52 protein-coding genes and 1 riboswitch (2 of these 53 running past the window's edge) are annotated in these 53,963 nt (G+C 42.3%); of the genes, 42 read left to right on the top strand and 10 right to left on the bottom strand.

The window, feature by feature from the left end:
• Nucleotides 1–412, top strand: partial view of an HIT family protein gene (locus tag A5878_RS11660; protein ID WP_015510095.1) — the 3' portion only. Its footprint begins 41 nt before the window's first position; the window shows 412 of its 453 coding nt (coding positions 42–453); the start codon falls outside the window, past its left edge; its stop codon occupies nt 410–412.
• 84 nt (nt 413–496) lie between these two features.
• Here the strand turns inward: A5878_RS11660 and A5878_RS11655 are convergent, their stop codons facing one another.
• Nucleotides 497–2,494 carry a beta-galactosidase gene (locus A5878_RS11655; RefSeq protein ID WP_060792358.1) on the bottom strand — a complete coding sequence of 666 codons (1,998 nt, stop codon included), beginning with the start codon at nt 2,492–2,494 and terminating at the stop codon, nt 497–499.
• 433 nt (nt 2,495–2,927) lie between these two features.
• Here A5878_RS11655 and arcA point away from each other — a divergent pair, with 433 nt between their 5' ends.
• The 10 genes from arcA to A5878_RS11605 all read left to right on the top strand — a co-directional run bounded on the left by arcA (nt 2,928) and on the right by A5878_RS11605 (nt 13,060).
• Nucleotides 2,928–4,145 carry an arginine deiminase gene (gene arcA / locus A5878_RS11650; protein ID WP_060792357.1) on the top strand — a complete coding sequence of 406 codons (1,218 nt, stop codon included), beginning with the start codon at nt 2,928–2,930 and terminating at the stop codon, nt 4,143–4,145.
• 385 nt (nt 4,146–4,530) lie between these two features.
• Nucleotides 4,531–4,842 carry a hypothetical protein gene (locus A5878_RS11645; RefSeq protein WP_010749206.1) on the top strand — a complete coding sequence of 104 codons (312 nt, stop codon included), beginning with the start codon at nt 4,531–4,533 and terminating at the stop codon, nt 4,840–4,842.
• The gene (locus tag A5878_RS11640) at nt 4,843–6,834 is read left to right on the top strand and encodes a V-type ATP synthase subunit I (RefSeq protein ID WP_015510091.1); all 1,992 of its coding nucleotides are present in this window, start codon (nt 4,843–4,845) and stop codon (nt 6,832–6,834) included. It abuts the gene before it with no gap.
• A complete protein-coding gene (locus A5878_RS11635) occupies nt 6,818–7,291 on the top strand; it encodes a V-type ATP synthase subunit K (RefSeq protein ID WP_005229236.1) in 474 nt (157 codons plus the stop codon). The genes A5878_RS11640 and A5878_RS11635 overlap by 17 nt, the downstream gene beginning before the upstream one ends.
• Before the next feature lie 16 nt (nt 7,292–7,307).
• On the top strand, nt 7,308–7,898 hold the full coding sequence (locus tag A5878_RS11630; protein WP_005229237.1) for a V-type ATP synthase subunit E: 591 nt from the start codon (nt 7,308–7,310) through the stop codon (nt 7,896–7,898).
• 14 nt (nt 7,899–7,912) lie between these two features.
• Nucleotides 7,913–8,914, top strand: coding sequence for a V-type ATP synthase subunit C (locus tag A5878_RS11625; RefSeq protein WP_060792356.1), 1,002 nt, complete (start codon nt 7,913–7,915; stop codon nt 8,912–8,914).
• The gene (locus A5878_RS11620) at nt 8,907–9,221 is read left to right on the top strand and encodes a V-type ATP synthase subunit F (RefSeq protein WP_005229240.1); all 315 of its coding nucleotides are present in this window, start codon (nt 8,907–8,909) and stop codon (nt 9,219–9,221) included. Before A5878_RS11625 ends, A5878_RS11620 begins: the two co-directional genes overlap by 8 nt.
• Nucleotides 9,222–9,252: 31 nt before the next feature.
• The gene (locus A5878_RS11615; RefSeq protein ID WP_010749209.1) at nt 9,253–11,028 is read left to right on the top strand and encodes a V-type ATP synthase subunit A; all 1,776 of its coding nucleotides are present in this window, start codon (nt 9,253–9,255) and stop codon (nt 11,026–11,028) included.
• Entirely contained in the window at nt 11,028–12,416 is a 1,389-nt protein-coding gene (locus tag A5878_RS11610) for a V-type ATP synthase subunit B (RefSeq protein WP_005237151.1), read from the top strand. The genes A5878_RS11615 and A5878_RS11610 overlap by 1 nt, the downstream gene beginning before the upstream one ends.
• Nucleotides 12,416–13,060, top strand: coding sequence for a V-type ATP synthase subunit D (locus A5878_RS11605; RefSeq protein WP_005229243.1), 645 nt, complete (start codon nt 12,416–12,418; stop codon nt 13,058–13,060). Before A5878_RS11610 ends, A5878_RS11605 begins: the two co-directional genes overlap by 1 nt.
• 74 nt (nt 13,061–13,134) lie before the next feature.
• On the opposite strand, the gene A5878_RS11600 is transcribed toward A5878_RS11605, so the two are convergent.
• From A5878_RS11600 to A5878_RS11585, 4 genes are all read right to left on the bottom strand, one after another.
• On the bottom strand, nt 13,135–13,941 hold the full coding sequence (locus A5878_RS11600) for an ABC transporter ATP-binding protein (RefSeq protein WP_086295598.1): 807 nt from the start codon (nt 13,939–13,941) through the stop codon (nt 13,135–13,137).
• Nucleotides 13,941–14,861, bottom strand: coding sequence for an ABC transporter permease (locus A5878_RS11595; protein WP_005229245.1), 921 nt, complete (start codon nt 14,859–14,861; stop codon nt 13,941–13,943). Before A5878_RS11595 ends, A5878_RS11600 begins: the two co-directional genes overlap by 1 nt.
• Nucleotides 14,862–14,890: 29 nt before the next feature.
• Nucleotides 14,891–15,868 carry an ABC transporter substrate-binding protein gene (locus A5878_RS11590; RefSeq protein ID WP_060792353.1) on the bottom strand — a complete coding sequence of 326 codons (978 nt, stop codon included), beginning with the start codon at nt 15,866–15,868 and terminating at the stop codon, nt 14,891–14,893.
• A gap of 498 nt (nt 15,869–16,366) precedes the next feature.
• On the bottom strand, nt 16,367–17,527 hold the full coding sequence (locus A5878_RS11585; protein WP_060792352.1) for a hydroxymethylglutaryl-CoA synthase: 1,161 nt from the start codon (nt 17,525–17,527) through the stop codon (nt 16,367–16,369).
• A 192-nt stretch (nt 17,528–17,719) separates the two neighbouring features.
• Here A5878_RS11585 and A5878_RS11580 point away from each other — a divergent pair, with 192 nt between their 5' ends.
• The 8 genes from A5878_RS11580 to A5878_RS11545 all read left to right on the top strand — a co-directional run bounded on the left by A5878_RS11580 (nt 17,720) and on the right by A5878_RS11545 (nt 27,007).
• The gene (locus tag A5878_RS11580; protein WP_086295597.1) at nt 17,720–20,194 is read left to right on the top strand and encodes a hydroxymethylglutaryl-CoA reductase, degradative; all 2,475 of its coding nucleotides are present in this window, start codon (nt 17,720–17,722) and stop codon (nt 20,192–20,194) included.
• Nucleotides 20,195–20,492: 298 nt separating this feature from the next.
• Nucleotides 20,493–22,541, top strand: coding sequence for a BglG family transcription antiterminator (locus A5878_RS11575; protein WP_060792351.1), 2,049 nt, complete (start codon nt 20,493–20,495; stop codon nt 22,539–22,541).
• Between the two features lie 10 nt (nt 22,542–22,551).
• The gene (locus A5878_RS11570; protein WP_060792350.1) at nt 22,552–23,169 is read left to right on the top strand and encodes a bifunctional 4-hydroxy-2-oxoglutarate aldolase/2-dehydro-3-deoxy-phosphogluconate aldolase; all 618 of its coding nucleotides are present in this window, start codon (nt 22,552–22,554) and stop codon (nt 23,167–23,169) included.
• A gap of 12 nt (nt 23,170–23,181) precedes the next feature.
• Nucleotides 23,182–23,640 (top strand): PTS sugar transporter subunit IIA, encoded by a 459-nt coding sequence (locus tag A5878_RS11565; RefSeq protein ID WP_005229265.1) that lies wholly within the window; start codon nt 23,182–23,184, stop codon nt 23,638–23,640.
• Nucleotides 23,641–23,659: 19 nt separating this feature from the next.
• Entirely contained in the window at nt 23,660–23,938 is a 279-nt protein-coding gene (locus A5878_RS11560) for a PTS sugar transporter subunit IIB (RefSeq protein WP_005229267.1), read from the top strand.
• Nucleotides 23,939–23,959: 21 nt separating this feature from the next.
• Nucleotides 23,960–25,315, top strand: coding sequence for a PTS galactitol transporter subunit IIC (locus A5878_RS11555; RefSeq protein WP_060792349.1), 1,356 nt, complete (start codon nt 23,960–23,962; stop codon nt 25,313–25,315).
• A gap of 30 nt (nt 25,316–25,345) precedes the next feature.
• Nucleotides 25,346–26,494, top strand: a complete 1,149-nt coding sequence (gene dgoD / locus A5878_RS11550; protein ID WP_060792348.1) for a galactonate dehydratase — start codon at nt 25,346–25,348, stop codon at nt 26,492–26,494.
• A gap of 33 nt (nt 26,495–26,527) precedes the next feature.
• On the top strand, nt 26,528–27,007 hold the full coding sequence (locus A5878_RS11545; RefSeq protein WP_240457298.1) for a hypothetical protein: 480 nt from the start codon (nt 26,528–26,530) through the stop codon (nt 27,005–27,007).
• Nucleotides 27,008–27,151: 144 nt separating this feature from the next.
• Here the strand turns inward: A5878_RS11545 and A5878_RS11540 are convergent, their stop codons facing one another.
• The 3 genes from A5878_RS11540 to A5878_RS11530 all read right to left on the bottom strand — a co-directional run bounded on the left by A5878_RS11540 (nt 27,152) and on the right by A5878_RS11530 (nt 29,140).
• Entirely contained in the window at nt 27,152–27,871 is a 720-nt protein-coding gene (locus A5878_RS11540) for a hypothetical protein (RefSeq protein WP_060792346.1), read from the bottom strand.
• Between the two features lie 115 nt (nt 27,872–27,986).
• Nucleotides 27,987–28,268 carry a hypothetical protein gene (locus tag A5878_RS11535; protein WP_060792345.1) on the bottom strand — a complete coding sequence of 94 codons (282 nt, stop codon included), beginning with the start codon at nt 28,266–28,268 and terminating at the stop codon, nt 27,987–27,989.
• 26 nt (nt 28,269–28,294) lie between these two features.
• Nucleotides 28,295–29,140: an aldo/keto reductase gene (locus tag A5878_RS11530; RefSeq protein WP_005229282.1), complete on the bottom strand. Its 846-nt coding sequence runs from the start codon at nt 29,138–29,140 to the stop codon at nt 28,295–28,297.
• Between the two features lie 163 nt (nt 29,141–29,303).
• Between A5878_RS11530 and A5878_RS11525 the strand changes: the two genes are divergently transcribed.
• Nucleotides 29,304–30,308, top strand: coding sequence for a nucleoid-associated protein (locus tag A5878_RS11525; protein WP_005229284.1), 1,005 nt, complete (start codon nt 29,304–29,306; stop codon nt 30,306–30,308).
• Between the two features lie 195 nt (nt 30,309–30,503).
• On the opposite strand, the gene A5878_RS11520 is transcribed toward A5878_RS11525, so the two are convergent.
• Nucleotides 30,504–30,863: a YxeA family protein gene (locus tag A5878_RS11520; protein ID WP_060792344.1), complete on the bottom strand. Its 360-nt coding sequence runs from the start codon at nt 30,861–30,863 to the stop codon at nt 30,504–30,506.
• Nucleotides 30,864–31,109: 246 nt separating this feature from the next.
• Between A5878_RS11520 and tuf the strand changes: the two genes are divergently transcribed.
• The 14 genes from tuf to A5878_RS11445 all read left to right on the top strand — a co-directional run bounded on the left by tuf (nt 31,110) and on the right by A5878_RS11445 (nt 45,193).
• Nucleotides 31,110–32,297, top strand: a complete 1,188-nt coding sequence (tuf, locus tag A5878_RS11515) for an elongation factor Tu (RefSeq protein WP_005229289.1) — start codon at nt 31,110–31,112, stop codon at nt 32,295–32,297.
• 212 nt (nt 32,298–32,509) lie between these two features.
• A complete protein-coding gene (locus A5878_RS11510) occupies nt 32,510–33,139 on the top strand; it encodes a lysozyme family protein (RefSeq protein ID WP_005229291.1) in 630 nt (209 codons plus the stop codon).
• Nucleotides 33,140–33,297: 158 nt separating this feature from the next.
• On the top strand, nt 33,298–35,133 hold the full coding sequence (dnaG, locus tag A5878_RS11505; RefSeq protein WP_060792343.1) for a DNA primase: 1,836 nt from the start codon (nt 33,298–33,300) through the stop codon (nt 35,131–35,133).
• Between the two features lie 23 nt (nt 35,134–35,156).
• Complete coding sequence (rpoD, locus tag A5878_RS11500; RefSeq protein WP_005229298.1) at nt 35,157–36,263, top strand: RNA polymerase sigma factor RpoD; 1,107 nt, start codon at nt 35,157–35,159, stop codon at nt 36,261–36,263.
• A gap of 308 nt (nt 36,264–36,571) precedes the next feature.
• A complete protein-coding gene (locus A5878_RS11495) occupies nt 36,572–38,467 on the top strand; it encodes a cell division site-positioning protein MapZ family protein (RefSeq protein WP_060792342.1) in 1,896 nt (631 codons plus the stop codon).
• A gap of 118 nt (nt 38,468–38,585) precedes the next feature.
• A complete protein-coding gene (locus A5878_RS11490; protein WP_060792341.1) occupies nt 38,586–39,293 on the top strand; it encodes an AzlC family ABC transporter permease in 708 nt (235 codons plus the stop codon).
• Entirely contained in the window at nt 39,286–39,603 is a 318-nt protein-coding gene (locus A5878_RS11485; protein ID WP_015510078.1) for an AzlD domain-containing protein, read from the top strand. Before A5878_RS11490 ends, A5878_RS11485 begins: the two co-directional genes overlap by 8 nt.
• 34 nt (nt 39,604–39,637) lie before the next feature.
• The gene (locus A5878_RS11480) at nt 39,638–40,501 is read left to right on the top strand and encodes a S1 RNA-binding domain-containing protein (RefSeq protein ID WP_060792340.1); all 864 of its coding nucleotides are present in this window, start codon (nt 39,638–39,640) and stop codon (nt 40,499–40,501) included.
• A gap of 109 nt (nt 40,502–40,610) precedes the next feature.
• Nucleotides 40,611–41,060, top strand: coding sequence for a Fur family transcriptional regulator (locus A5878_RS11475; RefSeq protein WP_010749227.1), 450 nt, complete (start codon nt 40,611–40,613; stop codon nt 41,058–41,060).
• Nucleotides 41,061–41,294: 234 nt separating this feature from the next.
• Nucleotides 41,295–42,185 (top strand): site-specific tyrosine recombinase XerD, encoded by an 891-nt coding sequence (xerD, locus tag A5878_RS11465; protein ID WP_015510075.1) that lies wholly within the window; start codon nt 41,295–41,297, stop codon nt 42,183–42,185.
• 14 nt (nt 42,186–42,199) lie between these two features.
• On the top strand, nt 42,200–42,949 hold the full coding sequence (locus A5878_RS11460; protein WP_010749229.1) for a segregation/condensation protein A: 750 nt from the start codon (nt 42,200–42,202) through the stop codon (nt 42,947–42,949).
• Nucleotides 42,942–43,526, top strand: coding sequence for an SMC-Scp complex subunit ScpB (gene scpB, locus A5878_RS11455; RefSeq protein ID WP_005229316.1), 585 nt, complete (start codon nt 42,942–42,944; stop codon nt 43,524–43,526). The genes A5878_RS11460 and scpB overlap by 8 nt, the downstream gene beginning before the upstream one ends.
• A gap of 2 nt (nt 43,527–43,528) precedes the next feature.
• Complete coding sequence (locus A5878_RS11450; protein WP_060792339.1) at nt 43,529–44,245, top strand: pseudouridine synthase; 717 nt, start codon at nt 43,529–43,531, stop codon at nt 44,243–44,245.
• A gap of 79 nt (nt 44,246–44,324) precedes the next feature.
• A riboswitch (FMN riboswitch) is annotated at nt 44,325–44,449 on the top strand.
• Nucleotides 44,450–44,599: 150 nt separating this feature from the next.
• On the top strand, nt 44,600–45,193 hold the full coding sequence (locus A5878_RS11445; protein ID WP_010749232.1) for an ECF transporter S component: 594 nt from the start codon (nt 44,600–44,602) through the stop codon (nt 45,191–45,193).
• 59 nt (nt 45,194–45,252) lie between these two features.
• Here A5878_RS11445 and A5878_RS11440 read toward each other — a convergent pair whose 3' ends face one another.
• Nucleotides 45,253–45,468, bottom strand: coding sequence for a ferredoxin (locus tag A5878_RS11440; protein WP_005229322.1), 216 nt, complete (start codon nt 45,466–45,468; stop codon nt 45,253–45,255).
• A gap of 26 nt (nt 45,469–45,494) precedes the next feature.
• On the opposite strand from A5878_RS11440, the gene A5878_RS11435 reads away from it, so the two are divergent.
• From A5878_RS11435 to ilvD, 8 genes are all read left to right on the top strand, one after another.
• Nucleotides 45,495–46,490: a helix-turn-helix domain-containing protein gene (locus A5878_RS11435; protein WP_060792337.1), complete on the top strand. Its 996-nt coding sequence runs from the start codon at nt 45,495–45,497 to the stop codon at nt 46,488–46,490.
• Nucleotides 46,484–47,866: an ATP-dependent DNA helicase RecQ gene (locus A5878_RS11430; RefSeq protein WP_010749234.1), complete on the top strand. Its 1,383-nt coding sequence runs from the start codon at nt 46,484–46,486 to the stop codon at nt 47,864–47,866. Before A5878_RS11435 ends, A5878_RS11430 begins: the two co-directional genes overlap by 7 nt.
• Nucleotides 47,867–47,938: 72 nt before the next feature.
• A complete protein-coding gene (locus A5878_RS11425; RefSeq protein WP_010749235.1) occupies nt 47,939–48,556 on the top strand; it encodes a LysM peptidoglycan-binding domain-containing protein in 618 nt (205 codons plus the stop codon).
• A 105-nt stretch (nt 48,557–48,661) separates the two neighbouring features.
• Nucleotides 48,662–49,333 (top strand): (d)CMP kinase, encoded by a 672-nt coding sequence (cmk, locus tag A5878_RS11420; RefSeq protein WP_010749236.1) that lies wholly within the window; start codon nt 48,662–48,664, stop codon nt 49,331–49,333.
• Between the two features lie 212 nt (nt 49,334–49,545).
• Nucleotides 49,546–50,760 carry a 30S ribosomal protein S1 gene (rpsA, locus tag A5878_RS11415; protein ID WP_005229333.1) on the top strand — a complete coding sequence of 405 codons (1,215 nt, stop codon included), beginning with the start codon at nt 49,546–49,548 and terminating at the stop codon, nt 50,758–50,760.
• A 163-nt stretch (nt 50,761–50,923) separates the two neighbouring features.
• The gene (gene der / locus A5878_RS11410) at nt 50,924–52,234 is read left to right on the top strand and encodes a ribosome biogenesis GTPase Der (protein ID WP_005231911.1); all 1,311 of its coding nucleotides are present in this window, start codon (nt 50,924–50,926) and stop codon (nt 52,232–52,234) included.
• A gap of 235 nt (nt 52,235–52,469) precedes the next feature.
• The gene (locus A5878_RS11405; protein WP_003126821.1) at nt 52,470–52,745 is read left to right on the top strand and encodes an HU family DNA-binding protein; all 276 of its coding nucleotides are present in this window, start codon (nt 52,470–52,472) and stop codon (nt 52,743–52,745) included.
• 568 nt (nt 52,746–53,313) lie between these two features.
• Nucleotides 53,314–53,963, top strand: the start of a protein-coding gene (ilvD, locus tag A5878_RS11400) for a dihydroxy-acid dehydratase (protein ID WP_010749291.1). Its footprint extends 1,039 nt past the window's final position; 650 of the gene's 1,689 nt are visible here — the first part of the coding sequence; it begins with the start codon at nt 53,314–53,316; its stop codon lies off the right edge, out of view.

Below are 53,963 nucleotides of genomic sequence, written 5' to 3'. Positions count from 1 at the left end.
GACAAATCCAATGGTGATCAAAGAATTGTCTGGCAGTTTTGCTGTTTATGGCGATGTCCAATTTCTTCCCGGATACTGTGTATTATTACCTAAAAGAGAGGTGGCTTCTTTAAATGATCTAGATTTAAGCGAGCGACAGATTTTCTTAACTGATATGACTCTTTTAGGAGATGCTATAATACAAGCTTGTTCTCCATTGAGAATCAATTATGAACTATTGGGAAATACTGATAACTTTCTTCATGCACATTTGTTTCCCCGTTATGAATGGGAAACCGACGAAGCGAAAAAAATGCCTGTTTGGTTGTACGACAAATCCCATTGGACTAATCCAGAGTATCACTATTCAGAAAAAAGAGATGGAGAGCGAAGACAAAAGATAGCCTCTTATTTAGAAAATGCCTATCGCTAGTCTAATGACTCTCCCTGAATCTAGTAACGTCTATTAAAGAACCTCCATGAAGCGATCGCTTCATGGAGGTTCTTTTTCCTTAGATCAATCAACATACTTAAGAACTGCGACTTCTTTTGGTTTCAGAACTACCAACTGTCTGGTTTCTTTGGTTAGAAGGTCTGCTCCAGGGGCTTTCAGCTTCACTTTGGTTGTCTGCTCCGTATGGTTTAAGAGAAAGACGAGTGTATAGCCAGCACCTTTGCGACAGGTAACGGAGACCTCAGTAGGAGCAGCCAAGAAGTGCTGGGCATGAGTCGCTAATTTATGATTTTCCAGAATGGTCGCTAAAAATGTAGTTAGCCCTTCAAGAGACAATTCTGTTCCCACGTAATACGCATACCCATCGTCGATCTGATTCATAGTAATGGCTGGCTTATCGGACAAATAACCGGATTGGAAGGTTGCCAAAGCTTTCGCACCATTTAGATGAATGACTTCCTCCCATAGAGAATTGTCGTACCGACGACCTTGGAAGTCAATTTGGTGATGGGTAGCTGCTTTCATTGGGTAAAACTCTTCTACAATGATCCCTAAGGTGTCCCTAAACAGTCCTGGATAGCCCCCAAGATAGACTTGGTCATATTCATTGACGATCCCACTAAAGAAATTCGTCAAGAAGATGCCGCCTTGTCGCACGTAATCATTGATTTTCTTACCGAAGGCTTCTGGTGCTGAATAGAGATTTGGGGCAATCACTAAAGGATAGCCGTCTAGGGATTCGGAAGGATGGACAAAGTCTACGCTCAGATTTAACGCCCTTAGCGCGGCATACAGGCTGCGTAACTGATGAATGTACTTTAAGGTGCTTGGTTTGGCATCCAATTCCAGCGCCCACCAATTTTCCCAGTCAAAGACAACCACGACATCAGCCAAGAAGCGCGTCCCAACGATATCCGACAGTTGCGAAAATTCGTTGCCTAATTGCGCACATTCACGAAAGATACGGCTTGAATGAGGATCTCCATGAGGCACCATCGCACTATGAAATTTTTCCGCACCGCCACGAGACTGCCGCCATTGGAAGAACATGATGCCATCAGCGCCATGAGCGAGCGCTTCATAACTCCAAAGACGCAGCTGGTTGGGTGTCTTGGCACCATTGATTTGCCGCCAATTAACGGCGCTGGTGGCTTGTTCCATGATCAAAAAAGGTTTTTTCTTTAAACTACGAGTTAGATCGTTAGCAAGAAATTGCGGGTAAGGGATCTTTTCAAAGGGATTCGGGTACGAATTCCAGCTGACTACATCCATTTCGGGTGCCCATTTAAACCCATCCACGTATTTGTGCAAGCCCATAAGATTGGTCATGTAAGGGATGCCTTGTGAATATTTTGCGATCGCCGCCTTTTCGAGTTGATAGAGCTCCAGATTCATGTCGGAAAGAAAACGGCGATAGTCTAACTGCTGCGCAGGATTTTTGAAGGTCGGCATCGCTTCAGGTAGAAAAATTTCGTCCCAGCTACCATAGGATTGACTCCAAAACTTGGTTGACCAAGCATCATTCAATCCAGCGATGGTCTGATATTTCTCTGCTAACCATGTCTGAAATCTTTTCCGACAATGATCGCAATAACACTCGTGGATGTGACAGGTATATTCGTTATTGATATGCCACATGACTAGCCCTGGATGATTGGCATAACGGTTTGCGACTGCTTCTGACAAATCGGTGGCATATTGACGATAGATAGGGGAAGTCGGACAGTAGTGCTGGCGCGACCCATGAACCAGTCGATTGCCATGAATGGTCACAGGCAGCATCTCAGGGTGTTTTTGAACAAGCCAAGCGGGAGGCGAAGCCGTTCCATTGGCTAGGTCGATCATGATATTGTTTTCATATAAAAGATCCATCAACCAGTCCAGAAAGTCAAAATCATAGGTGGATTCATCTGGCTGCAGATTGACCCAGCCAAAAATATTGATGCTTACATAGTTCACACCTGCTTCTTTCATTAAGCGCATATCTTCAAGAATGACTTCTTTAGACCATTGTTCAGGATTGTAGTCGGCACCATAGTAAAGTTGACGTTGCGTTTTCATGAAATCGCTCCTTTATAGACGTTTCTTTATCATCAAGATACTTGAATCATAGCAAATATTTATCTATTTGATAGCGGTATCATTTGAAAATCATGAAATGATCCAAAAAAACAAAGATAGTTCAATCTGGTTTCGCAGCTAGGTCTATCGTCCATCAGTTCTTTTGCCTTGCTGTTTTTTTAACAAAAATATACAATTGAAAAAGGCGGTAAATTAAAGTATCTAGAATTTATATTCTTAGATAGTTGTTTTTTTAACGGAGGTTTCTTTTTGCTGAAATGCATATTTATAACTATATGATCCAAAAAAACTTTGAGTCACGAGTAGAAAAAACACGATGAGTTAGAGAAATGAATAATTATGTGATGAGGAATCATAAAAAATGAATGACATAAGTTATTCAACAAAATTGCCAAGAAGGAGAGACAAGTTCATGAACCAGCCAATTCAGATTTTTTCTGAGATTGCCCCTTTAAAACGGGTGCTGCTGCATCGTCCAGGCGCAGAATTAGAAAACTTGATGCCGGATTATCTTGATCGATTGTTGTTTGATGATATTCCTTTTTTAACCCAAGCGCAAAAAGAACATGATTTTTTTGCGGATACGTTAAGAAGCAAAGGGGTGGAAGTCCTTTATTTGGAGGATCTAGCTGCTGAAACATTGACAACAACTGGTGCCAAAGAGGCCTTTTTAGAAGACTATTTAAATGAAACAACGATCCTTGATGAAGAGATTCGCAACGAAGTGCGCAACTTTTTCCTGTCGATTAAAGACAATCGCGCCTTTATCGATCATACGATGGCGGGCTTGAAAAAAAGTGAGGTAGAAATTTCAAAAGCCAGTAACTTAACTTCAATCGTTGAAACAGAATATCCTTTCTTGATCGATCCAATGCCAAACTTGTATTTCACGCGAGATCCGTTTGCGACGATTGGTCACAGTGTTTCCTTGAATCGAATGTATTCTGCAACGAGAAGACGGGAAACCCTCTACGGAAAACAAATTTTTACGCACCATCCGATGTTTGCCCGCAATGAGACGAACTTTTTGTATCATCGGGACGAAACGACGCGGATGGAAGGCGGGGATCAGCTGATTTTATCAGATAAAATCGTGGCGATCGGGATCTCTCAACGAACAGAAGTTGCCTCAATTGAAAAAATTGCCGAAACGATTTTTGCCACAGAACCGAGTTTCGAACATATCTTGGCATTTAATATCGGCGAGGAACGAAAATTTATGCATTTAGATACGGTCTTCACGATGGTGGATCATGATAAGTTCACGATCCATCCAGAAATCGAGGGAGAACTTTCGCTGTATTCAATCACTAAACACAAGGACGGTGTGCGAGTATATGAGGAAAAAGATACGTTGGAAAACATTCTTTGCCGTTATTTAGATTTGCCTGAAGTACACTTGATCCGCTGTGGTGGTGACGATTTAGCAGCGGCAGCTAGAGAGCAATGGAATGATGGGTCTAATACCTTGGCGATTGCACCTGGAGAAGTTGTGGTCTATGACCGCAACACCATTACCAATGGGCTGTTAAAAGAGGCAGGAGTCATTTTGAATGAAATCTCGGGCAGCGAATTGGTTCGCGGACGCGGGGGCCCCCGCTGTATGAGTATGCCGTTTATACGTGAGTAGGTCGATGCTTTGTTATTTTAAATACTTGTCTTTTCTTTAGAAGCATTTAAGTTAAGAAAAAGACGAGAAAAAACTAAAAGAAAGATTTGAAACATCATTTTGTTTCTAATCTTTCTTTTTTGTCATCATTTAACCCCCTAATAAAATGAAAAGGATTTCTTTTTGTGAAAATGTGTAATTTTTGTGACTTTTATATGTAAAGACTATAAAAAAACGCTAGGAACCTTGTTCTATCGCAAAATTTATGTTACGGTTATATTAGAAAACGGAAATAGGTGAAGGTATTTGCCACTTATTGATTTTTGACACCCTACGATCAGCGAATGCCATATGCTTGATTTGTAGTGGTTTTTTTTGCGGAAAAAAAGTGAAAGCAGGTGAGAAAATGACAGTAGATGCCATTCGATTATTACAAGAAGCAGAGCAATTTGCGGAAAATAAAAATAAAGAAGCAGAAGCAGAAAAAAAACAATTGGCACAAGCAAGAGAAGAACGGTTGAAGGCGTTTAAAAAAGAGTTGGCAGAAAAAGAAGCCCAACAAAAAGAAGCAATCAACCAAAAAATCGCAGCTGAGTTGGTACAGTCTAAGGAACCACTCTTGGCTAAGACCAAAGCAGAAGTGGAAACACTGCGAACGATCCCTAATGAATTGAAAGAAGAAGCATTAGCAATAATAATAAATAAGGTTGTGACATAAATGGCAATTGCAAAAATGCAAAAGTTCAGTCTGTTGACCTTTTACGATCAGAAAGAAGCTGTTTTAGAGCAGCTGCAAGACTTTCAAGGCGTAGAACTGCTTTCTTCGGAAAAATATTATGATTCTGAAGAAACGACGGGTGTTTTGACACCGGTTCGCGAGGAACAGTCTGAAGAAGAAATGGAGAACCAGTTTGGTCAAGTCAACTGGAGCTTAAATTTTTTAGAAGAATATGTACCCAAAAAAGGAATGCTGGCACAACTGCGGCAACCAATCAAAAAATATACCCTTCAAGAATTGGCTGAAACAGCCCACACCTATCCTTGGCAAGAATTATGCCAAACCCTTCGTAAACAAGACAAACGTCTTCGCTTGATTGATCAAGAAAAACGCGATGTATTAGCACAAGAAGCAGAACTGTCGATCTGGAAGTATTTCAAAGAACGACCAGCTGTTTTAAAAGAATTAAAAAAATCAGGTGGCTTGTTAGGATCGATTCCTACTTCTGAAATGGCTGACTTTACGACCAACAGTGAAAAGCTGCCGCTTGTCTATGTCGAAACCATTTATCAATCACAAACGACAACTTACTTATTAGTACTTTTCCATAAAGATGTAAAAGAAAAAGTAACTACTCTTCTAAAGAAAGCAGCCTTCGAGCAATACATCTACCCTTATGAGGGCATTCCAGAAGAAGATCTGCAAACGATGAAAGAAAAATCCCAGCGTCTAATTGATGAAGAAAAAGAAATCAAAGCTTCTCTTGGTGCGATGACAAAAGAGCAAGAAACCTTGCGGATCGTTGCCGAGTATTTAGATGGAGCGATCACCCGCTTAAAAAGCAGTAAAATGCTTTTGCGTTCGACTCATGCGGTCTCGATTTCTGGCTGGGTTCCTGTTGATGGGGCGGCCGAATTAGAAAAACGTATCAAAAAAGGGACCACGGATAACTATTACCTCGAATACCAAGAAGTGACGGAAAAAGAGCTGGCTGATGTGCCGATTTTATTAGAAAACGCACGTTGGATCAAGCCTTTTGAAGGACTTGTTCGGATGTACAGCTTGCCGCAATATGACGAGTTAGATCCGACACCATTTATGGCGCCTTTTTACATGGTGGCATTCGGGATGATGGTTGCCGATTTTGGCTATGGATTGCTCTTGTTTCTGGCGACATTTCTGGGGAAAAAGCTGTTCCACCTCAGCAAAGGGCTGGAACAAAATTTGACCCTCTTTCAGTTGTGCTCGATCCCTACGATTATTTGGGGCTTGATCTATGGCAACTTCTTCGGATTTGAATTCTCCTTCCAGCTGTTGTCTGCCCAGGATGATGTCAATCAGATCTTAGTCTTATCCGTGATCTTTGGGTACATTCAGATCATGTTTGGCTTGGCGCTGAAATTCTATATTTTATGGAAGAAAAAAGATCAGAAACTGGCTGCGATGTTCCAAGCCGGTTCGTGGATCGTCTTTTTGATCAGTGTCGTTTTTGTCGCTGCAGGAATGCTGCTTTTCCCTGACACCCCGTTACAAACGATTGGGATCGTAATGATCGCTGCCAGTCTTTTAGCAGTGGCAATCGGAGGCAGTTTAGAAGGAAAAACGTTGGCAGGAAAAATCGGTTCTGGATTGTACGGATTGATGGATGTGACCAATTATGTTGGTGACTTGATCAGTTACACCCGTCTGATGGCGTTAGGGGTTGCCGGCGGAAGTATCGCCTCAGCCTTCAACTTGATCATTAGCTACTTGCCGCCAGCAGCCCGGTTCACCGTCGGTATCTTATTATTTGTGGCGCTACATGGCCTGAATATTTTCTTAAGTTACCTTAGTGCGTATGTTCATGGTATCCGCTTGCAGTATTTAGAGTATTTCGGAAAATTCTTTACGGGGGGCGGACGTGCCTTTGACCCGTTCAAATCAAATGAAAATTATGTAGAGATCATCTCAGAAGAAAAGTTACAGGAGGATAATAATGGAAAATTGGATTAGTTTCTTTTACGAAAATGGTGGAATTGTTTTTGCAGCTTTAGGTGTAGCGACCGCAACGATTTGTGGTGGTATCGGATCAACGATCGGTGTGGGGATGACCAGTGAAGCAGCATCAGGCTTGATCTCAGAGCAACCAGAGAAATTCGGGCAAGCGTTGATTTTGGAATTGCTTTCTAGTACCCAGGGGCTATACGGCTTTGTAATCTCCTTTATGATTTTTGGTCAGATCAGTGGTTCGATCTCATTCGATCGCGGGTTGTATTTGTTTATCGCTTCATTGCCGATCGCGTTAACAGCAATTATCGCCGGTAAGTGGCAAGGACGTGCCGCAAGTGCTGCGATGCAGATTTTAGCAAAAAAACCAGAACATGTGACCAAAGGAATTATCTTGGTAGCGATGATGGAAACGTATTGTATTTTAGGGTTCGTGATTTCCTTCTTGCTTGTCTTGAATTAAGAGGAGGGAAAAGTGAATGTCTGATATTACACGTTTAACTGACAAGATAACCGCTGATGCGGAAAAGAAATACCAGCTTCAAATCAAAGAAGCACAAAAAGAAAGTGAAAACCAAGAAAATTTAAAACGAGCACAGTTAGAAAAAGAGCTTAATGAACGGTTAGCTTTTTATGAAAAAGAAAAACGTGCGGCGATGTATTTGGAAATCTCAGATGTGCATATCCAATCAAGAAACAAGGTCTTGGCAGCAAAGCAGTCCGTCTTAGATGAGCTGTTTTCTGAGGCTCTGACCCGTTTGAACACGATGGATCAGGCAGCATTTTATACGTTTATCGCGAAAGGCTTGGCGAATGCACGGTTAACTGGTGAGGTCGAGTTGCTTTTAGGCGAGAAGTCCCGTCATTTCGTTGATGAGGAATTCCTTACTAAGTTGCAAGCATCGGTCCCAGAGGTTCAGCTGAAACTGGTAAATAAAACGATCCCTCGCAAGGGTGGCTTTTTGTTGCGACAAGAAGCAATTGAGTTGAATTTTACCTTTGATGCGCTACTAGAAGCCAACAAAGAAGAGTTAAGCAATACGTTACTGCAATTGATTTTTGAACAGTAAGCAGGTGCAAACAGATGAATGACATCAAATATAATACGTTGAATACGAGAATTCGGACGTATGAATCGCAATTATTCGATCGTAGTCGCTATGAGCGAATGCTCTCAGCTGCCAGCGCAGAGGAAATCTATGGGATGCTGCAAGAAACGGTTTATGGTGACTTCATCAATGAAGATGATCGTGTACACGATTTTGAACAAGTCCTGATGGCTGAGTTGAAACGGGTATACGAAACGATGTATCAGTTGACACCAGAAAAAGCGATCGTTGATTTCTTTGCTTTGAAATATGACTATCAAAATCTGAAAGTTTTAGTAAAAGCGGCATATATGCAAGAAGATTTTTCGGCGTATCTCGTCCCAATCGGCACCCAGCCACTTTCCGTCCTTAAAGATCTGGTCAAGACCAGAAAAAGTACTCAGGTCGCGCAAGAGATGGTTGCCTGTGTGGAAGAAGTCTTTTCTTATATTGAGAACTATCATGAAGTCCAGTCCATCGATATCATCTTTGACAACCATTATTGGGAGCAATTATGGACGATCGGTAAAGAATACCAAGACGAGTTGCTGCAAAGCTTGATTCGCCGTCAAATCGATATCTTCAATATTTCAACAACGTTGCGCAGTTACGCGATGAAACGCAAGCGCGGCTTTATCAGCGCAGTTTTAGCCGACCATGGGAATTTACCTGCAAGTGAGTTGTTAGCAGAGATCACGACTTCTCTTGAGGCGTTTGTGGCATACTTGCAAGGAACCCCTTATAAAGAGCTGATCAATCATAGTTATGAAGAGTTGGTAGAAAAGAAGACCTTGAATACCTTTGATATACGCAAAGACAATTTTCTAATGGCGAAGCTCAAAGAACAAAAAATCGTGCCTTTTGGGCCGTCAGCATTGGCAGGGTATCTGTATGCCAAGGAAATTGAAAGCAAGAACTTGCGTATTCTCTTGATTGGTAAAATCAATAAGGTGCCAGAAGAGATTTTAAGAAGTCGGGTGCGTGATAGTTATGCATAAAAAAATAGCAATGATGGGTGGTAAGAACTCGATCTTGCCTTTCAAAGGGCTGGGGATCGATATCTTTCCAGTCAGCGATTTGGATGAAGCCGCCCAACAATTAGAAGAGATGGCTGAAGCGTATGGTGTGATCTTTTTGACCGAGCGGTTGATCGAACAATTAGAACCGATCGTTCGTCGTTACGAAGAAGTACCGACACCAGCGATCATTCCGATTCCAAGTAGTACGGGTAGTTTAGGGATCGGTATGGCACGCATTCAGCAAAATGTGGAAAAAGCGGTAGGAATGAATATATTAGATTCATAACAGACAAGTCAGCCAGCTAGGAGGAATAAATGTGGCATTTGGCACAATTGAAAAAGTATCGGGACCACTGGTCACCGCCTCAGGATTAAGTGGCGCAAAAATCCACGAAATCTGCAAAGTCAGTGACAAGGGCCTTATCGGTGAGATCATTGAGATCAAAAAAGGGCTGGTTTCGATCCAAGTATACGAAGAAACAGCGGGAATCGGACCAGGCGAGCCCGTGGAAACGACAGGCGCACCATTGTCTGTCGAACTAGCACCAGGTTTGTTGACTCAGATGTTTGATGGGATCCAACGACCATTAGATACATTTATGTCGCAAACAGAGAGTGATTTTTTGGAGCGGGGGGTCACCATCGATCCACTGAATCGCCAAAAGAAATGGACCTTCGTCCCACAAGTACAAGTCGGCGATACTGTACAAGCCGGTGATATTTTAGGTTCAGTACAAGAAACGTCGGTGATCGAGCATAAGATCATGGTGCCACCAAACTATGAAGGAACCGTCAAAGAAATCATGGTGGGAAATTTTGCGATTACTGAAGTCATCTGTGTTCTAGAAACCATCGATGGGGAAAAATCCTTGACGATGGTACAGAAATGGCCGGTTCGTCAACCACGTCCCGTTACTGCTAAATTAAATCCAGGCGAACCGCTAGTCACTGGACAGCGAGTTATCGACACCTATTTTCCAGTGGCAAAAGGCGGCTCAGCTGCTGTTCCTGGACCTTTTGGTGCTGGAAAAACAGTCGTTCAGCATCAGATCGCTAAATGGTCAGATGTGGATATCGTGGTCTATGTCGGTTGCGGTGAGCGGGGCAACGAAATGCGGGATGTCATGAACGAATTTCCTGAGTTGATCGATCCGAATACCGGCAAGTCGATCATGGAACGTACGGTATTGATCGCCAATACGTCGAATATGCCAGTTGCTGCTCGGGAAGCCTCGATCTATACAGGAATCACGATCGCGGAATATTACCGTGACATGGGCTATAGTGTTGCCATCATGGCAGATTCAACTTCTCGTTGGGCAGAAGCGCTGCGGGAAATGAGTGGACGCTTGCAAGAGATCCCAGGAGATGAAGGCTATCCGGCTTACCTTGGAAGTCGAATTGCGGAATACTATGAGCGAGCAGGGCGTTTCCATTCATTAGGCACGCAGCCTCGGGAAGGAAGCATTACCGCAATTGGTGCGGTTTCACCTGCTGGTGGAGACATCTCAGAACCAGTCACACAAAATACCTTACGAATCGTGAAAGTCTTCTGGGCATTGGATAGCATGCTGGCGCAAAAACGTCATTTTCCCTCCATCAACTGGATGAATTCCTATTCCCTTTACGAAGATCAAATCAATTCTTATTTGGATCAATTATTAGGCGATCGCTGGTCGGAGCTAGTCAATGAATCAATGGCGATTCTCCAAGAGGAAAGCCGTTTAGAAGAAATCGTTCAGCTGGTAGGGATGGATTCTCTTTCCCAGAAAGACCGCTTGACGATGATGACTGCCCGTTCTTTAAGACAAGACTACTTGCAGCAAAACGCCTTTGATGACGTTGACACGTATACATCTCGTAATAAGCAGTTCAAAATGTTGGAGAATATTCTTTACTTTAATGAACAAGCCCAACGTGCACTGCAGCTAGGTGCTTACTTAGATGAGATCACCAAAGGAACGGTTGATCTGCGTGAGCGCATCGCCCGCAGCAAATACATTCCTGAAGAAGAATTGACCCGCTTGGATACGATCAAGCATGACATCAAAGAAATGTTACAACGAATCATTGAAACTGGAGGTGTTCATTGATGTTAAAAGAATATCGTACAGTTTCCGAAATCGCCGGCCCCTTAATGGTGGTCGAAAATGTTCGAGGCGTGAAATTCGACGAACTCGTTGAGGTCCGCATGGACACAGGCGAGATCCGTCAAGGACAAGTACTGGAAGTCAGTGATGACAATGCTGTTGTCCAAGTCTTTGAAGGTACCAGTAATTTGAGTGCAGAAGAAAGCAAAGCAAGGTTTCTAGGGACTGGTTTGACCCTAGGGGTTTCTCTAGATATGATGGGTCGGGTGTTTGACGGTTTAGGAAAACCAAAAGATAATGGCCCGAGAATCTTGCCAGAAAAACGCATCGATGTAAACGGTGAAGCCATCAATCCGATGGCGCGGGACTTCCCAGATGAATTTATCCAAACGGGGATCTCAACCATCGATCATTTAAATACATTAGTTCGTGGACAAAAACTACCAATCTTTTCTGCGTCTGGTTTGCCTCATAAAGAGATCGCTGCTCAAATCGCACGACAAGCAACAGTACCTAGCCAAGAAGGCAATTTCGCGATCGTCTTCGCAGCAATTGGGATCCCTTTTGAAGAAGCTGAATTTTTCGTGGATGAATTCCGCAAAACCGGTGCGTTAGATCGTTCTGTTTTATTTATGAACCTTGCCAATGATCCAGCAATCGAACGGATCGCTACCCCTAAGATGGCATTGACCGCAGCAGAATATTTGGCTTTTGAAAAAGGCATGCACGTCTTAGTGATCATGACCGATATGACGAACTATTGCGAGGCATTGCGAGAAATCTCCGCTGCCCGCCGAGAAGTTCCAGGACGTCGCGGCTATCCAGGGTATCTATACACCAATTTAGCGACGCTGTATGAACGGGCAGGACGTTTGATGGGCAAAGAAGGCTCGGTCACACAGATTCCAATTTTAACGATGCCAGATGGCGATAAAACCCACCCGATTCCTGATTTGACCGGCTATATTACGGAAGGACAAATCATTTTGTCGCGGGACCTTTACAAGCGCAATATCAACCCGCCAGTGGATATTTTACCAAGTCTTTCGCGGTTGAAGGACAAAGGAACGGGAGAAGGTAAGACCCGTGCCGATCATGCGGCAACGATGAATCAAATCTATGCCGCCTATTCTGATGGGAAAGCTGCCAAAGAGCTATCGATCGTTTTAGGGGAGTCTGCCTTATCTGACCTTGATAAAAAGTACGCGCGCTTTGCTGATCTTTTCGAAAAAGAGTACGTCAATCAAGGATTTGAAACCAATCGGACGATTGAAGAAACGTTAGATTTAGGCTGGAAGCTATTAGCTACCTTGCCAAAACAAGAGTTGAGCCGTATCAAAGAAGAATTTATCGACGCCTATTACCCAACGGACGAGGATGTGAGTTCTTAATGGCGATCTTAAATGTCAATCCGACGCGGATGGAACTAAGTCGTTTGAAAAAACGGCTGACGACGGCAACCCGTGGTCACAAATTATTGAAAGACAAGCAAGATGAGCTGGTGCGCCAGTTCATTCAGCTAGTAAAGAAAAATCAGGAACTTCGTAAAAAGATGGAGACCGCATTGCAAGCAGGAATGGAAGAGTATGTGCTAGCTTCTAGTAGTATTCCCGATGTCGTTTTGCAAGAAGCCTTTATGATCCCTTTGAATAAAGTGACCTTAGATGTGCAAAGCCGAACCATCATGAATATGGATGTGCCAGTGTTGAACCCTGTTTACGAAGAAGAAAGCTCGGATGATGATTTTTCCTACGGTTTTGTGAGTACCACCAGTGAGCTGGATCTCTCGTTGTCCCATCTGGATCAAATGCTGCCAGTGATGCTGCAGTTGGCCGAGATCGAGAAAACCTGTCAACTGATGGCCAATGAGATCGAACGGACGAGGCGAAGAGTCAATGCGTTAGAGTATATGACGATTCCCAAGCTGACAGAAACCATTCAATACATCGAAAGCAATCTGGCAGAAGACGAACGAGCAACATTGACTCGCTTGATGAAGGTAACGGACATCATTGCAGAAAACGAAGCGAAGTAAGGCTTTTGCAAGCAGTGTGATTACAGCAAAAGGCACGTAGAAAGGAGATTCTTTCTACGTGCCTTTTTTGCTTGTTAAGAGCGTAAGAGCAGTTGGTCATCTTTCAACTCAGCACCACTATTTTGATGGAACATTTCCATCAATTCAGGGACCGTCAAATGCTGCTTTTGCTCACCGGCAATGTCTACGACGATCTTGCCTTGATGAAGCATGATCAGGCGATTGCCATAACGAATGGCATCTTCCATGTCATGAGTGACCATGAAAGCCGTCAACTGTTGGGACCGAATCAACTGATCGGTCAATGCCATGACCGTCAATGAGGTCTTAGGATCAAGGGCCGCGGTATGTTCATCTAATAAAATCAATTTAGGCTGCTGCAACGTCGCCATCAAGAGGGTGATAGCTTGCCGCTGTCCGCCTGATAGCAAACCGATCTCAGCAGAAAGGCGATTTTCTAAGCCTAAGTTTAAGCTGGCTAACTTTTCTTGGAAAAACGCGCGGTTTTTCGCTTTGACGCCTGTCGCAACTCCGCGGACTTGGCCGCGTTTGTAAGCCAATGCTAAATTTTCTTCGACGGTCAAACGAACCGCGGTCCCCATACGTGGATCTTGAAAGACTCGACTAATATCTTTTGACCGTTTGGTCACGGATAAACGGGTAATGTCTTTCCCATCTAAGGTGATTTTTCCTTGTTCTGTTGGGATCGTTCCTGCGATACTGTTTAAGAGGGTCGATTTTCCAGCACCATTCCCACCGATGATCGTAATAAAATCAGCGGCATTCATCGTCAGGTCAATGCCTCGCAAGACATGGTTTTCATTGATCGTTCCTTTTTCGAAGGTTTGGTGTAGATTCTCGATTGTTAAGACTGAAGTCATTAGGATTGGCCTCCTTTGGTTTTTGGCAGCATCTTTTTAAGTCCTAGTTTTGAACGAAGCTGCGGTAAGGAGAGGCAGATGACTAAGACGATTGCAGATGCCAATTTGATATCGTTGGCCTCGACATTGAATTCGAATACGACGGCCAAGATAAAGCGATAAACGATTGCCCCGATCACGATGGTGATCAATCGCAAAAGCAAAGATTTATTGGCAAATAAAACTTCTGCAATAATGATCGATGCTAAACCGATCACGATCGTACCGATCCCTGAGTTCAAATCAGCGAAGCCATTGTTTTGGGCTAAGAGGGCACCAGAGAGGGCGATACAGCCGTTAGAGATCATATAGCCGATAATCTTCATGTTATCAGTGTTGATGCCGTTGGCCTCGCTCATAGCTAAATTGTCGCCCGTCGCTCGCAACGCTAAGCCGATCTCTGTACGGAAAAAGAGGAACAAGCACAAAATGACGATTGCCGCGAAGAGAAAGCCTGCAAGAATCACGGCATTGTTTTTGGTCAGTCCCATGGCTTGAAATTGGGTGAAGACCGTGTCTTGTCCCAGCAAGGCGATGTTGGGAGCACCCATCACACGATTTGTGATGGAATACAGTCCAGTCATCGTGATGATCCCCGCCAATAAGGCAGGGATTTTTAGTTTTGTGTGGAGCAGACCAGATACTAAGCCGGCTACCATGCCGCCGCCAAAGCCCATCAGACTCGCTAAAATAGGCGAGAGACCATTCGTAATACTGATTGCTGCGATCCCAGCGCCTAAGGGGAAACTCCCTTCTGCAGTTAAATCAGCGATATCTAAAATACGGAAGGTTAAAAATACACCAATCGCCAGCAATGCCCAAAGGATCCCTTGAGAGGTGGCAGATTGTAGTAAGAGCAAGAATGTGTCGACTAAATTCATATGATTTCCTCAAATCTAAGTTAGTATGGTTATTCTGGTGCAGTGATGCTGGCAGGATCAATCCCTAAAGCAGCAGCCATCTCTTCATTGACGACTAACTCTAAATTATCCGCTGTTTCAACGGGCGTCGTTGCTGGCTCTGCATCGCCATCCAAAATTTTCGCTGCTAGTTTCCCTGTTTGAATGCCAAGGGATTTATAATCAATACCGTAAGTTGCTAGGGCACCATCATCGACTTGTTCTACGGAACCAGCGACGATCGGTGTTTTGGTTTCTTTGGCGACTTCGCCGACGATTGCAGCAGCAGAGGCAAAGGTATTATCTGTTGGGACATAAATGCCGTCAACATCTTTTGCAAGGCTGGTGGTTACTTGTTGCACATCATTGGTTGTATTGGCGGTCAATACTTTTACATCAACGCCCGCAGCTTTTAAGGCTTCTTCTGCCAAGTCAGCTTGGATTTTTGAATTGGCTTCACCTGCGTTATACATAATGCCGATCGTTTTGGCATCAGGCACGATGCTTAACAGCAAGTTGATCTGTTGCTCAATCGGTACCATGTCTGAAGTACCGGTGATGTTGCGACCAGGTTCTTCATTTGAATCGGCCAATTTCGCTCCAACTAAGTCAGTGACTGCGGTAACTACGATTGGGGTATCGGTCGTTTCATTTGCTAAAGATACAGCAGCAGGGGTGGCAATGCCTAATAAAAGATCTGGTGAGGCATTCACTAGGCGTTCGCTCATACTTTTTAAATTGTCTTGACTGTTTTGCGCATTTTGGTATTCGATCGTTAGGTTTTCACCTTCCGTGTAGCCCGCTTCTGCTAAGCCTTCTTTGAATCCTTCGTAGGCTGCATTCAAGGAGCCGTGTTCCACGAGTTGTAAAACACCGACTGTTTTTGTTCCATCGTTTTCCTCCGAAGCATTGTTTGATTCGCCACAAGCTGCTAATGCCAGCAAGGAAGCCGTAAGTAACCCAGTTGTGATCCATTTTTTCATTTTCATTGTAACTCCTCCTATAAACGTTTCTTTTTTAATTGGGGTTTACCTGAACAAAAAAATCCATTCAGACAATCGTCTAAATGGATTCGATCCTATACCAAGCGTAAACGTATATTGGCAACCATTTAGAAGATTTTCTACATGGCTGCAAGTTCAAGTTAAAATGCTTTAGCCATCATAGATACAAACAAAACTCGTTTTTGGTTTGCATCCATAATGTGATATGAATACAAACTATCTAAAGTAGCTAAAGTAAAAGGTATTCAGTTGTGGGGATACGGTCGTGTTTAACATAAAAAGTTCCTCCAAACTTGAATTGATTTTAGTATAGACAAAAAAAAGCGGACTGTCAAATGTTTTTCCTGAATTATCTGAAAATTTTTGAATAACACGCAGAAAATGTTTGGAAAACAACTTTTGTTTCAATTATTTTCAAAGAAAGAAAAAAACTTTGTTCCTTCAAGCTTTTTAGCTAAAAAAGAAGCAAAGTTTTTTTCAGGGTCATTCGTTTTCTTCTTTATAATAACGAATGGTATTTTTGATTTCACGAATACTATAAAGCAGATCATCTTCGAAGGATTGATCTTGATCGATATCGATCGTCTCGTTGAACATCGCTTCGTATTCAGGGATCGTTAGCTTTTGACGGTCATCGAGCAACGCTTGGTGTGCCGCTTGCGCCAACTGTTTTTCATAGCCAGGTACCAACAAGCCGCTGAAAAATTCAGCAACCGCTCCTGATCCGTAGCTAAATAATCCGATTCGATCATTTGCTTGCAGGCTAGAGGAATTTTCCAATAAAGAGATCAAGCCCAGATACAGTGAACCAGTATACAAGTTGCCGGTACGACGGCTGTAAACGATCGATTCTTCATAGCGGGCCATCAGGCGTTTTTGTTCTGTTTCTTCTTCTTCGGCAAAAACAGCCAACAAGGCTTTTTTACCCATTTTTGTATAAGGGATATGGAAGCTCAAAGCCGCATAATCTTTTGCTGTCCGCTGATTTTTTTCGCAATGGGCTTGCCAAACTTGTTTGAAAGAATCGATATAAACGGCATTTGACAAATGACCATCTACCATTGGATATTGATGTCCTACTGGACGCCAAAAATCATAAATATCTTGCGTCAACATCAAATTATCATTTTCAAGCTGCAAAATTGCTGGATCCGCCGAGATCAACATAGCAACAGCTCCCACACCTTGAGTCGGCTCGCCACCAGAAGCTAAGCCATAACGGGCGATATCTGAAGCCACGACCAAAACTTTGCTTTGTGGATTGGCTTGTACATGGGCTTTGGCAAATTGTAAGCCCGCCGTTGCGCCGTAACACGCCTCTTTGATTTCAAAGGACCGTGCAAATGGCTGGATACCTAATAGGCGATGCAAAACCACTGCCGAAGCTTTTGATTCATCGATGCCAGATTCTGTTCCGACGATCACCATATCAATTGCTTGTAAATCTTCTTTCGTAAGGATATCTTTTGCCGCGTGCATGGCAAAGGTGACGATATCTTGTGTTTTTTTATTGACCGCCATTTGATCTTGACCGATCCCGATCGTAAATTTATTCGGGTCTACCTCTCGGGCGTGAGCTAGATCAACCATATCTATAAAATAGGGGGGGACAAAGAAATTTATTTTATCAATACCAACGTTCATTCCGTCGCTCCTTTATGTTCTACATACTTAGTAGGCTACACGTTCTAAGGTATCATATTTTTTGAAAAAAATGAAAAAGAATTGATTAGAATTTAAACTTTATTAAAGAAAGTAGAAAAGGGTGCGACAACCGAATGTGGGGTATTCTTTTTTGGAGGATTTAATGATATATTTCAAGAGGAGGTGACGTACGTGGAAGAAGTTGTCATTATCGACGCACTAAGAACGCCAATTGGCAAATACCATGGGTCATTAAAAGAATATTCAGCAGTAGAATTAGGAACAGTTGCTGCAAAAGCCTTGTTGGCAAGAAACCAACAAGCAAAAGAACATATCGCACAAGTGATTATCGGAAATGTGCTACAAGCAGGCAGTGGTCAAAATCCAGGACGCCAAGTTTCCTTGCAAAGTGGGCTTTCCTCAGATATTCCAGCCTCAACGATCAACGAAGTATGTGGTTCGGGAATGAAAGCGATTCTAATGGGGATGGAGCAAATTCAATTGAACAAGGCATCCGTCGTATTGACTGGTGGGATTGAAAGTATGACGAATGCGCCGCTCTTTAGTTATTATAACAAGGCGGAAGATCAGTATTCAGCTCCGGTGTCAACAATGATGCATGACGGATTAACAGATGCATTCAGTAGCAAGCCAATGGGACTGACGGCTGAGACGGTAGCAGAAAGATACGGGATCACTCGCAAAGAGCAAGATGAGTTTGCCTACCACTCACAAATGAAAGCTGCCAAAGCGCAAGCAGCAAAGAAATTTGATCAAGAGATCGTGCCGTTGACTGAAAAATCAGGAACCGTTTTACAGGACGAAGGCATTCGCGCCGCTACGACAGTCGAAAAATTAGCTGAATTAAAAACAGTTTTCAAAAAAGACGGTACGGTGACTGCTGGGAACGCCTCAACCATCAATGATGGGGCGGCCATGGTCTTGATCGCGTCAAAAAGCTATTGTGAAGAGCATCAGATTCCTTATCTGGCAGTGATCAAAGAGATCGTCGAAGTTGGCTTTGCCCCAGAGATCATGGGAATCTCACCGATCAAAGCAATCGATACGTTACTGAAAAAGCAAGCACTGACGATTGAAGATATCGGTATTTTTGAGATCAATGAAGCCTTTGCAGCTTCTTCGATCGTAGTAGAACGTGAACTTGGTTTGGATCCGAAGAAAGTCAACCGTTACGGCGGGGGCATTTCACTGGGACATGCCATTGGAGCGACCGGCGCTCGGATCGCAACGACCGTCGCTTATCAGCTAAAAAACACCCAAGAGCGCTACGGAATCGCCTCTTTGTGTGTCGGCGGCGGATTAGGGCTAGCGATGCTGTTAGAAAATCCTTCGGCGACAGCAAGTCAAACGAATTTTGATGAAGAGTCGGCATCACAAAAAACAGAAAAAAAAAAGTTCTACGCCCTCGCGCCTAATGAACGATTAGCCTTTCTTGAAGCACAAGGAGCGATCACAGCAGCAGAATCCTTGGTTTTTCAAGAAATGACACTAAACAAGGAAACTGCTAATCACTTGATCGAAAACCAAATCAGTGAAGTAGAGATCCCGTTAGGCGTAGGGCTGAACCTGCAAGTGAATGGCAAAGCATACAATGTCCCGTTAGCCACAGAAGAACCCTCGGTGATCGCAGCGATGAGCAATGGAGCAAAAATGGCTGGGCCCATTACGACGACCAGTCAAGAACGTTTGCTTCGAGGCCAGATCGTCTTTATGGATGTTCAGGATCCGGAAGCGATTTTGGCAAAAGTTGAATCCGAGCAAGCAACGATCTTTGCAGTGGCGAATGAGACGTATCCTTCCATCGTGAAACGCGGCGGTGGATTGCGAAGAGTGATCGGTCGGAACTTCTCGCCAGCAGAATCTGACTTAGCAACCGCTTATGTGTCGATCGATTTAATGGTTGATGTCAAAGATGCGATGGGCGCCAATATCATCAATTCGATTTTAGAAGGAGTGGCAGAGCTTTTTCGCAAATGGTTCCCAGAAGTAGAAATTCTCTTTAGTATTTTAAGCAATCTCGCTACGGAATCGTTAGTAACAGCCACTTGCTCGGTGCCTTTTGACAAATTGAGCAAGAACGGGAATGGCAGACAAGTTGCCGAAAAAATTGTTCATGCAGCTGATTTTGCCAAGATCGATCCATATCGTGCCGCTACCCATAACAAAGGGATCATGAATGGCGTTGAAGCGCTGATTTTGGCTACCGGAAACGACACTCGCGCCGTTTCTGCCGCTTGTCATGGCTATGCTGCCCGTAATGGCCGCATGCAAGGGTTGACTTCCTGGGCAATCGTAGAAGACCGTTTGATTGGTAGTATCACACTGCCGTTGGCGATCGCCACAGTCGGGGGTGCCACAAAAGTATTGCCAAAAGCCCAAGCGGCGTTGGCATTGACTGGTGTTGAAACGGCGAGTGAGTTAGCTTCGCTGGCGGCAAGTGTCGGGTTGGTTCAGAATCTGGCAGCGTTGCGGGCATTGGTTTCAGAAGGTATCCAGCAAGGCCATATGAGCATGCAAGCTCGTTCATTAGCTATTTCAGTTGGGGCAAAAGGAACCGAGATTGAACAGCTGGCAGCTAAGCTACGAGCTGCGACTCAAATGAACCAAGAGCAAGCCCGTAAATTTTTAACCGAAATACGCAATTAAAAAAGGTTCTCTAGTTTTTAAAACTTTTTATCCTAAACAATAAATGGAAAGGTCGAATCCCCTTATTAAAGGGAGTTCGTCCTTTTTTTGTTTTGGAGATAATAATGCAATAGATAAAAAATCTTGCTGTACTTTTGCTGATAGAGGACTTTTTTTATTTGTCGGTTCCAAGCAGCGATTTATCAAACATAGTTTTACTAGGACAAAAAGAAAAAACAACTATGACAAAAAACGCTTTCAATTATACATCTTTTTACGAAGAATCAAAGCTATAATGATTTCATCAGGAGGGAATCAAATGAATGAACGGATCCGAAGAATTCTCACACGATTGGTAAAAAAACCCGAGACAAAGATGGCAGAGTTAACCACATCACTTTCTTTAACAAGAAGACAGATTAATTATTCCATTAAGCAATTTAATGAGGAGTTACTTGAAAACGGTTTGCCTCAAATCAGGCGTAACCATATGGGAGATTTTATTATTCCTTTAGAAGTGTTACGAATGATTTCTCTTGAACAAAATAAAGAAGATTCTTCTGCCATGGTTACTATTTTCTCTGAATATGAGCGGATTGCCATCATGTTAAGTTATTTATGTACTAATACCGATTACATTGGTATGGATCATTTTACACAGCTCTTATCGGTAAGTCGCAATACGATTCAAGAAGATTTAAAGAAAGCGAAGCAGTTTGTTAGCAAATACGCCCTGTCCATTCACTATGATCGTCAAAGCGGTTATCAACTGCAAGGATTGGAAAGGAGAATCTTACAACTGCTCTCTGATTTAATTAAGCAGCATTCATTATTTCGTCTTGATGATATTAAAGGAAAATTGGCACCGACTATTCCCGAAGAAGAGGTTGTTCATTTGATACACAACATGGAGCAATTGCTTCATTTAAGGTACTCAGATGAATCTGTTGATTATCTGCAATCAGCTGTAAGAATGACCTTGCAACGTGCAACTTCACCGATTGCTTCAAAAGATGAAATGGTACAAATAGAGATTCGAAAAACTCCAGAATATAAAGTTCTGACTATTTTGCTTCAAGATACACCTTGGTCCAGCATGTCTCCTAACTATCTTTCTTGGCTAGCTCTGCTATTTTTAACATCTAATATTTTTGAACGTAAGACGACTCAAGTATTTGATTCAGATAGTGAATTAAGATGTTTGATCAGTGAAATGGTTACAAGTTTTCAAAACCAAACACTAATTATGATTGAAGATAGAGAGGCATTTGAACGTCGGATTTTGGGCCATCTGCGTCCAGCGTGTTTTCGTATAAAATACAATTTGAGCTTGGGCATGTACTCCCTTGATAGCTTAGTTCAAGATAGCAACCATGCAATTTTGAAGGATCTTATGAAGGAGCTGATTGTTCCCACAGAAAACTGGTTAGGCCGAGCGTTTCCAAATGATGAGTTGGCACTTCTATCTTATTACTTTGGTTTTCAATTAATGAGTCCTCGTCAAATAGCAGCGCAATTACCAAGGGCAGTAGTTGTCTGTGCAAATGGGGTTATGGTTTCAAAACTGATGCGAGAAAATTTAAAAAAACTATTTCCCGAGTTACATTTTTTAGCTTCATTTTCAGTAAGAGATTTTTATAAATTTGGAACGGATTATGACTTGGTTTTTACAACTACTGCATTAAACAGTGAATTACCGCAATTTATTATTGATCCTATCATGACTTATAAGCAGCAGATCAGTTTGCGATACCGTGTGTTAAAAGAGTTAGGATTAAATGAAGTAGACCGCTCAGTTGATGAGTTGTTTTCGGTGATTCGCACATATGCTCAAGTAAATGATACGAAGCAACTAAGGGAAGAGTTAGAGTACTTTTTATTGAAGCAAAAGCAAGATTCACCTTTAGAAAATTTTAAAGCGTTACCATCATTGACTGATTATTTAAAACCCGATTTTATAAGAAGAACGTCAGAGAAGCTAACTTGGCAACAAGCAGTGAAATTTGCTTGCCATCCTTTGTTAGAAAATCAGATGATTACAGAGCTGTTTATTCAAGATTGTTTGGATCAAATCGAAGAACAAGGATACGCTGGGTATTTAGGGAGTCAAACGTGTATCCCGCATACAGCACCACAAAATGGCGTGTTAAAAGATGGGATAAGTCTATTGATTGCTGCTGAGCCAATCGCTTTTCCAAACGGTAAAAAAATCCATTTTATTTATCCATTATCGTTTTATGATTTGACGAAACATTTGAAAGCTGTGAATCAGTTAGCAGATATTAGTAATGATTCTACGTTTTTAAATCGTTTGAAGGAAAGCTCAGATACGAAAACAGCTTATCAGCTAATTAGACAAGTGACTTAGGAGGAAAACGATGAAAGTAGAAGATTACCCACGCTTTACAATTATTATGAGGGGTTACACATATGAACAAGCTTATGCAGTTTTAACGGCAATGAGTGGGCTTGAGAAAGAGTTTGCAGTTGAAATCACATTAAATACTTTAGGGGCTCTAGAACATATCAACAAGTTAAGCAAATTATTTGGTGAAACTATTCTCATTGGGGCAGGAACAGTAAGAACGTTACCTGACGCCCAAAAAGCCGTCGCAGCTGGGGCTCGTTTTTTATTAGGTCCCCATCGTTTTACGAAGCAAATAATGGATTTTGCAAGGAAAGAGCAAGTGCTCTCAGTACCGGCGGCAATGAGCCCTTCTGAGATCAATGAGATGTTTACAGATGGAGCGGATATCGTTAAAGTTTTCCCCGCTGCAGTTGTGACACCACGCTTTTTCACAGATGTGCAAGCTCCATTGGGCAAGCTACCTTTGATGGGTGTTGGTGGAATTTCGATTTCTAACGCCAAGGAATATTTTGACCATGGAGCGAGTTATCTTGGTTTAGGTTCCAATCTTTTTCAATCGCAAGACTTGCAAGCTGCTGACCCAGCAAAACTAGCGCTATCACTACAGAAATTAGCGACAGAGATTTAAGGAGGAAAACAAATGGAATTGCAACTGAACGAAGAACTAGTATTTCGAAATATAAAAGCAGGCAGTGATAAAGAAGTCCTTGCTTTTTTAGCGAATGAACTATACCAACGAGGCTATGTCAAAGAAGATTATATCGAAGCAATACAGTTACGCGAGTCCGAATATCCAACCGGTTTACCTTCGACACAGCCCGGCGTAGCAATTCCTCATGCAAATTTTGATTTGGTCAATCAAACAACTTTGGCGATTGCAACCTTAGAAACAGCTGTAGGGTTTCGCAATATGGAAGATAATCAAGTCATTTTACCTACTAAAATCGTTATCATGATGGCCATCGGTGAACCGCACGGACAAGTGGAGATGTTACAAAAGATTGTCAGTATTATTCAAGATGAGCCACTTCGTGAACAAATGACGGCGGCGAATTCGGATCTAAAATTGCTAACATTATTAAAAAAGGCGATAGCCTAAAAAATAGGAGGAAATGAAAATGAAAAGAATTTTAATTGCTTGTGGGAATGGGATTGCGACTTCAACCGTAGTAGCATCAAAAGTGAAGGATTATCTGAATGAACATGGAGTTGAGGCTTCCACAACCCAAACCAAACTGATGGAAGTACCTAGTAAAGTTCAAGACTATGACTTGTTAGTGACAACTGGTCAATTTGAAGGTCAGACTGGTGAAGTTCCTGTGGTAAAGGGAATGCCTATTTTAACGGGAATTGGTTCTGAACAAACTATGGAAGAAATTTTGAATTATTTAAAATAAAAAATTTAAGGAGAAAAAAGAATGAATTATGTAATGAATGTATTCAATTTCTTTATTGACGCTGGTCCTACAGTGATGCTTCCTGTCATTATTACAATTATCGGCATGATTTTCGGTTTGAAAATCTCAAGAGCATTTAAGTCTGGGCTAACACTAGGAATCGGATTTGCAGGGATTCGTCTGATTCTGGATTTTATGACAACCAATGTCGGACCAGCAGCCCGTGCAATGGTAGAGCGGACCGGCGTACAGCTGGATGCCTTGGACGTAGGATGGGGCTCAATCGCGGCGGTTACTTGGGCATCTCCAATTATTGCACTGCTTATATTTGCTATATTGATCGTTAATATCATCTTGTTGGTTCTCAAAAGAACTCAAACGTTGGATGTTGATATTTGGAATTATCATCATATGGCTATTGTTGGTGTAATGGTTTATTTTGTGACTAAGAACGTAGCGTTAGGTGTGGGCGCATCAGTTGTAATGGCAATTGTCACATTTAAAATGTCTGATTGGTCACAGCCTTTGGTTGAAGATTTTTTTGGAATTCCAGGGGTTTCATTACCCACGGTTTCAGCCTTATCTTCTTTAGTAATTGCATGGCCGTTAAACTGGCTTTTAGACCGCATTCCTCTTTTTCGAAATTCCAAGTTTACCATTAAGGATGCACAAAAATATTTGGGCTTCTTTGGGGACTCTATGATTATGGGTGGTGTCATAGGTATCGCAATCGGCTTTTTAGCTGGCTATGATATCACTCAGATTCTTCAATTAGGGGTTAGTATGTCTGCTGTCCTTGTTCTGATACCAAAAATGACCTCTCTTTTTATGGAAGGATTAATGCCTATTTCAGACGCAGCGCAAAAATGGTCTCAAAAGAAATTTAAAGGTCGCCGTTTATTTATTGGACTAGATGCAGCGGTTGTTGTGGGCAATCCAGATGTTATAACAACTGCACTGATTATTATTCCTTTAACAATTGCTATGGCTTTGGTCTTACCCGGAAATCGTGTGTTACCATTTGCCGATTTAGCTGTAGTTCCATTTCGAGTAGCAATGGTTGTTGCATTGACTAGAGGAAACTTGCTGAAAAACATTATTATCGGTTTAGTTGTCACAGCCTCTTTGCTTTGGTGTGGAACAGTCACTTCACCTATTCTAACCGAAATAGCCAAACAGGTAGGGATTGATCTTGGGTCCAGTGCCATGCTTATTTCTTCTTTTGCAGCAACTTCAATGATTCAAAGTTACCTGGTTTTCATTGCATTCACCTATGAACCGATGATTGGTATTCCAGTTCTTCTTCTAGGATTTGGCGGTGTATGGTATTTCTTTGAAGGAATCAAAAAAATTAATCGTGAAGCAGCAATTGAATAAAATATTGTCGAAAAAGAGGAGTAGATTGTTTTGAAAATTTCTAAAATTACAGTATATAAAGTAAAACCCCGCTGGATTTTTGTAAAATTGTCAACAGATGAAGGAATCGATGGCTGGGGAGAGATGATTTCTGGAACAAAAACCGAAACAGTTGTTGCAGGAGCTTATGAGGTAGGGGAAAGATTTCTGTTAGGACAAAACCCGTTTGAGATTGAGCGATTGTTCCAAGAAATGCACCGATCTTTCTTTCGTGGCGGTCCCATACATGGAACAATCGTTTCTGGTCTAGAGATGGCTTTGTGGGATATTAAAGGAAAAGCATTGAATGTTCCTATCTACGAACTATTAGGCGGTGCTGCTCGTGACAGAATCAAAGTATATTCTTGGATCGGCGGTGATCGTCCGGATGATGTCGCAGAGCAAGCACAAGATCGTGTTGACCGTGGGTTTACTGCAGTTAAAATGAACGCAACAGAGGAACTGCACTATATTGACTCTTATGTAAAGATAGAGGAAGTGGTGGAACGTGTCGCTTCGATTAGGGAACGCTTTGGTAATAAATTGGATATTGGAATTGATTTTCATGGGAGAGTCCACAAGCCGATGGCAAAAGTTTTAGCGAAGGCATTAGAACCTTATCATCCAATGTTTTTAGAAGAAGTTGTTCTTCCTGAGAATGAGGAACATTTTAAAGAAGTTGCCCAGCTTGTGGCAACGCCTTTAGCCACTGGTGAGAGACTGTATACTCGCTGGCAGTTTAAAACACTTTTTCAGCAAGGAGCAATAGATGTGATCCAGCCTGATGTGGCATTATGTGGAGGGATCATGGAAATGCGAAAAATAGCTGCCATGGCTGAAGCTTATGACGTGGCTGTTGCCCCGCACGCACCATATGGTCCCGTTGCTTTAGCAGCAACACTGCAAGTTGATTCTTGTACCCCAAATGTTTTTATTCAAGAGCAAAGCTTAGGAATCCATTACAATAAAGGCTTTGATCTGTTAGATTTTGTGAAAAACAAAGAAGTATTTCAGTATAAGGATGGCTATGTAGAATTACCAAGTAAGCCCGGTTTAGGGTTGGAGATGGATGAAGATAGAGTTAGAGATATTTCACAAGAAGGGTTGGTTTGGACCAATCCTAAATGGAAGAACTATGATGGCACTATTGCAGAATGGTAGTCTGAAAGGAAGTTATTCATGGCGGAAGCAATTATGATCAACTTATTTTTACTCGTTCTGTTAGTGATGCAACTCAAAGAGCAGCGCAAAATTCTTTTGCAGGCAAAAGCGAGCTCTATAAAAAAGGCAACTGCTTTCATTCTGTCTGCGCTTCTTTTCGTCATTTTTTGGCCAGATCAGTTGAGTGACCAGTTGAAATTGTTTGCACTGATCGGCTTAGTCTGTTTAGTTGGTTTTTCAAAAGAAGGCTTAGGAGCAGATCAGCTGATCAAACTGGGTGTTTTAAAAGGTGAATATGATCAATATACCGCAATAGAGATTGAACAAACAGTAAATAATCAAACTTTTGTAACCTTTTATAAAAGCAAAAATAGCCGCTTCTCGCTTTTATTTTCAGAGGCACCGCAAATCTTGGCAGAGTACTTCAGTTTATTGAAGAAGGAAGAGAAGCTAGTGTTTAAGGAAGAAGGATTGACGCAAAAGAAGCAAAGGAATACTAAAGTATCCCATTAATTTCGTTTGTGGAGAAGGACAAATTTAATAAATTGTGGTAATCCTTACTGATTTTAAGCAAAGAGTAAAAATCAATCAGCTATATTTTTATTCACATCGTCGGGTTATAAAAAAACTGGGAGAATGAACCATTCTCCCAGTTTTTTATCGTTTCGAAATCGCCGTGTGGGCATACGCCTCGATCAATGGAATGACTTCTAATTTTACTTTGTATTTGCGTTCTAGCGCAGTTTCAATGGTAAAAGTATCACTTTCTGTTTCAGAAATCGTTGCTAGAACACGATCTTCTTTCGGGGAAGCTTCGATCACGATCGTTTCTCCTGAAGATTGTTTGGCAGAAAATTTAGGGAATGCTGCGATTTTTTCAGCAAATGCTGAAAAAGTCATTGTTTCATCAGCAGTATCAGCCATTGTTTCAGTTGCTTTTTCTACTTCTTTAGTTGATGCAGAGGTAGTCGGTGCAGCCGCTTCAGCTGGTGCTGATTCTTCCTTCACTTTCGCTGGTTCTTTTGCAGGAGCGGGTGCCGTACTTTCTTGCGGATTGGTCGGCAACCAGTAAGCAGCGATCTCATCGACTAAGTTATCGCTGAAACGATCAAGCAAACCAGCTTCTAAGCGTTGGATTCGTTTCACGACGATCTTGAAGTTCTCATCTAAAGGAACAGCGATTTTTTGTTCTTTTGGCGTTTCCTTCAACAATTCAATCAATAATTCCTCTTGGTTTTTAGGATTGATATACACAGTCGTCGGAAGGTCAAACTTATCTGCTGTTTTGCGCTCGATCGCTGTAAACAACTGTTGTCGAGCTGTTTCATAAGACGGGCGGAATTGTTGTTTCAATTTTGCTAATTGTTTCTTTTTCATAATCTTCTCCTCTCGATCACTATCGATTATAAGGAAAATTTGCAGAAAAGAACAGTGATTCTCATGAAAAAATACAAAAAAATTTATATACTTCCTGAAAAAAACACCAACGCTGCTAAAAAAGCGGCGCTGGTGTTTCTACTAGATCATTGATTTGATGGTACTTGGGCATCAGGACCAAAAGGTCATTTTCTCCAGTGGCGACTAAGTAGTTTTCCCAAAGAAAAAAGCGTGGTTCCCCAATAAGTTTCTCGGTCAGCATCTGCTGATAGTCGCTGGTCGTCCATTGACGTGCTGGAAAGTGTTGGACTTTGTCTGGCCAAACGAGAAAAACAAAATCAGCATGTAAGGCTTTTTGAACAGCAGGGGAGAGATGATTCAAATCAGTTTTTTTCATAGGCTTCTCCTTTATAGAGAGTGAAATTAAAACCCTGTCGTATCTGGATTGGTCGCTTTCCCAACCACACCATCTAATTGATCGATCGTTTTCATGTCCTCTTCAGATAGCTCAAAATCAAAGACGTGAATGTTTTCTTCGATCCGACTTGGTGTGACTGATTTTGGTAATGGCAAGAAACCATGTTGTAAAGACCAGCGTAATGCAACTTGAGCGATTGATTTTTGATGCTTTTCAGCTAATGCTTTCATTTCTGGTACATCAAAGATCTTCCCAGTACCTAATGGGCTGTATGCTTCAAGCAATACATCGTGTTCTTGGCAATAAGTCACGACTTCTTCTTGTAACTCGCCAGGTGCAAGGAAAATTTGATTGACCATTGGGAAGATAGTCGCTGTTTTTTTCAATTCTTCAAAATGATGTGGTAAGAAGTTGCTGACGCCGATCGCTTTGATTTTGCCTGCTTGATACAACTCTTCAAAAGCACGCCATGTTTCTGCGTTCGCTGTTTGCCAATTGTCGCGAAAAGCCACTGGATTTGGCCAATGGATCAAGAAAAGATCGATATAGTCTGTTTGTAATTTTTCTAAAGATTCTTCAAAAGAGGACATCACAAGATCATAAGAATGGTTCGCATTCCATAATTTTGTAGTCAAGAAAAGCTCTTCGCGGGGAATGCCGCTTTCTTTGATCGCTTGACCAACACTGGCTTCGTTTTTATAGCCTTGTGCTGTATCAATATGGCGGTAACCTACTTCTAGTGCTTTTTTGACTGATGCTACGGCAACGTCGCCGTCTGGTGTTTGCCATGTGCCAAAGCCTAGCTCAGGGATGGTCACATTGTTTGATAACGTATAGCTGTTCATGTTCATTCCTCCGTTTTCTGTGATACTTCTAGTTTAGCAGACGAGGCAGGAATTTCCAATGATTGCACCTTTTTAAAGGAAAGCGAATGTTGAAGGAAAATGCCGATTCGCTCTTGTCAGTTCGCCTATTTATTTTGTACACTAGACAAATGGATAAGGAGCGTAACCAATGGATATTTATTTGAAACATGCGATTTTACACATTGTGGACCGTCAAACAGGCGATCCAGTTTTTTCTCAAGTTGAACTTGATTTAACAACGGAATACATTCGTGATTATTTGACGAAGAAAATACAGAAACTTGCTACACCGCAAACCAAAACAGGTCGTTTACTCGAAACTTCAACGATCGCTCAATTGGTCAAACAAGCACCAGACGACTTTATCGCAGCCAGTGAAGCGATCGTGCAACGCTGGTATGAAGCGTACAAGGAAAGTGAAGATGCGCCAAGTGCGGATGCGTTTGTCGTCTTATATGAATTAGATACAAGAATGCAGCTGGCTTTTTTGAAGGTCAATTATCAAGATGGCTATACGCATTTTATTGATAATGGGGAGGCTGGGATCGAAAATAATTTGATTTTGCATCGTGCCTTACTAGCAGGTAAAACCCAAAAGGCAGATGAAGGGATCACGATCGATGTGGAGAGCTTAGACTTTGAACTGATTGAAAAGAAATATAGCTTTTCAGGTGAAAAATACGCCTACTTTTCAACAAAAGTCATTGATGCCGAACCGATCCCATCTTTAGAAGAAAATGTCAAAGTCATCAAAAAAGTAGCCGAAAAAATTGGTCAGAAATTTGAAACACCCACCTATAACGTTGTTGCCGATTTGAAAGAAGCGGTCTACGACACGATCGAAGAGTCTGGTCATATCGATGTGAGTGAAGTGGCGCAAAAAGTCTTTAAAGACAATATTACTGCTCAGCTTTCATTTCAAGAAGAAGTGGTTGAAAAAGGATTCGTCAATCAAGCACCGATGATGCGGGATGTTCGTGAGATCTCGGAGAAAAAATTTGGTAAGCAAAAACTAAAATTATCGAATGGAATCGAATTGATCGTTCCTTTGGATGTTTACCGAGATCCGAATTTGATCGAATTTATCAATAATCCCGATGGCACGATTTCCGTAACGATCAAAAATGTAGAAGAAGTGATTAATCGGATGTAACAAGAGCTGTTTCTAAGCAGACGATGGCAGAACAAGTACAAAAAAGCGGCTCTTTGTCAATAATGAAAATGGAGCTGAAGAATCAATTCTGATTCATCAGGCCCATAAATTATAGAGCACAAAAAGCAGGGCGTCCTCATTTAGAAAGAGGACGGCCTGCTTTTTTACAGACGCTTGCTTGATCGACAGCAGCAATTATTGAGGGGTCAACTTTTCAAGAGCTGCTTGAGGAACGTCTTCTTCAGAAACTTCTTCCCAGCTTATAACGCCTTTGTTTGGATTGACCAGTAGTTTCAAATAGGCACCTTCTTTCAAAGGAGCGGAACGGTGTTCATTCATTTTGACCGTTTTGACGTCACCAGAGGCGCTGTAGGCTGTTTGTGTATAACGATAGATGTTTTCAACGACCCCCTCGTCACTGACTTCGGTATCGTGTTCGCCTTCACCGTTGATAACTGTATAGTAGTCACTTCCACCATAGTAATAGTCATAAGTAAGGAAGCAGCCGCCAAGGAAAATTGCTGTAAAAACCAGCGCTGCAATGATTTTCTTCACATTTCTCACCTCATCTTCTATTATTCATAAAAACTAGGCTTGCGTCCAATGGATCACAAAAAGCAAAGAAATTCTTAGGGATTAGCTGCCGAGACCTCTTGCTTGACTTTGACTAATTTTGACCTATAATAAGGGTAGATTTAAACTTACAAAAAATAAGTTAATCCTTATCTCTTTGGAAGCGTAAATCGCAAAAATATGATTCGAGTCAACCAACGACTCAACTTTCTCTAGGAGGGAAACAATATGGCAAAACAACATTATGATCGTAGCAAACCCCATGTCAACATCGGAACGATTGGACACGTCGACCATGGGAAAACCACCTTGACTGCTGCAATTACCACAGTTCTTGGGAAAAAAGGGCTTGCCAATCCGCAAGATTACGCAAGTATCGACGCGGCTCCTGAGGAACGCGAACGTGGTATCACAATCAATACTGCTCATGTGGAATATGAAACGGAAAAACGGCACTATGCCCATATCGATGCACCTGGACACGCGGATTATGTGAAAAATATGATTACAGGGGCTGCTCAAATGGACGGTGCAATCTTGGTCGTATCAGCGACAGATGGCCCAATGCCACAAACACGGGAGCATATTTTGCTTTCTCGTCAAGTGGGTGTGAAACATTTGATCGTCTTTTTGAATAAGACGGACCTTGTCGATGATGACGAGTTGATCGATTTAGTTGAAATGGAAGTCAGAGAATTGCTGACTGAATATGATTTTCCTGGCGACGACATTCCTGTGATCAAGGGCTCTGCGTTAAAAGCCTTGGAAGGGGACCCAGATGCTGAAGCAGCGATCTTAACGCTGATGGATACAGTAGATGAATATATCCCAACGCCAGAACGTGATACTGACAAACCATTGTTGTTACCGATCGAAGATGTCTTTTCGATCACAGGACGGGGGACCGTTGCTTCTGGTCGGATCGATCGCGGCATGGTAAAAGTCGGGGATGAAGTAGAAATCGTCGGAATCAAACCTGAAACACAAAAAGCAGTCGTGACAGGGGTAGAAATGTTCCGCAAAACGATGGACTTCGGAGAAGCTGGCGATAACGTAGGGGTATTGTTACGGGGCATCACCCGTGATGAAATTGAACGTGGCCAAGTGTTAGCAAAACCAGGTTCTATCACACCGCATACGAAATTCCAAGCGGAAGTCTATGTGTTGACAAAAGAAGAAGGCGGTCGCCATACCCCATTCTTTAATAATTATCGCCCACAATTTTACTTCCGTACAACGGACGTAACTGGGAATATCGTTTTACCAGAAGGAACGGAAATGGTGATGCCTGGTGACAACGTAACGATCGATGTGGAATTGATCCATCCGATCGCTGTAGAAAATGGAACGACCTTCTCGATTCGTGAAGGTGGACGAACAGTCGGTTCTGGTATTGTCACCACGATCGAAAAATAATGATGAGTGAAACAGTGCTTCCTTTTGAAGAAGCGCTATTTCCTTTTTCTTGTCAAAAGATCGCCAATCCCTCAGTCAGCTTAGGATTGCTTGTTTTTTTCTAAATAATCTTGTGATTTTATTAAGGATTTTTTAGGAGAGAAAAAATTCTAGTCAGCCCGTTCATTTCATAGTACGATAGATTCTGACTTAGAAAAGATGGGATGTATTTGATGAGAAAAATTCGACGTTTCCTAGGATTTATACTGAAGCTGGCCCTCGTGCTGCTACTGATCGGGGCAGGGGTTTGGGTCTATCGAAACTACACGGCATTGAAAGCTGTCTATGCGTATGAAGAAGCAATCGCGCAACAGACGCAAGCCCACGACATCTCTGAATATCAGTCATTAGCCATGAGCATCATGCTGACGGAGTCAAAAGGACAAGGCAACGACCCGATGCAAAGTTCTGAAAGTGTTTATGGAAAACAAAATCAGTTCGATACGCCAGAACAAAGCATCGAACAAGGTGTTTCCTATTTAGCAGAGTTGATTGAAAAAGCCGAGCAAATGAACTGTGATCTTTGGACCGCCGTACAGGCGTATAATTTTGGTACAGATTATATTGATTATGTCGCTGCCCGAGGGGGAGTAAACACCTTAGAGTTAGCAGAAACATATTCCAGAGAGGTTTTATCTCCATTGTTAGGCAATGATACTGAACAAACCTATCGTTACTGGGGCATCCAATCCGTTTTTTATAATGGTGGTCACCTGTATCATAACGGCGGCAATTTATTCTACGCTGATTTAATAAAAATGAATCAATGGAAGATCAATGTTACGGCGCGTTTCTTTTCATAAGCGTTGTAAAATAAGTGAAACAAAAAAGCTTGAAATACAAATAAAATATGGTAAAATCATTATGAGTGATTCTGTCTAATTATTCTTCGCACTGATATCTATTAGTGCGTTTTTTTACCTAGTAAACCGATGAATACTTACCAAATGGAGGTGAGTGGATGGCACGAATTCCTCAAACGGTCATTGACGACATTCGCGAACGTAGCAATATCGTCGATATCGTAGGACAGTATGTCCAGTTAAAGAAGTCTGGAAAAAATTATTTTGGTTTGTGTCCGTTCCATAATGAAAAATCACCTTCTTTTTCCGTTGCAGAGGACAAACAAATTTTTCATTGCTTTGGTTGTGGTCGTGGTGGAAATGTGTATGGTTTCTTACAGGAGCTTGAAGGGATCAGTTTTCCAGAAGCAGTCGTCAAAGTAGCAGAAATGAATGATATTCCTCTTGATCCGCAATATCAGCAGTCTGAAGGCATCAATGAAGCGACCTCACAAACGAGTCAATTGATTGCGTTACATGAAAAAGCCGCCGAAGTCTATCATCACATGTTGGTGAATACGGCTGCTGGACAAGAAGCACTTGATTATTTATTAGATCGTGGATTGACGATGGCACTGATCGAAGAGTTCAATATTGGCTTTGCACCGAATGAACGCTCGTTTTTGGAGAAAGTTTTTTTGAATGAAAAAGCCAAAGCAGAGTTTTTTCCTGATACAGGACTCTTTGTTCAGCGCAACGATGGCTCACTGGCGGATCGCTTTTACCAGAGAATCATGTTTCCGATCCGCAATCCTCAGGGGAAAACGATTGGTTTTTCTGGTCGGTGGTTAGCAAGCGAAAAAGTCGGTGATCAAGACCAACCAAAATATTTAAATAGTCCTGAAACGATTCTTTTCAATAAACGCGAGGTTCTTTTCAACTTTGACAAAGCGCGACGAGCGATGCGTAAAGATGGTCAAGTGTATTTATTTGAAGGATTTATGGACGTGATCGCCGCTTGGCAAGCAGGGATCGAAAATGGGATCGCCTCGATGGGGACCAGCCTGACCAATCAGCAGATCGCTCACATCGAGCGAGTGGCACAAGAAGTGATTCTTTGTTACGATGGAGATAGTGCAGGGGTTGAAGCCACGAACCGTGGGATCGATCTTTTGCAAAACAATAGCCGCTTGAAATTATCTGTGGTTCGAGTGCCGGAACGGATGGACCCAGATGACTATTTGCGCAAATATGGGACAGAAGCTTTTTATAAATTAGCTGTACATGGGAAAGAAACCGTCTTTGCTTTCAAAATGGATTACCATCGAGCAAATCGAAATTTGGCCAATGAGAAAGAGCAGCTAGATTATGTCCAAGTCGTTTTAAAGGAATTACAGCGGGTGGATTCTTTGCTGGAGCAAGACCGTTATTTGACTCAGTTGTCCACAGAGTTCAACTTGAGCCGTGAGACCTTGCAACAGCAGCTCAAGCAAAACCGGCAAGAGCAGCAGCCGCGGCAAGATGCACCGCCGCCAGCGCCAACAACCAATCCTATGGTCTTTACGCCGCCAACGCGGCAGCAGCCCAAAACACAGGTAGAAAAAGCACAAGAATTATTATTGTACCGTTTGTTTCATGACAGTACGTTAAACCATCGCTTTCGAGCGAGTGGCATATCCTTTATCCATGATCGTTACCAACAGCTTTATCTGCTGTTTGATGCGTATATGGAAACAGAAGAACACTTTGTTTTAGCAAAGTTCTTAGATTTTTTAAAAGAAGATTCAATGAAAAAAATGGTGATCGATATTGCAGATCTTAAAGCTTCTGAGGAAGGGACTGAACAAGAATTTCAGGACATTCTGCAGGTATTTCAAAAGTCGGGCATTGCTGAAGAAATCAATCAAAAACGAATCCAGCAGCAAGAAGCAAGACAAAAAGGAAACCAGCAATTAGAACTTGAACTTGCGATCGAAATCATTGATTTGACCAAACGGTTGAAACAAGCTAAATAGCGAACTGAAAGGGGCTTTCTTTCATGGCAGAAGAAACAAAAAAAACGTATGACAAAGCAGTTGCCGAATACATCCGAGAAAACAAAACAAAGGGGCAAGTTGTTTACGATGACATTACGAATCGTTTAGCAACGCCGTATACTTTGGATGCTGATGCAATGGACAAATTAATTCAAAAACTGGAGGATTCAGGCATCAGTGTCGTGGATGAAAATGGAGAGCCTTCAGTCCATAGTCTAAAGAGCAATGAAAAACGACAAGAAACACAACCTCAAGAAGATCTGTCTGCACCAACTGGTGTGAAAATCAATGACCCCGTTCGGATGTACTTGAAAGAAATCGGTCGTGTGCCGTTATTGACCGCAGAAGAAGAAGTGGCGCTCGCACTGAAAATCGAAGAAGGCGATCAAGAGGCAAAACAGCGTTTGGCAGAAGCCAACCTACGTTTGGTCGTTAGTATTGCCAAACGTTATGTGGGTCGAGGAATGCAATTCCTTGATTTGATCCAAGAAGGAAACATGGGCTTGATGAAAGCCGTTGAGAAATTCGACTACCGCAAAGGGTTCAAATTCTCGACGTATGCGACCTGGTGGATCCGTCAAGCGATCACCCGTGCGATCGCTGACCAAGCGCGAACCATTCGTATTCCTGTGCATATGGTGGAAACCATCAACAAATTGATCCGTATTCAACGGCAATTGCTGCAAGACTTAGGGCGCGAACCGACACCAGAAGAAATCGGCGCAGAAATGGATCTGCCGACGGAAAAAGTTCGTGAAATCTTGAAGATCGCTCAAGAACCTGTTTCATTAGAAACACCGATCGGTGAAGAAGACGATTCTCATCTAGGTGATTTTATTGAAGACCAAGATGCCACAAGTCCAGCAGAGCATGCGGCTTATGAGCTGTTGAAAGAGCAGCTAGAAGATGTACTGGATACGTTGACTGACCGTGAAGAAAACGTGCTGCGCTTGCGTTTCGGAATCGATGATGGTCGTACTCGGACATTAGAAGAAGTCGGCAAAGTCTTTGGGGTAACGAGAGAACGGATTCGTCAGATCGAAGCAAAAGCATTACGGAAACTACGCCATCCATCTCGTTCAAAACAATTGAAAGATTTCTTAGAATAATCAAGGTTTATCGACTTTCCAAAGGAACCCTTTGGAAAGTCTTTTTTATTCAGTTTCTGTCCTCTCGACACAAGATTGGTAAAGAACTTAATAAAAACGTAACCAAGCAAGTGTTGGCTAATTGCCAAGAATGTGATAAATTTAATTTTGTGCATCTGCATCAAAACGTAACAAACAACGAAGTGTCAAAAAAGACCCATTATTTGCTGGTCTAAAAAAAGAAGCAGTAGGTACAGCAAGCGTCTGATGAAAGAGGCGACTGCTTCATAAAAGGAAATGCAAAAAACAAAAGGAGTCAGTTTGAATCAATGAAGAAGACATGTCCTGAATGTGGATTTCAAGCAATAGAAGAAACACCCGTTTGTCCCAATTGCGGGTTCCAATGGAACCAGGCAAAGGAGAATGAACTGGAACCAACATCTGACTCTTCCGTTACGCCAGAAGAGCCACAGAATAAAAATGATGATATTCGCTGGTCAGACTTTAAAAACGTCCCGATCGGAAAAATGGAGGAGCACTTAGGTGATCGGCCATCCTCAAATGAAGAAACGATCGACCTCGCGCAGCAAGGGACTTTTTCCGATGAGCAACATGTAACCCCCACATCAGCCTCTAAGAAAGAAGCTGAGGAAAAAACGGAAGTAGAAAGTTCTAGCGCAACGCAAGAGCATGCGACATCAGCCAGTGAGGAAGCAAGTGAAACCGATGCATTAAGTACGGAGGAACAGCATGACGCTGATATTTTGGCTGCTTATATCCGCCAACACAAACTTGATGAAGAAGAAAAAGCCGCTGCTCTAGAAGCAGAAGCCGCCACTGATGATTTGTCTGCTACTGAAGAAGAAAGTCAGGAACAAGCCAGTGAGGAACCTCTACTGATAAGCGAAGATGAACCAGTGACGGATCCGGTCATTGAAGAAGTGAAGAAGCAGCCAGAACCAGTGATCGATCCAATTCCTGAGCCGATCACCGCAGCGGATGAAGCACCGAAAAAGGCGACTACTGAAGAAAAAACGTCGACGCCTAGCGAAAAAAAGAAGCGTCCTCGCAAAGCACTCTATATTACAGCGGCTTGTTTATTAGTGGCAGCTGGTGGCGGTTGGGCGTACTACTATCAACAGCAGCAACAAGAAACTGCCCGCCAAACGCAACTGGCGCAAGAAAACCGTACACTCGATCAAATTGAAAATGAGCTGAATGATTTTTATACAAATGATGAACGAGTGTTCATTAAAAACGACAAAACATCAGAACAGCTGACGGCTGTGACGAATCAGTTGGCAGAGTTTCAAGACCATGAACGGTACGATGCCTTGTCACAAGAAGCAGCGACAATTGCTGACAAATTAGCAGCTTTGACCGAGATCAACAGCTATTTTAGCAGTCCTGCCGTTGTGGAGGATCAGTTGGAAGAAGTTTCATTGAAAGAAGCAGCTGCTGTCACAATGGCGAAGCGTGAGAACGGGGATGCCTTTGATGAGTTGATCAATCAAGCCATCGACATGGGACAAAAAGAGTTCAGCGCGATCGAGGAAGTTCAAAATGCAGTGAAGAGCATGGTGGCTTTAAGTGGTGATGGTGAAGCACCTGCAAGTGTCACCCGCGAGAACTACAATGCCTTGATGAAAAAAGTCCAAGCTTTACCAATTGATTCATTGGTGGAAAGTCTTACGACTGAATTGCGTAAAGTCGATACTGCGTTGACGAAGCGTGAAACCGCTACGCAAGAAGCAGCGGCGCAACAACAAGCTGCCCAAGAAGCAGCACAAGCGGCGGCTTCCGAGAACAACGCTTCAGGTTCGAGCGGCGGTTCTACAAGCGCTGCGACGCCAGCACAAAGTACGTCTGAAGAAGAGTATGTGCTTTCGCCAAATACGCCGACAAACACCAATAATCAGCCAATCATTCCAGCCCGTCAAAGTGATTTGAATGATGTAAACAATAGCGCTTGGGTATGGGCAGATGGTGTCCAAGAAAAAATCATCGCCACAGCGATTGCCCGTGGTTACGTGGTTGAAGGTGGGTATACTTTTGAACGCGTGCGGATCGTCAACGGCGAAGGCTATTACAATTTTTATGCGACAAATGCCCAAGGCAGCTTGCTTAAAGGAACGGATGATTCAGCGTTCCCGCTATACTTATTTACGGTAAACGCCAAAACTGGCTATTTCAGAGGCAATGGGAACGATCACACCGTTCGCTAAGTCTCCTGAGTCACTAGAAAACTTTCAGAGTTATTACATGTACATGTGAAAAACACTTGTTTCCCTTCCCTGTTTTCGATATGATGAAAGATAATCGTTCAAACAGGGAGGGTTTTTTGTGCAGAAAATAGAAAGATATGATCGCTTTGAAGATGGGGTCATTGCTTGTGTACCAACGATTCTTGGGTACTTAGGGATTGGTTTTGCGATGGGGGTCGTGGGAAAAGGCGTTGGGTTGTCGATTCTTGAAATTATTATAATGTCTATTATTGTCTATGCAGGCAGTGCTCAATTTATTATTTGTGCATTACTCGCGATTCAAGCACCTTTCATGACGATCGTCGCAACCGTCTTTTTAGTGAATTTACGACATTTCTTAATGAGCTTATCAGTGGCTTCCTATTTTAAAAAGACTCCTTTGCTTTCTGCTATTGGGATTGGGACGCTTTTGACTGATGAGTCCTATGGCGTTTTGACGACGTCACTGCAACAAGACAAACCAGTCACAGCGAAATGGACCCATGGGTTGAACGTGATGGCGTATTTGAGTTGGATCTTCGCAACCTTTTTGGGCGGACTATTAGGCTCGTTTATTCCAGATCCAGAAGCGTTAGGCTTAGATTTTGCCTTGGTAGCCATGTTTGTTGGTCTTTTTTTATTTCAAGTAGAGCGACCACTCAAGAAGAAAACTCAGCAAACGCTCTTAGTACTCGGGGCAGTTGTGGGGACATTGATTTTATTTATGCGTTTTTCTACTGCTGAGATCGCGGTAATTGCTGCGACCTTGGCAGGATGTTTGGTTGGGACGGTGACACATCATGACTAATTTTGTTATACTAATGCTAGCATGTGGGTTGGTTACTTGGATTCCGCGGATCGTTCCTTTTTTATTTTCTAAAAAGCTCGTATTTCCAAAACCTTTCACCATCTTTTTGAGTTACTTGCCGTTGTGTATTTTGGCGGCATTGTTGGTTCAAAATTTGCTGATCTTTCGAGAAGGGCAATTTCCCATCTTGAAAGTCAAAGAAACTATTGCCTGTATCCCAGCATTGTTGGTGGGGTATTATACAAAAGATTTGATGAAGATCGTTATCACAGGTGTTATTGCTATGGCACTGCTGCGTTTCTTTTTCTAGCAACGGGCAGTTTTTATGAAGAAGGAGAGAATAGATGAAAGACTTATTAGCATCCGTATTTAGCGGATTGATCATTGATGAAAATGAACAGAATTATTTTGTTCAAAAAGGCGGGGTTACCTTCCGACTAGCCAAGGAAGAAGGCGAACATCATTTAGGTGAAGCCGTCGAAGGGTTTGGCTATCAAAACCAAAAGCAAGAAAATGTACTCACTACGAATATTCCGAAAAGCCGCAAAGGGCATTATGCCTTTGGTACAGTCACAGGAAGCCGTCGCGACTTAGGCGTTTTCGTCGATATCGGTTTAAAAGACAAGGACATGGTGGTTTCATTAGATGAATTGCCAACAATGCGGGAACTTTGGCCCAAAAAAGGCGATCGTTTGATGGTCAGCTTGCGCGTCGACGACAAAGAGCGTATATGGGCTTCGTTAGCAGATGAGAAAATCTTCAAGGCACTGAGTAAGAATGGTACGGAACAGATGAAGAATCAAGATGTTACAGGTACCGTGTATCGCTTAAAACTAGCGGGAACCTACTTATTGACGGATGATTTTTATATTGGCTTCGTCCACCCATCAGAGCGCTATCAAGAGCCGCGTCTTGGGGAAGTTGTCAAAGGACGAGTGATTGGGGTTCGTCCAGATGGCGTCTTGAACCTTTCGTTGAAACCAAGAGCCCACGAGGCGATTTCAAATGATGCCGCCATGGTCCTAACCTTTTTAGAACGAGCATCAGAAAATAAAATTCCTTTTACCGATAAATCAGCACCAGAAGAGATTTTACAAACTTTTGGTATTAGTAAAGGCCAATTTAAACGGGCGTTAGGAACCTTGATGAAACAGCGTTTGATTGAGCAAAAAGATGGCTTTACGATTCTTGTTAAAAAACCTAATTGAGAATACTTGTTTCTTTTGCTGTTCTAATTTATAATGATTACAATGTTTGTCTTGAGTGATTCTCACTCAAATTAGAATCGTTATAAATTAGCGGCATACGGAGGCAACTATGAACACAACAGCAGCGTTAAAAAAGACCAAGAAACAATTGCACGAGTCGGGGTTCAAATTAACTCCTCAGCGAGAAGCGACGTTGTTGGTCTTATTAGAAAATGAGAAAGATCATTTATCCGCCGAAGAGATTTTCTTCTTTGTGCGCAAAAAAAATTCTGAGATTGGCTTAGCAACCGTCTATCGAACATTGGAGATTTTGACGGATTTGAAAATCGTCGATAAAGTCAGTTTTAATGACGGTGTCGCTCGTTATGACCTACGTAAAGAAGGCGCCAAACATTTCCATCATCACTTGTTGTGTTTGGAATGCGGCAATATCGAAGAGGTTGAAGAGGATCTGTTGGGCAGTGTCGAAGAGATCGTCGAACAAAAGTACCATTTTTTAGTAAAGGATCATCGGTTGACATTTCATGGTGTCTGCCAAAAATGCCAAAACAAAGCCTAGTGTCTGTAGCTGGGCAATTTGAAAAAATTTTGTTATCACCCGAATGATAGTCAGATGGTTTCAATAGGAAGAGTGCTCTTTTTTCCAATTTGAAAGAAACCAAAAAATCTGCTATGATTCGGGTGTTTCCTTGGGCAAAAGATACGGGTAGATGCCTCTTTTTTTGTTGGCAAGCTACTATCTAAACGAGCCAGAATTTGATATGATAAAAAAGCTGAAAGTAGAGGAAGCCCCATGAACGAACAAATTATTGATTATCTTCATTATTTGACCATTGAGCGCGGGCTATCCCAAAATACCCGTGCCAGCTACCAGCGGGATCTGCAACAGTATCTTGCGTTTTTACAAAAAAAACAAGTGACGCAGTGGCAACAGATCGACCGAGTGATCGTTTTGTCTTTTTTGCAAAGTCTGCAAGAGGCGGGAAAATCCTCGGCAACCGTGATTCGGATGGTTTCCAGTTTGCGAAGATTCCATCAATATTTGCGTCAAGAACGGTTGACAGATCATGATCCGATGCAGCATATTGATTCGCCGAAAAAACAGCAGAAGCTACCTGATACTTTGAGTTTGCAGGAAGTGGAGCGCTTGATCGAAACACCAGATACGCGAGCGGTGTTGGGTATTCGTGATCGAGCGATTTTGGAAGTGATGTATGCGACAGGCTTGCGCGTCAGCGAGTTGATCGGTTTGAAATTGAATGATTTGCATTTAAGTATGGGCTTGTTGCAAACAACCGGGAAAGGCGACAAAGAACGGATCGTCCCACTAGGGGATTTAGCGATTCAATGGATCGAAACATATCTCAGCGATGCACGTCCGTATTTGACGAGAAAAACACCGGATGAAAGCCACCTGTTTGTAAACAACCACGGTACGCAGCTGTCTCGTCAAGGGATCTGGAAAAATTTAAAAGCCTTGGTTCGACAAGCTGGGATCACCAAAAATGTGACTCCCCATACGCTGCGCCATAGTTTTGCGACTCATCTATTAGAAAACGGCGCAGATCTGCGAACGGTTCAAGAGCTGTTAGGACACGCAGATATCTCGACCACTCAGATTTACACGCATATAACGAAGAAACGGATGACGGAAGTGTACAAGCAGCACTTTCCGCGCGCCTAGAAATCGAGGATGGAATGGAAGAAATCAAAATAAAATTAGCTGTCTTTGAAGGACCGTTGGATTTGCTGCTTCATTTGATCAAAAAACTGGAAATCGATGTTTATGACATTCCAGTTGCAACCATCACCGAACAATACATGCAGTATATCCATGCCATGAAAATTTTAGAATTAGAAGTCGCTGGTGAATATTTAGTCATGGCGGCAACTCTGATGGCGATCAAAAGCCAGATGCTGTTACCGAAACAAGAGCTGATTGCTGAAGTGGAAGAGTACGAAGAAGATCCACGGGATATGCTGGTGGCACAGCTGCTAGAATACCGCAAATTTAAGTATGCAGCCGAGCAGCTTTCCGAAAAAGCGGAAGAGCGCAGTTTGTATTATACGAAAGATCCGATGGATGTCGATGAATACAAAGAGGAAGAAGATCAGTTAAGAGCCAATCAATTCAATACGATCGATCTCTTTTTGGCTTTTCAAAAAATGATCGAGAAAAAGAAAAATCGCCAAGTACTAGAAACCAAAATTTCTCCTGATGAAAGCACCATCGATGAAAAGATGGCGGCGATTCAGCTGGAGATGCAACATGTCAGTGCTAAAAAAGGCCGCAGCTTTGATTCGTTTTTTACGACCTACAATAAAACAGAAGTTGTGGTGACCTTTATGGCACTGTTAGAATTAATGAAAAAAGGAACGATTCGAGTAGAGCAATCAGACAATTATGCGTCGATTCTGCTCTATCCAACAGGTAAAGAAGATGAGTAAATATAGTGAATTAGAAGCGATCTTATTCGTCGTCGGTGATGAGGGGATCGGACTTGAAGAATTGAGTTACTTAGTCAAAAGCAATACTGCCAGTGTCTATCAGCATTTGCAGGAACTAAATCAGCAATATGAAGAAAATGAACATACTGCGTTGCATATTCTTGAAGTGGGCAATCATTTTATTTTGACCACCAAGAAACAATTTGCCCCTTTATTGAAGAAATATGCTGAATCACCGATGGGCAGCTCGTTGTCTCAGGCCGCTTTAGAAACGTTGTCGATCATTGCTTACAAGCAGCCGATCACTCGGATGGAAGTAGAAGAGATCCGCGGCGTCCAATCTAGCGGATCGGTTCAAAAATTGGTGGCAAAACGACTGATTGAAGAAAAAGGCCGCGTTGACGGACCAGGACGAGCGATCCTATATGGTACGACGGAATACTTTATGGATTATTTTGGCTTAAAAAGTTTGGCTGAATTACCCGATATCCAATCCATGGAAGATGAACTTGAAGAAGATGCACCGTTTGATCTTTTTTACGACCGCTACAAACAAGCAGAAACAGAAGGAGAATGAAGATGGAACGTTTGCAAAAAGTGATTGCCCATGCTGGCATCACCTCAAGAAGAAAAGCTGAAGGATTGATAACTGAAGGCCGAGTGCGTGTCAACGGGCAAGTGATCAAAGAATTAGGGGTCCAAGTTAGCTCAAAAGATGTTGTTGAAGTCGATGGTGTACCAATCGAACAAGAACAACACGTCTATTATCTATTCTACAAACCTCGTGGTGTGATCTCAGCTGTAACGGATGATAAAAAGCGCAAAGTCGTTTTGGATTATTTTGCTGAAGTTCCTGAACGGGTGTATCCCGTCGGGCGCTTGGACTATGATACCTCTGGTTTGTTATTGCTGACAAATGATGGGGAATTGTCACAGACACTGATGCATCCGAAACACGAAGTCGACAAAGTGTACGTTGCCAAAGTCAAAGGGATTGCGGATAAAAAGCAGCTGCTTCCATTGACAAAAGGGATTCGGATCGAAGGTCGTAAGACGGCACCTGCTCGCTTTGAGATCTTGTCGACAGACCAAACAGCGCAATCTAGTATTGTGCAATTGACGATCCACGAAGGACGCAACCATCAAGTCAAAAATATGTTAAAAGCAGTTGGTTTGCCTGTGCAAAAATTAAAACGGGAAAATTATGGTCCGTTAGATTTGAAAGGTCTTCGTCCAGGGGAATATCGAGAATTGTCGAAGAAGGAAGTCAGTCAGCTGAAAAATAGTGCAAAATAGTTGAAAAGTATCTGAAAACGTAACTATTGTTAATTTTTAGATTTTGTGTATAATAGAACATGTAATAAATAGAATAAAGGTTCGTCTTCAGGGGCAGGGTGCAATTCCCGACCGGTGGTTATAGTCCACGACCTATTTCTTCGGAAATAGCTGAATCGGTGAAATTCCGATACCGACAGTACAGTCTGGATAAAGAAGATAGAGCGTATTTGATTTGCTTATGGCTATTTCGAATGCCCTCTTTTTTCCCTGTGGAAAAAAGAGGGCATTTTTTGTCTGGCGCCGACAAGAAAGCCGAGGAAATTTAATAGGTTCGTTTGAAGAGGAATCCTGAACTTAGGAGGATTTATACTGATGAACAACAAAACAAGAAAAATGGTGACGATCGCCATGTGTGCTGCTATGGGAACAATTTTGCAATTTATCGCTTTTCCGATTTTCCCAGCATTCAGCTTTTTAAAGATCGATTTTAGTGATATTCCCGTGATGATCATGATGTTTTTATTTGGTCCTTGGAGCGGGGTATTGACTGCTTTCATTCGTTCGGTGCTGCATTTGTTCTTATCTGGTTTTTCACCTGCTGATATGGTGGGGGATACGGCAAGCTTTTTAGCATCATGTGCCTTTACTTTGCCAATGTACTACTTTTTCCGCAAAGGTATTCACACCAAAAACAAAATGGTTGGTGTCATCAGCGGTATCTTGTCGGTAACGATTTTTATGAGTGTGGCGAACCTATTTGTGATCACACCGCTTTACCTGCGCTTTTTCGGGGTCACAGCCGATCAATTTTTAGGAATGTCTTTGCCGCAATATGTGGCGATCGGGATCTTACCTTTCAATTTGGTCAAAGGCGCAATCGTCAGTGCTGTCTTTTTAGCACTTCACGCCAAACTGCTGCCATGGTTGGCTCGTAAGCAGCCCCATCATTCTGCTATAGGAAAATAAAAAAATGAGCCGACTTGCTGTTGCAGACGAAAGGTCTGTCAATGGCAGGTCGGCTTTTTTTATTTTTCCATGATAATCGCACGGGTAGGGCATTTACGATAAGCAGTTTTGACTTTTTCTTGTTGGTCTTCTATGATAAACTGTTGCCGAGCATTCGGTTCTTGGGCAAATAAAACGATCCCGTCTTCATCATAATCGAAGATCTCGGGGGCATAGATCGCACATAGGCCACAAGCAATGCAGCGCTCAGGAATAATTTTACAGCGTTGTGACATTTTTTAGTCCTTTCTGGAGGGGAAATATGGATTCTTTTATTTTAGCGCTGTTTTCTGATACTGACAAGCTGCGCCCATCAACACTTTATCAAATTCTCATTGGTAAGCGTACTAGCTCTGTCTTGAGTTATGCCTTTTTTTATGATCGCTTAGGTCTCTTTCAATCGTTGCCCCAGTTGAATGAGAAAGCGTATCAACAGACGCTCGCTGACTTGATCCAACGAGGGGCTCTAAGTCGAGATTCAGATGGTCTGCTGCTCAAAACGACCGCTATAAACAGCCAGCAGCCAGGTGAACGATTGTTGCGGTATGCGAATTACTTTCGTTATGGACGAACGACGGAGGAGGCTTGGCGTTTTGTTCGGCTGCTGGTTCAAGCAGCTGCGTATCAAGGCGTGACCAATCAGTATATTCCCGTTGAAAACACGCCACTCTATACAGAACCTGTCCGTCAGCTGATCCGTCACGATCCTGACATCAAAAAGTGCCTGTATCAAGAGCTATCAGCAATTTTTGACCAGCTTCCCGCAGAAGTGGCAGATTTTTTAGCGGGCACCTTATCGGGTCCAGATATTCTAGGGCAGGCGTTTTTTCAGCTTTTACCAGAAAATGTTCAAAGTAAGCCTTGGGACACTCTTTATGTAGGAGCTTCGATCCATCAATTTTTAACCTTGATCGAAAAAACGCCCCTGACGATCCTGTTTCGAGGATTGTCGCCTTTTCTAAAGAGAAATTTAAACCAAAGCATGGTGGAAAGCCGATCATTGTTTTTGCGAGGCGATTCTGTCGAGCAGATTATGGAAAAAAGAAGGATCAAACGAGGAACTGTTAATGATCATTTGATTGAGTGGGCATTGCTTGATCCAACGTTTCCTTTTCAGCGCTTTGATACAGCGTTGTTGAAAAAGCTGCCAGAAGCTTCTTGGAAAAATAGCTATCAAGAATTACAGGCGCTTCTTACGACTGATTTTTTGACGATTCGTTTGTTACAGATTGCTCAGAAGCGGGGGATTCGATGTTAGAAGATGCACTGAATCAGTATTTTGGTTTCAAAACATTCCGCCAAGGACAAAAAGAAGTCATCGAAAGTGTTTTAGCACAGCAAGATACGTTAGCGATTCTGCCTACTGGGAATGGCAAAAGTCTGTGCTATCAGCTGCCAGGGTACCTAGTAGACGGGATCGTGATCATTATCTCGCCGTTAGTCTCTTTGATGGAAGATCAAGTCTACGGCTTACAAAAGCAAGGGGAAAAACGCGCGATTGCGTTTAATAGTCAATTGGACCTTGCTGATCGCCAGTATGTGATGCAGCATTTGCAGAAGTACAAGTTTTTGTTTTTAAGTCCAGAAATGATCGTACAAGAAGCTGTTTTGCATCAATTGGAACAGGTTAAGATCGCCATGCTCGTGGTGGATGAAGCCCATTGTGTTTCGCAATGGGGCATTGATTTTCGACCAGAGTACTTGCAGCTTGGTGAAGTAAAGAAACGCTTGAAGGCACCCGTTACGTTAGCATTGACGGCTACAGCAACAGCACAAGTGGAAGCAGACATACGGCAAGTATTATTAGCAAAGAACGCCAATGTCTACCGTTATTCGATGAACCGCAGCAATATCGGCTTGTTCGTAGAGCAAACGACAGACAAAGATGCGGCATTAGCAGACTATCTCAGCCGCTTAGGCGGGGCTGGGATCATCTACTGTTCCACAAGAAGCAAAGTCGAAGAAGTCTATAACAAACTGCGTCAGCGCTATTTGGTAGGCTATTATCATGGTGGTCTCGCGAGTGATCAAAGAAAAACGTTGCAGCAGCAGTTTTCTCAGAATAAATTAAAATTACTCGTTGCTACCAATGCGTTTGGGATGGGGATCAATAAGGAAGATATTCGCTTTGTGATCCATTATGATCTACCTGATTCATTAGAGAATTACAGTCAAGAAATCGGGCGAGCTGGTCGTGACGGCAAACAAAGCAATGCGATTTTGCTTTATCAGGAACATGATGAGCAGATCCATTACTTCTTTCAGCGAGAAAACAAAGAAGAACGCCTTGCTTTAGAACGAATGGTTCAGGAGAAGAGGAAAGAACCCTTGACACCGTTGCAAGAAAAGTGGCAGCAAAAAATGAAAGAGTTGGGAACTTCCTTTTGGCTGGAAACATTAAAACGCAATGAACAGCAAAAACAAGAACAATTACAGAAAATGTTGGCTTATATTCATTTTACAGGTTGTCGCCGACAATTTTTACTGGCGCATTTCGGAGAGGAAGCCCAGGAGAATCCTTATTGTTGCGACAATGACGGGATCGAAATAGCGGGTGAAGAACAGCTGCCCGAGAAAAAGGAAGCCCATCATTGGCAGGAACGTTTAATAAAAATTTTTAAAGATATAAATTGAATCGTATTTTGTAGGACAGTTTTTATTTACCTATGGTATAATACATCGGAAGGAAACTAGGAGGGAATACGAGTGAGCAAGAAAGACAATGACTACAATTCAGAAAATCAAGAACCGTGGGAACAACCAATCTATGATACAGAATACGATGATTCTGCATCAAGATCCCAACAAAGAAAACAAAAGCGTGGGAATTCACTCTTTTTGACGATCGTTTTAGTTTTGCTTTTCTTGATCGTGGCAATTCCGGTTGGTGCCGGTATTTGGGTATTGAACCATAACAATGATGCCCCAACCACAGCAAGTTCGAGCAGTACTGTAGAAAGTACGACAGAGTCTTCAACAACCGAATCATCAACGACGGAATCATCCACTACGGAATCGACAAGTGAAACGAGTTCGTCAACAAGTGAATCAAGTTCTTCTAGCAGTTTTTCTGCGCCAGCTTCATCAACACCTTCAAGCAGTGAGCCGGCACAAGAACAAAACAATGCTGGACAAGATACTACCCAAAATAACCAAGGGCAAGGCGCTGCTGGTAATGAACAGTATACCACTGTGCAAGCAGGTGAAGGTCCTGAACAAGTGGCAGCTCGTACAGGTATCTCAGTTGAAACCCTATATCAATTAAATGGGATTGATCCGAACAACTACATGCTTTACCCTGGCGACACGTTAAGAGTTAAATAAAAAACCGCTTTGGCGGTTTTTTTTCTTGAAAGAGAGAAGCCAAGGTGGACGATAAGCAGAAACGATGAAGGAATACACATCGTTGGGAAACGAGGAGTAAGAAAAATGAAAAAAATCAACATCGCTATTGATGGTCCTGCGTCATCTGGGAAAAGCACAGTGGCAAAAATCATCGCGAATGACCTGGGATTTATTTATACGGATACCGGTGCCATGTATCGAAGCATCACGTATTTAGCTTTAAAAACGGGCTGTTCACTTGAAGATGAAGCGGCGATCGCTGCTTTGATCGATCAATACCCCATCACTTTTGAACCGACTGAACACGGTCAAGAGGTCTTTGCGGGAGGAGAGCAAGTCACAGAAGCGATCCGTCAGCCAGAAGTAACCAACGCAGTTTCGAAGGTGTCGGCATACCCTGCGATCCGCGAAAAACTCGTCCAACAACAGCAGATGATCGCTAAAGATGGCGGTGTCGTGATGGATGGCCGCGATATTGGTACGGCGGTTTTACCACAAGCAGAAGTCAAAATTTTTCTGGTAGCAAGTGTGGAAGAACGCGCACAGCGCCGTTTTAAAGAAAATCAGCAAAAAGGGATCAAAACCGATTATGAGACGTTGAAAGAAGAGATCCAGCAAAGAGATTATCTGGATTCTCACAGAGAAGTCTCCCCTTTGAAACAAGCGGAGGATGCGGTTCGAATCGATACGTCTGGTTTAACGATCGAGCAAGTCGTCGAAGCAATCAAAAAAACCATCAAAGAAAAAATTGATTAACAAAAACAATGGGTGTTCCCCATTGTTTTTTTATTTTTCGAAACCAAAAGATGAAAGTGAGTAAGAAAACAGAGGTGAAAAGACTTTTTTAACGAAAAAACCGTAGTTTTTTAGGAAAATAAGAGAAATCGCTTTATTTTTTTTTCATTCTATTTTAAACTAAAAGATGTAGTGCAATTATTGCAGAATTGTTGGTTAGGAGGACATGAGAGATGACAGAATTTGAAAATAATCAGGTTGAGAGTGGAAATGAATCAATGGAAGCCGCTTTAGACAATTTCCAAGAAGTAAAAGTTGGAGATATCGTTAAAGGTGAGGTATTGGCCATTGAGGATAAACAAGCGATCGTAGGGATCGAAGGCGCCGGCGTTGAAGGCGTTGTTCCTGCAAAAGAATTATCAACTTTACCTGTTGAAGACATCAACGAAGCAGTCAAAGTTGGGGATGTCTTAGAATTGGTTGTGATTTCAGCAATTGGTAAAGACAAAGAAAACGGCAGCTATCTCCTTTCTAAACGTCGCTTAGACGCGAAAAAAGTTTGGGAAGATATCGAAAAAGATTTCCAAGAAGGAAAAATCATTGAAGCACCAGTCACCAACGTCGTTAAGGGCGGGTTAGTGGTTGATGTAGGTGTTCGTGGGTTTGTCCCAGCATCAATGGTCGAAGACCATTTTGTTGCGGATTTCGAAGATTACAAAGGGAAAACATTGACCTTCAAAATCGTTGAGATCGAGCCTTCAGAAAACCGTTTGATCCTTTCTCATAAAGCAGTTGTCGAAGCAGAAAAAGCAAAACAAAAAGAAGCTTTATTAGCTGATTTATATGAAGGACAAGAAGTAGAAGGAAAAGTAGCGCGTTTGACCGACTTTGGTGCCTTCGTAGACCTTGGCGGCATCGATGGACTTGTCCATGTCTCTGAAATTTCTCATGGACATGTTGGCAAACCGAGTGATGTTTTATCTGTTGGCGATACCGTCAATGTGCGTATCTTATCTGTTGATGCAGACAAAGAACGTGTGTCACTTTCGATCAAAGACACATTGCCTGGACCTTGGACCAATATTGAAGAGCAAGCGGCTGTTGGCAGTGTCTTGACGGGGACTGTTAAACGCTTGACAAGCTTCGGTGCGTTTGTGGAAGTCTTCCCAGGTGTTGAAGGGCTGATCCATATTTCACAAATCTCCCATAAACACATTGCGACACCACATGAAGTCTTACAAGAAGGTGATGAAGTGCAAGTGAAAGTGCTTGAAGTGAACCCTTCAGAACACCGAATCGCATTAAGTATCAAAGCATTAGAAAAAGCCGAAAACACCAATGAAACACAAGAGGTTTCAGAGGATGATTATCAATTGCCAGAAGAATCAACTGGTTTTACTATGGGTGATATCTTAGGCGATGCCTTAAAAGACAGCGACGAAGAGTAATTGTATGCCATCAGCTTATAACGATTCGATGTTTGAATTTGTTATAAGCTGGTTTTTTGTTTGTCAGGAAAGCTTGCAACTTTCCATGGCTTTAGGTAAACTAAGTAAGATTGAATACAAGAAGCAGCGTACAAGGACTGCTTTTTTAAATGGAGGGTAAAAAATGTCAAATCCAACAATAGCGATCGTTGGACGTCCGAATGTGGGGAAATCGACCATTTTCAACCGGATAGCTGGAGAACGAATTTCGATCGTTGAGGATACTCCAGGAGTGACCAGAGATCGTATTTATGCCACTGGTGAATGGCTAGGCCGTGAGTTTAGCGTGATCGATACAGGTGGGATCGATTTAAGTGATGAGCCGTTTATGGATCAAATCAAGCATCAAGCAGAAATCGCCATCGATGAAGCAGATGTCATTGTTTTTATTACGAGTGCTCGTGAAGGAGTAACCGATGCTGATGAGCTTGTGGCTCGTTTGCTGTACAAAAGCAATAAACCCGTGATTTTAGCCGTCAACAAAGTTGATAATCCCGAGATGCGTACCGACATCTATGAATTTTATGGTTTGGGTCTAGGCGATCCATACCCAATCTCAGGAAGTCATGGATTAGGGATCGGGGATGTCCTTGATGAAGCTGTCAAACACTTCACCAATGAAGCAGAAGAAGAAGATGATTCCATCATCAAGTTTAGTTTGATTGGTCGACCAAATGTCGGTAAATCCTCTTTGATCAATGCAATTCTTGGGGAAGAGCGAGTGATCGTTTCTGATATCGAAGGAACGACTCGTGATGCGATCGATACCCATTTTACCAGCGAAAGCGGTCAAGAATTTACCATGATTGATACGGCAGGGATGCGTAAAAAAGGGAAGGTCTACGAGTCTACTGAAAAATACAGTGTGATGCGGGCGATGCGGGCCATTGAACGCTCAGACGTCGTCTTGATGGTCTTGAACGCCGAAGAAGGGATTCGCGAGCAAGACAAACGGATCGCTGGCTATGCCCATGAAGCAGGCCGTGGAATCATTATTGTTGTCAATAAATGGGATACATTGAAAAAAGAAACGAATACGATGCGTGATTTTGAAGAAGAAATCAGAGATGAATTCCAATATTTGGATTACGCGCCAATCATTTTTGTTTCCGCAGTGACGAAACAGCGCTTGAATAAGCTGCCGCAATTGATTGAAGAAGTCAGCATGAATCAAAACATGCGTATTCCATCTGCGTTGTTGAATGACGTCATTATGGACGCTGTGGCGATCAACCCAACCCCAACAGACAAAGGCAAACGTTTGAAGATTTTTTATGCGACGCAAGTAGCTGTCAAACCGCCAACTTTTGTTATTTTTGTCAACGAAGAAGAACTGATGCATTTCTCTTATGCACGTTTCTTAGAAAATCAAATCCGCAAGGCATTCACTTTTGAAGGAACGCCGATTCGGATCATTCCTCGCAGAAGAAAATAGAGATTTTATCATACTTTGTTTCTTTTTACAAAGAAATCTGTCCTTTTCTAGAAAAATGGGAAAAAACCAAAAAAAAAACCCCCTAAAAACGTTAAAATCCTTGATATTACAAGGTTCTTATGATAACGTTATATCAGAATATTGATGGTAATCAATATTTGACAAAAACCTTGGACCACTCAAGATTTTTGTTGATGCATGACATCAAAAAAAATATCAGGAGGTGAAACCATCCATGGCAAATAAAGCAGAATTAATCGAAAAAGTTGCAGCAGCTACTGACTTAACTAAGAAAGACGCAACTGCAGCAGTAGACGCTGTATTCTCAACAATTCAAGACGCTTTAGCTAACGGTGAAAAAGTTCAATTGATCGGCTTTGGTAACTTTGAAGTTCGTTCTCGTGCAGAACGCAAAGGACGCAACCCACAAACTGGTGAAGAAATCAAGATCCCTGCTAGCAAAGTACCTGCATTCAAACCAGGTAAAGCTCTTAAAGACGCAGTGAAATAATTGAGTCTTGTAGAAACCCTTGAGTAATCAAGGGTTTTTTCTTTTGTCTAACTAGGAACTGCCACCATGCAGGCGGATCGAATGGGAAAAGAAACGGTTATTATTGTCAGAAAATTCAAAAATATTTTTTGTTTTTCTTTTGATCTAAAAAAAACAAGGGTTGCGGGCACACCCTAAATTCTCAAGCAAGAATAAAGGTGATTTAAAAGTCATTTTTATCAAAAGAAGCAAGCGATTAAATGACATCTAATGTGAGGAAGGGTTCCTTGAAATTGTCATTATTGAAAAAAAATTCAGAAAATTCGTTGACAAGTGTTTTTGCAAAGGGTATATTGGTAAACAATTACAAGAACGTTACTATTTCTAATGAAGGAGCCATTTTCTATGCGCAATTTTAATCAATATTTATTAGTCATTATTATTGATACCAGGACTTAGAACACGGAAGCAAAAATTATCCGTTTGTTTGAGTCCTATTTGCGTAAGTAAAATGGGATTCTGGCAAAGCATCCCAGTTTTTTATAACCGGGATGCTTTTTTTTATTCCAAAATGCAGGAGATGATGAGTGTGAGAAGTGATCAGATTAAAAAAGGGATCGATGCAGCGCCAGCTAGGAGTCTGCTCTATGCCACAGGACAAGTAAAAAATATCCATGACATGAACAAGCCATTTATTGCGATATGTAATTCCTATATCGATATTGTGCCTGGACATGTGCATTTACGGGAGTTAGCAGATATCGCTAAGGAAGCGATTCGTGAAGCTGGCGGCATCCCTTTTGAGTTCAATACGATCGGTGTGGATGATGGCATTGCGATGGGCCATATTGGCATGCGTTATTCGCTACCCAGCCGAGAATTGATCGCTGATTCCGCAGAAACCGTGATCAATGCTCACTGGTTTGACGGCGTATTTTATATCCCGAATTGCGACAAGATCACTCCTGGCATGATTTTAGCAGCGATGCGGACGAACGTACCGGGGATCTTTTGTTCTGGCGGTCCGATGAAAGCCGGTATTGATCCACGGGGCCACCAGATAACCTTGTCTTCCATGTTTGAAGCCGTGGGGACTTACAAGACTGGCAACATGACGAAAGAAGACTTTGAATTTATGGAGCAAAATGCCTGTCCGACTTGCGGTTCCTGTGCAGGGATGTTTACTGCCAATTCAATGAACTGTCTCTTAGAGATCTTAGGATTGGCAATGCCAGGCAA

This window comes from Enterococcus sp. 3G6_DIV0642, from assembly GCF_002140635.1.
Classification (GTDB): Bacteria; Bacillota; Bacilli; order Lactobacillales; family Enterococcaceae; genus Enterococcus_D; species Enterococcus_D casseliflavus.
Note: the sequence above shows the minus strand (reverse complement) of the source record. Positions and strands in the feature narration are given on the sequence as shown.

What these genes read in the sequence shown, in the direction of transcription:
- A5878_RS11460 (WP_010749229.1), top strand. Translation starts at nt 42,200, where the DNA reads ATGGAAGAAATCAAAATAAAATTAGCTGTCTTTGAAGGACCGTTGGAT.
- xerD (WP_015510075.1), top strand. Translation starts at nt 41,295, where the DNA reads ATGAACGAACAAATTATTGATTATCTTCATTATTTGACCATTGAGCGC.
- A5878_RS11450 (WP_060792339.1), top strand. Translation starts at nt 43,529, where the DNA reads ATGGAACGTTTGCAAAAAGTGATTGCCCATGCTGGCATCACCTCAAGA.
- A5878_RS11600 (WP_086295598.1), bottom strand. Translation starts at nt 13,941, where the DNA reads ATGACTTCAGTCTTAACAATCGAGAATCTACACCAAACCTTCGAAAAA.
- A5878_RS11445 (WP_010749232.1), top strand. Translation starts at nt 44,600, where the DNA reads ATGAACAACAAAACAAGAAAAATGGTGACGATCGCCATGTGTGCTGCT.
- A5878_RS11610 (WP_005237151.1), top strand. Translation starts at nt 11,028, where the DNA reads ATGTTAAAAGAATATCGTACAGTTTCCGAAATCGCCGGCCCCTTAATG.
- A5878_RS11640 (WP_015510091.1), top strand. Translation starts at nt 4,843, where the DNA reads ATGGCAATTGCAAAAATGCAAAAGTTCAGTCTGTTGACCTTTTACGAT.
- A5878_RS11430 (WP_010749234.1), top strand. Translation starts at nt 46,484, where the DNA reads ATGTTAGAAGATGCACTGAATCAGTATTTTGGTTTCAAAACATTCCGC.
- A5878_RS11525 (WP_005229284.1), top strand. Translation starts at nt 29,304, where the DNA reads ATGGATATTTATTTGAAACATGCGATTTTACACATTGTGGACCGTCAA.
- A5878_RS11570 (WP_060792350.1), top strand. Translation starts at nt 22,552, where the DNA reads ATGAAAGTAGAAGATTACCCACGCTTTACAATTATTATGAGGGGTTAC.
- A5878_RS11475 (WP_010749227.1), top strand. Translation starts at nt 40,611, where the DNA reads ATGAACACAACAGCAGCGTTAAAAAAGACCAAGAAACAATTGCACGAG.
- A5878_RS11645 (WP_010749206.1), top strand. Translation starts at nt 4,531, where the DNA reads ATGACAGTAGATGCCATTCGATTATTACAAGAAGCAGAGCAATTTGCG.
- A5878_RS11480 (WP_060792340.1), top strand. Translation starts at nt 39,638, where the DNA reads ATGAAAGACTTATTAGCATCCGTATTTAGCGGATTGATCATTGATGAA.
- A5878_RS11485 (WP_015510078.1), top strand. Translation starts at nt 39,286, where the DNA reads ATGACTAATTTTGTTATACTAATGCTAGCATGTGGGTTGGTTACTTGG.
- A5878_RS11635 (WP_005229236.1), top strand. Translation starts at nt 6,818, where the DNA reads ATGGAAAATTGGATTAGTTTCTTTTACGAAAATGGTGGAATTGTTTTT.
- A5878_RS11620 (WP_005229240.1), top strand. Translation starts at nt 8,907, where the DNA reads ATGCATAAAAAAATAGCAATGATGGGTGGTAAGAACTCGATCTTGCCT.
- scpB (WP_005229316.1), top strand. Translation starts at nt 42,942, where the DNA reads ATGAGTAAATATAGTGAATTAGAAGCGATCTTATTCGTCGTCGGTGAT.
- A5878_RS11405 (WP_003126821.1), top strand. Translation starts at nt 52,470, where the DNA reads ATGGCAAATAAAGCAGAATTAATCGAAAAAGTTGCAGCAGCTACTGAC.
- A5878_RS11625 (WP_060792356.1), top strand. Translation starts at nt 7,913, where the DNA reads ATGAATGACATCAAATATAATACGTTGAATACGAGAATTCGGACGTAT.
- A5878_RS11435 (WP_060792337.1), top strand. Translation starts at nt 45,495, where the DNA reads ATGGATTCTTTTATTTTAGCGCTGTTTTCTGATACTGACAAGCTGCGC.
- der (WP_005231911.1), top strand. Translation starts at nt 50,924, where the DNA reads ATGTCAAATCCAACAATAGCGATCGTTGGACGTCCGAATGTGGGGAAA.
- A5878_RS11560 (WP_005229267.1), top strand. Translation starts at nt 23,660, where the DNA reads ATGAAAAGAATTTTAATTGCTTGTGGGAATGGGATTGCGACTTCAACC.
- A5878_RS11510 (WP_005229291.1), top strand. Translation starts at nt 32,510, where the DNA reads ATGAGAAAAATTCGACGTTTCCTAGGATTTATACTGAAGCTGGCCCTC.
- A5878_RS11575 (WP_060792351.1), top strand. Translation starts at nt 20,493, where the DNA reads ATGAATGAACGGATCCGAAGAATTCTCACACGATTGGTAAAAAAACCC.
- A5878_RS11655 (WP_060792358.1), bottom strand. Translation starts at nt 2,494, where the DNA reads ATGAAAACGCAACGTCAACTTTACTATGGTGCCGACTACAATCCTGAA.
- arcA (WP_060792357.1), top strand. Translation starts at nt 2,928, where the DNA reads ATGAACCAGCCAATTCAGATTTTTTCTGAGATTGCCCCTTTAAAACGG.
- A5878_RS11495 (WP_060792342.1), top strand. Translation starts at nt 36,572, where the DNA reads ATGAAGAAGACATGTCCTGAATGTGGATTTCAAGCAATAGAAGAAACA.
- dnaG (WP_060792343.1), top strand. Translation starts at nt 33,298, where the DNA reads ATGGCACGAATTCCTCAAACGGTCATTGACGACATTCGCGAACGTAGC.
- A5878_RS11585 (WP_060792352.1), bottom strand. Translation starts at nt 17,527, where the DNA reads ATGAACGTTGGTATTGATAAAATAAATTTCTTTGTCCCCCCCTATTTT.
- tuf (WP_005229289.1), top strand. Translation starts at nt 31,110, where the DNA reads ATGGCAAAACAACATTATGATCGTAGCAAACCCCATGTCAACATCGGA.
- A5878_RS11540 (WP_060792346.1), bottom strand. Translation starts at nt 27,871, where the DNA reads ATGAAAAAGAAACAATTAGCAAAATTGAAACAACAATTCCGCCCGTCT.
- A5878_RS11530 (WP_005229282.1), bottom strand. Translation starts at nt 29,140, where the DNA reads ATGAACATGAACAGCTATACGTTATCAAACAATGTGACCATCCCTGAG.
- A5878_RS11595 (WP_005229245.1), bottom strand. Translation starts at nt 14,861, where the DNA reads ATGAATTTAGTCGACACATTCTTGCTCTTACTACAATCTGCCACCTCT.
- A5878_RS11440 (WP_005229322.1), bottom strand. Translation starts at nt 45,468, where the DNA reads ATGTCACAACGCTGTAAAATTATTCCTGAGCGCTGCATTGCTTGTGGC.
- A5878_RS11555 (WP_060792349.1), top strand. Translation starts at nt 23,960, where the DNA reads ATGAATTATGTAATGAATGTATTCAATTTCTTTATTGACGCTGGTCCT.
- rpoD (WP_005229298.1), top strand. Translation starts at nt 35,157, where the DNA reads ATGGCAGAAGAAACAAAAAAAACGTATGACAAAGCAGTTGCCGAATAC.
- A5878_RS11605 (WP_005229243.1), top strand. Translation starts at nt 12,416, where the DNA reads ATGGCGATCTTAAATGTCAATCCGACGCGGATGGAACTAAGTCGTTTG.
- rpsA (WP_005229333.1), top strand. Translation starts at nt 49,546, where the DNA reads ATGACAGAATTTGAAAATAATCAGGTTGAGAGTGGAAATGAATCAATG.
- cmk (WP_010749236.1), top strand. Translation starts at nt 48,662, where the DNA reads ATGAAAAAAATCAACATCGCTATTGATGGTCCTGCGTCATCTGGGAAA.
- A5878_RS11565 (WP_005229265.1), top strand. Translation starts at nt 23,182, where the DNA reads ATGGAATTGCAACTGAACGAAGAACTAGTATTTCGAAATATAAAAGCA.
- A5878_RS11590 (WP_060792353.1), bottom strand. Translation starts at nt 15,868, where the DNA reads ATGAAAATGAAAAAATGGATCACAACTGGGTTACTTACGGCTTCCTTG.
- A5878_RS11630 (WP_005229237.1), top strand. Translation starts at nt 7,308, where the DNA reads ATGTCTGATATTACACGTTTAACTGACAAGATAACCGCTGATGCGGAA.
- A5878_RS11545 (WP_240457298.1), top strand. Translation starts at nt 26,528, where the DNA reads ATGATCAACTTATTTTTACTCGTTCTGTTAGTGATGCAACTCAAAGAG.
- A5878_RS11535 (WP_060792345.1), bottom strand. Translation starts at nt 28,268, where the DNA reads ATGAAAAAAACTGATTTGAATCATCTCTCCCCTGCTGTTCAAAAAGCC.